Origin of the sequence: Arenibacter flavimaris, from assembly GCF_030291335.1 — a bacterium.
Lineage (GTDB): Bacteria > Bacteroidota > Bacteroidia > Flavobacteriales > Flavobacteriaceae > Arenibacter.
This window is the reverse complement of the sequence record NZ_JASWIM010000033.1, coordinates 1-57,671: the sequence shown is the minus strand read 5'-3', so window position 1 is coordinate 57,671 and position 57,671 is coordinate 1. Positions and strand designations below refer to the sequence as shown.

Genomic DNA, 57,671 nt, shown 5'->3' with positions numbered 1-57,671 from the left:
ACGAGGTGCTTTTCAATAAGGAAGAGCTGACCGAGCGCATCAAGTACCTGAGCACGACCAATATCAATAAGCTGGAGGCCAAGGGCAAGGACAAAAGGGAGGTCGAGTTCTTTGGCAAGTTCATCCTTTGCAGTAACAATGAGGACAATTTTATCAAGATAGACAATAATGAGACCCGTTTTTGGGTGTTGAAGGTCCCCTCTCTGAAAAAAGAGGAAACCCGGTTTTTGGATTTTTTGGAAGCGGAGATACCTGCTTTCCTGTGTCATCTACAAATTAGAAAACTCACCAGTCCCAATAAGACCCGGATGTGGTTCTCCCCTTCCCAGATAAGGACCAAGGCCCTGGAAAGTTTAATGCGGAACAATAGGAACCGTGTGGAAAAGGAACTTGCAAGTGTGATCCTAAGTGCGATGGAAACCTTTGAACTTGAAGAGCTTCAGTTATGCCCCTTGGATGCCCTTCAACTCTTGAACCGTACCCGGATCAAAACGGACCTTACCCAGTTGAGACAGATCCTGAAAAAGGACTGGAAACTCGTTAATCAGAAGAATTCCATGGTCTACCGAAAATTGATGATATGGCCGGAAGGAGTGATGGGATGGATAGATGCCAAGGGAAGATATTATACCATAAAAAAGGATTTCTTATTGGAGCAATTCGGGGAAGAATAGAAAAACGATGAAACGATGACAAATCGATGACGGGCGAAACGCAATGTCCATGGGCGATGCGGCGGGTCTGTCATCATTTGCCAAAAAAATTGCCGATGAAAAGAAAAACACCCCTCTATTTATACTTTTTTTTGATGAAACGATGACAGATAGAGTTCAGGTCAATAAATACGGGGGGTTGGGCCGTCATCGTTTTGTCATCAATTTGTCATCAAAAAAGACCGATGACGGAAAATCGGACCAAAAGACAAGAAATGCACAAAAAGAGAACATTTAGGACGAGGTGTGAAAGAGCCCGAGCCTTTCCCATCGAGAAGGCGCTGGCAAAACTCGGGCACTTTCCCACACGGACATCGGTCAAAGAAGCTTGGTTCCTGAGTCCTTTCAGGTCAGAAACCCAAGCCTCTTTCAAGGTATCCAGGACACTTAATAGATGGTACGACCATGGGGCGGGGACAGGGGGCAACGTGATCGACCTGGTATGTCTTCTGAACAGGTCAACCGTAAGGGAAGCATTGGACTGGTTGGAAAACGGCCAGATCTCTCTTTCTTTTCACCAGCATCGTTTTAATGAATTTAATGAAGAGGGGATCAAAATTAGGGAAGTAAAGATACTGGGCCATAATGCCTTGCAAGAGTATGTGGAAGTAAGGGGAATTTCCTTGCCAACGGCCCTGGGACTGTGCAGGGAGGTCCACTATAGCTTGAGGGACAAAATGTACTTCGCCATCGGATTGAAGAATGATTCAGGAGGATGGGAGCTTCGGAACAAATACTATAAGAACTCCAGCTCCCCAAAGGACATCACCTACATAAAGAACGGTAACCGCAGATTGATAGTCACAGAGGGCATGTTGGATATGTTGAGCCTAATGGAACGGGACAAAAAACTACGGGGTGAAAATGACCTATTGATATTGAATTCCCTTGCCTTTGTGGAAAAAATACCCGGACTATTTGAAAACTATAAATCCATAGCGCTATACCTAGACAATGACAAAGCAGGGAAAAGTGCCACAAAAATATTGATGGAACAGAGCCCAAAATGCAGGGACATGTCAAACTTGTACAAGGATTTTAAGGATGTGAACGCATGGTGGATGTCGAAAAAACTATGACCCGTCGGGGAAGGAATTCAAGATGTGTCTTTGTTGCCACAAAGACGATCTTGCTTTGCTCCCGGAGGTCGCAAAGAAACAAAAAATGAAAAGGACCTACATCAAATTCCGATGTTCCCTCTTCGAGAAGAAACTGCTCAGGATCAAGGCCAAAAAGAGCGGTCTGAGCCTAAGCGAATATTGCCGTCGTGCCGCTTTTGGGGACAAGATCATCGAGCGCCTGACGGAGGAACAGATAGACATCTATAAGATGCTGATCCAGTATGCAACAAACTTTAAGCTGATCGGGAACATGTTCCGAAAACGAAATCCCAGACTGGCGGAAGAGGTCACAAAGCTGGCAGAGGAAATAAGGGACCACCTTAAAAATTTCAAAAAATGATAGGTAAGGGAAAATCGATATCGCACACCCGGGCCTCCATGCAATATGGCTGGAACCAGGAAAAGGATGCGGAGGTAGTTTATTCCAAACATCTGGCCGGGGAAACCCCCGAACAGATTACGGAGGAATTCAAGATCATCCAAGAACAGAATGCCAGGTGCACGAACAATACCCTGAGCTTTGTCCTCAGCCCGACCATTCAGGATGGCAAGGAGCTGAGCGCCAAGTCGCTTGGCGAGATAACTGAAAAGTTCCTCAAGGAAATGAAACTACAGGAGCACCAGGCCATAGGCTTTGTACACAGGGACCAACAACATACCCATGTCCATTTATACGTGAACCGCATCGATTTTAGCGGTAGGGCCTATAACGACAGTTTTATCGGAAAGAGGAGCCAGCAGGCTGCGGAAAATGTTGCCAAGGAAATGGGGCTTACCACGGCAAGGGAGGTGCAACAGGAAAAATTGGACCGGATCAAACTTATACGATTTGAGATCAAACAGGTCCATGAAAAGGTCATGGCAGAACACCGCCCCAAGGACCTGGACCGGTACATCAGATTAATGGGAGAAAAGGACATAAAGGTAGTTCCCAGTATCAACAATTCGAACCAACTACAAGGGTTCCGGTTTGAATACAAGGGGCACAGTTTAAAGGGGAGCGAGGTGCACCGTTCCATGTCGGGCAGTAGATTGGTGATGGGGATAGGGGAAAACGAAGGTAAGGGCTTCGTCAAGAACAAGGACAATACAGTCAGCCTCATGGGAAGGGCCACGCAGCTCAGTGGGAATATCGCCATAAAACTGGCTAAAACAGTAATCAAACAATCGATCCAAAAAAGTGCAGGATTCGAGATAGGATACTAATGATAAAACGAAAATAATATGGCAAAGTTGGACGAGATTACGGAACTATTGACGGACGAACTGGAAGGATTGAAACGGATGTTGGTTAAACTGGAACAGCTAAGCAAGGAATTGACCAGTTCGGAAACGGTACAGGACATTTCTCAAATAAGAAATGAACTGAAGGAACTCAACAGAACACAGAGGGATCATTTCCAAGGGCAGGATACAAGAAACATTAAAATGGAGGAGCAGTTGAAAAAGTCGCAGATCATCCCTGAATGGCTATTGTTCATGGTCTGTTTGATATTAATTATTTCTTTGTCCATTTCGGGCTATTTGGGATATCAGGTGTTACAGTTCGAAGAAGAAAAGGAGAAGGCTTTCGAAGAGGGAAAAGCAGCCAATCCAACGGAACTGAATAGCTATTTTAAAGAGCATCCCGATATCTACAAGGACTTTTTGATATGGTCTAATGAGGAAAAAAGGCCAGGTCAAAAGTAAGTTGCGCCCTAATTCGATTTTATTTAACGCTTATCCGCCCGAACGCTATAAAATCGAATCAGGATCCACGCGCAAAGTTTTTGTAAGATTTGGGTCAAAATAATTCTAATTTCCTTAAAGTTGGGTTGTAGATTAAACTGCGGTCAACAAGAGGATCCAAGGGAGATATCGTTGTCGCCCAAAATTAATGGGCATAACCTAGCTCTAAGTAAGTGTAAAAAGTAAAACCCTAAAGCCAGAGCCATGATACCTCACAGGGTAACAGGAAATACACTAAAGGGTTTTCGTGGATTTAGTGATATTCAAGGTATTTATCAATATGAATTAAAATCAATAGCCAACAATGCATTTATTTTTTAGAAACTATGCAGGTTGCCGACATAAATTATGCCTATCCGATCAGTTTATGGATTATTCGTTCTCATCCATCAATCTTTCTGGGTTCCTTAGGGTATCAAAGATCCTTAAAATAATAATCTTTCCCTTCTCTTCTTTGTAGATTAGTTTGTAGTGCCTAACCACAATCCTCCTATAATTGGGGTTAATATCGTCCTTTTAGTATTGTTCGGCGTAGGTAACTCCTTTACTTGCTTGGATCAGGTCAGCTTTGACATTCGCTGCGCCTTGTGGGGTCTTCTTTTCGTATTTTAGGAATCGTGTATCTGTTTCAATTGGGTCTTTGCCTTGGCCGTCCACTCGGTCTTAAGTTTTCCCATTACCAGTTTTGCGATTCTTTTTCTAGGTCTTCGACCGATGTAAGTTCGCCTCTTTGAATTTCTGTTTCGGCATCCACGAGTTCCTGATTGTACTGCTTCCTTGTCAAAGGTTTTCCATCAACGGTATAAGCTACAATTTGATCTTCTTCATGGTAGTTTTCCACCAGTGCCTTTATCATTTTGAGAAGCCTGTTGTCTGCTGTATCAATATAGTTCTGTACGCTTTGTTTTAAATCCGAACTTGCCAATTTACCAGTGTTTTTACATAATAAAGATACAAATTCCGTTCCATTGATTTTAATTTATCGGCTTTAAGTGGGAAGAAGATTAATCATTCCGGGCAAATATCCCATATTTGCTTACATAGGCCATTACCTATTGGGCCTGAAATAGGAATGAATCGATAATAATGAACCATGAAGAAATTGGGTCTTTTTAGTGCGTGGAAGCAGAAGAAAGTAATTTAAGAACAGAAAGATAAATCCTGCAGAAACCGAAGTTAATAACATTTAGGATTAAGGAGCAATTAAGAATAGTACCATTTATATCCATTTGAGTACATTTGTAATGACGGAAGAAAAATCCTCAAAAAAGTTCACAAATCGTCAACATTAGAAACTTAAAAAATGTGAATCCCTTATAAATAGGGTACTCACAGAAAGAAGTTCGATTCTTGGTGAGGTCACGAACCAAAGGTGCGCAGCACCAAAAGCGCCAGCTTTTGAATCGAAGCCTGTGCTGAGCGGAGCCGAAGTGATTCTTGGTGAGGTCACTTTTTAACTAGTAAATCAGTTTAATTTGATATAAATTTGACTGATTTACAGTGTTTTATATATATTTTGATATCAAAGGGTATCATTTTATATCAAACGATAGAGTTCACAAATCGTCAACATTTTTTTCAAATGTTTTCGTAACTTGTCTGGCCAAGTAAAAAACACGGTTCTTTATTGCTCCTTTACAATTTAAGTATGATATCAATGAAAGTTGCCAACATCCCATAAGAGGTATTAAGGGATTTGTCCAATGTATTGGCATGTAGATTCAAGTTGCCCATTGCTACTACTTCGGGTTGTTTTTCCTAAATTTACTGCCTATGGAGAAGAGCAAAATTAAAAATATATTTGTGTCAGGAGCAATAAGCCCGGAGTTCATTGCCAATTCCATTGCAAAGCACCAGTCCAAAACCACTATTGGGGCACACGATATCTTTTTGGGCCAGGTACGGGCAGATCCAATTGATGGGCAGGAAGTGGCCGCTATAGAATATACGGCCTATGAGGAAATGGCCAATCAGAAATTCCACGAAATCAGGGAAGCTACCTTTGCCAGGTTTAACTTAAGCTGTATGCACATCCACCACAGTTTGGGTAAGGTAAATGCGGGAGAAATATGCCTCTTTGTTTTTGTGTCATCGCCACACCGAAAAGAAGTTTTTGAGGCCATGCACCATGTGGTGGAAGAGATAAAAAATCAGGTTCCCATTTTTGGTAAGGAACTGTTTGAGGATAATTCCTATCAATGGAAAGTAAATAAGTAAAAATGGTAGATATTACCCATAAAAAAGCAACCTTGCGTACAGCTGTAGCACAAGCTATAGTTCAAGTAAGTTCGGCAGATACCATTAGCGCAATACATAATAAAACCGTGCCCAAGGGCGATGTGTTTGCCATGAGCAAAGCGGCCGGTTTATTGGGGGTTAAAAAGACGGCAGACCTTTTGCCGGACTGTCATCCCTTACCTATAGAATTTACCGATATTTCCTATGCTATTGACGGTCTTCGGATTACGGTTTTGGTTACGGTGAAGACTATCTACAAAACCGGCGTTGAGGTAGAGGCCATGCACGGCGCCAGCATAGTGGCCCTAAATATGTACGATATGCTAAAGCCCATAGACAAGGGCATCGAAATACAGAATATTAAATTATTGAGAAAAACGGGAGGTAAGTCCGATATAGGTAGCGACCTATAATTTTCCAGTCAATAATATTTAACAGTTACTTAAGAGAATCTGTGCATATCTTTGTGGTGTGAAAAAAACAAGGCACTTGCTTTTTTTTAGGATTCTAGCGCTTATACTTTTATTAGCTATGGGCCAGGTCTCTATGGCTACCACCAAAGAGGCCAAAGAAGTTAAGGCCGGGGTTCAGGGTGAGATCCAAACGGATCATCATCTAAGCTACCAGATGCCGAACTCTGGGCATACTATGCTCCTGGCGGAAGACAATTATCAATTGCCAACAGTTAACGAGCTAAGGCCCAATCTCAATTTATTTTCCCCTAGTACTATAAGTTGCCTCTCCGTACTCAAGGAAAAGGAGCTTATGTCCCTAAAAAGGGAGGTCCAAATTATTGCTAGTTTGGACGCGCTAACCATTATCTACCCCTTTCACACCTTTTTATAAGTTTTTCCATTAGTCGCACCTAATTCCAGAATAACCAATTTTGGAAATTCCCCCATGGCATACATTGGTTATGGCTGGAGGGAAGACAATTAATAAATGGAATAATTATAAAAAAAATATAATATGAATATATCAATGTTGTTGGTATCAGCTTTATTGGTGCTTTGCACCATCATACCTTTTGTAGTCCTCAATAAATCGGGAAAAGGGGATTTAAAAATAATGTCCAAGGAGATTAAAAACTTAATGGTTCAATCAAAACTGAAACTCGATTTAAAGGAAAGCTGGGGCAATACTTTCATTGGCCTGGATTCAGAGAATAAGAAACTTGTTTTTTCAAAAGTATTTGATGGCATTGTGGCGCTGGAAAATATTGATCTCAATACAGTTTCAAATGTCAAAATAGTAAAGAAGACCCACGTGGTCAAGTCTAAAAACAAGAAGGAGTTGGTTTTGGAAAAATTGGATTTGGAGATTAGTTTTTTAGATACTGAATTAGCAGCCAAGACCCTTAACTTTTATGACATCAACAGTATTTACATGGAGGATTATGAACTTGTCCGGGCCGAAAAATGGAATGCAGTCATCCATACTGTCATAAAATCAAATATTGGTAGTGCCAAGGTGGCCTAATTTCCTAGGTTTTTTATTAGTTAACATAGTTAAGGGCAATCTGTATTTTGGAAAATAGACTTTTCGGAATGCAGATTGCCCTTTTTAATGCCATATATTTTTGTAGGCAAAGGATTTAGAATTACTCCCGTTTTGTCCAAATTTCATTTAAGGGGTCGCCCTTACTGCTTTTACCGGTATGGTGCCAATCCTTGCCGTTTAACTCATAATTGAAGGATAGTGCCGCTCCCACCCGGGAATTGTCCCTGGAGAAATAGTTTATATTTTCTATGTATTTGCCATTGGTAGCGTTATAGGTTCCGCCCCCGCTGCCAAAAAATTCAAAGGTTTCGGTATTATAGGCAATCCATTGAAAGTGACCGTTCAACAAATATTTCATAGTTTTTCTTGGTCTGGACGTATCCCTTCTTTGCTCCCCTTGCTCCGTTACCCTTCCGGTCATTAACCACTTGCCGTCCAAATCCTGGGTGCCAAGTTTGGTGGGCGTAAAGGTCATAGGCTTTGTGCCTTGGAGTATCAATTTCCCTTTTTGTAGCCTATAGGGAATATTTATACTGGTAATTTTATCTTCTTTATGGTTGGAGTTAAACTCGAGGTCAACCATCAGCTTATTGCCAGAGGTAGAGTAGTATCCCCCCATCGTTTTTATAAATTCTGCAGGCGACTCTTTATAGATGGTATGTACGTAATAATCCGCGTCCAATTTCAGCTCGTGATGAAGGGTGCCATCCTTGTTTTTTTCCTCAAAATGATAAACGTTGGCCGGTATTTGGGCCGTAATTGTATTGAAAAAAGTGAGGAAGAGGGCAAGGCCCATAAAAATACTGATTTTTTTAAGCTTCATAACTATCTGGTTTTTATTTAAAAATAGTCAAGAAATGGTTAAAAATCAACGCTTTGGGTTTAATTTTTAGTTAATTTTTTACTATTTGGAAAATTCATTTTTTACTTCGACGTAAAATTTTTTAAAACGCTTGTTTTTTCATTTTTTTTGTTTTCATTTGTCACATCAATTTAGCCTTAAATTTTATATTGATATTAGCATCTAGTTGAGTATAATGAACCATATTTACAAATTTGGATTTCTGGCAGCAGCAAGGTTTATGTCGCTGAAATTTAACGGTATAGGTAGCCCGAGTTTGCTTGGTGTTCCAAATTTTTCTTCCATAGTGTGCAGTCAGCATGACTATTTTTTTATTCCTACCACTGAAAAGCAGATAATTGTTTAGGGATTTAGTTATAATTTCCAATATTATTTGCATTTGGCGATGCTATTTACTTATTTACAATTCATATATTTATTTAAATGAACACGAAGTACATTAATCTGATAGATCAGACCTACTATTTTCCACAGGAAGAGTTTTCTTTGGATGGTGAAAACCTAAAGTTTCATGGAATACCCCTTATGGATTTGGTAGCGCAATATGGTAGTCCTTTGAAGTTTACCTATTTGCCTAAAATTTCGGAAAATATCAACAAGGCAAAGGAATGGTTTAAAATAGCCATGGAGAAAAACAATTACAAAGGCAAATACCACTATTGCTATTGTACTAAAAGTTCCCATTTTAAGCCGGTTTTGAACGAGGCCTTAAAGAATGATATCCATATAGAGACGTCTTCGGCCTTTGATATTAATATTGTTGAAAAATTAAAGGAAAAGGGAAAGATCAAGGATAATACCTATATCATATGCAACGGATTTAAAAGGGATCAATATATTGTCAACATAGCTAATCTTATAAATCAAGGTCACCAGAATTGTATTCCCATTATTGATAATTACGAGGAAATTGACCTTTTGTCCGATGTCATCAATGATACTTTTAAGGTGGGAATCAGAATTGCATCCGAAGAGGAGCCAAAGTTCGAATTTTATACTTCTCGATTGGGGATAGGATATAAAAATATTGTACCTTTTTACGAGAACCAAATTAAGGACAATGACAAGGTAGAATTGAAAATGCTACACTTTTTTATTAATACCGGTATTCGTGACAATGCCTATTATTGGAACGAACTGGTGAAATGTTTAAAGGTGTACGTAAGGCTTAAAAAGATTTGTCCATCCTTGGACAGCCTCAATATTGGTGGTGGTTTCCCCATTAAAAACTCTTTGGCTTTTGATTACGACTACCAGTACATGATAGATGAGATCATAAACCAAATTAATATTGCCTGTCAGGAAGCGGATGTTGCAGTCCCAAATATTTTTACCGAATTTGGTAGTTTTACGGTAGGTGAGAGTGGTGGTGCCATTTATGAAATACTATATCAGAAGCAGCAGAACGATCGGGAAAAGTGGAATATGATCGACTCTTCCTTCATTACCACCTTGCCGGATACCTGGGCCATTAATAAACGTTTTATTATGTTGGCCATTAACCGTTGGCAAGATGAATATGAAAGGGTGTTGTTGGGCGGACTAACCTGCGATAGTGATGACTATTACAATAGCGAGCAAAATATGAATGCCATTTATTTGCCCAAGTACAGAAAGGATAAACCGCTGTATATTGGATTCTTTAATACAGGTGCCTATCAGGAGACCATTGGGGGTTATGGCGGGTTGCAGCATTGTTTAATACCGCATCCGAAACATATTTTAATAGATAAGGACGAAAACGGAAATATAACGACCAAATTATTTAGTGAACAACAAAAGGCAGAGGATCTGCTTAAAATTTTGGGATATGAAATGAATCTTAGCGGCAATAGTGAAGTTAGCGAACCCGTTGAGCAGAAAATTAAATCTGACCTTTAAAATCAATAAACTTTAAACAAATGAACACAACTAACAATTACGCTGGCATACCAGACGAGTTTGCGCAATTGGAAAAGGCAAAGGTAGTTTTAATTCCTGTGCCTTATGATGGAACCAGTACCTGGGGAAAAGGGGCGAACAAAGGGCCAAAGGCTTTTTTGGAAGCGTCGGAAAATATGGAATTGTATGATATAGAAACCGATACGGAAGTCTATCAGCAAGGGATATATTTGGCGAATTCCATAGATGAGGACAGTTCTCCGGAGGCTATGGTCAATGAGGTACACAGGGTTACCAAGGAGTATATAAAACGCAATAAGTTCGTTACCCTTTTCGGAGGCGAACATTCTATCTCCATAGGTACCATTAGGGCTTTTAATGAGTGTTTTGATAACCTTACCGTGTTGCATATAGATGCACATGCAGATTTAAGGAAATCATACGATGGCAGTAAATTCAATCACGCCTGTGCTGTTCATGAGGCAAGTCAGACCACCAACCTTGTTCAAGTTGGGATACGTAGTATGGATGCCATTGAAAAAACCTTTATGGATGAGGAAAAAACTTTTTTTGCCCATGATATGGTTAACGATGAATATTGGACAGATAAGGTAATAGATCTAATGACGGACAATGTCTTTATAACTTTTGACCTGGACGCATTGGACCCATCCATTATGCCGTCTACCGGCACTCCGGAGCCAGGGGGGCTGTTTTACTATGAGACCTTGGAGTTTCTAAAGCAGGTGTTTGAGGATAAAAATGTGGTAGGATTTGATATTGTTGAACTTTGTCCCAATAATACGGATAAATCTTCCGATTTCCTTGCGGCCAAATTATATTATAAAATGCTGAGCTATAAGTTTGTGAGCGAGGCAGTAGGGGATGAATACGACAATACGTATGACGTTGATTCCAAAGTGGGAGGCAATAACATTTTAAAATTCGACGATGACGAAGACTAAAGGGGAAATTTCCAATTTTATTGAAAAGTATTATTTACATTTTAATGCGGCCGCTTTGGTGGATGCTGCAAAGGGATATGAAGACCAGCTAAAGCAGGGGTCCAAAATGTTGGTTTCCCTGGCGGGAGCCATGAGTACAGCAGAATTGGGAAAAATATTTGCCGAGGTAATCCGGCAGGATAAGGTGCATATCGTTTCCTGTACAGGTGCCAATTTGGAAGAGGATATCATGAATTTGGTGGCCCATTCGCATTATAAGCGTGTGCCCAATTACCGAGATCTAACCCCTCAGGACGAGTGGGATCTATTGGAGAAGGGCTTAAACAGGGTAACGGATACCTGTATCCCGGAGCATGAGGCATTCCGAAGACTGCAAAAGCATATTTTTGAAATTTGGAAAAAAGCAGAGGACGCCGGAGAAAGATATTTGCCACATGAGTTTATGTACAAATTGTTGCTTTCCGGGGTTTTGGAAGAATATTACGAGATAGATCTCAAGGACTCGTGGATGTATGCCGCTGCTGAAAAGAATCTGCCCATAGTTTGCCCAGGTTGGGAGGACAGTACCATGGGGAATATCTTTGCCTCTTACGTGGTAAAAGGGGAGTTAAAGGCCAGTACTATGAAGTCTGGGATTGAATATATGACCTTTCTGGCAGATTGGTATACCGCCAATTCTGAAAAAGGGATCGGATTTTTTCAGATTGGTGGTGGCATTGCGGGAGATTTCCCAATCTGCGTGGTGCCTATGTTGTACCAAGACCTTGAAAGGACCGATACACCGTTTTGGAGTTATTTCTGCCAAATAAGTGACTCTACCACAAGTTATGGTTCCTACTCGGGTGCTGTGCCAAATGAGAAAATTACCTGGGGAAAATTGGATATAAACACCCCTAAGTTTATTATTGAAAGTGATGCAACCATTGTTGCGCCCTTAATTTTTGCATACCTATTAGACATGTAGTATATGGACAATTTAAAAAGAGTTATTGTAGACTTTAAAAAACTTACTCCTGAAGTTTTGAAACTTTTGGTTGAGAAGTATCCAGATGGGTACGACGATCTTAATATCATCTCCTTCAAGAATGCACAAGGGGAGCGTATTGAGGCCGTTGAGGTAACCACCGAGGATACCAAATACCTGGTTAAGATTAGCGCCAAGTTGGAAAAAACAATGGCCAATTACGATGAGGACGATTATGAGGATTTTGATGATGACGATCCAGAGGCCATTCCAGATGTGGATTTGGAAGGAGTAGAGGGAGAGGATGACGATGATTAACCAATGATGTTTGAGGTTGTTGCCGTTCATATAGCATCTTCGATCAATATTAGGCAATGCAAATCCCAATTGCCATTGGAAATATTGTTTTCGGACAGTGATGAACTCTATTTGAAAAATGGCGAAAAAAAATTCGTTTATATCTTTCAATACGGTCTAATATCCTTTTTTAATCATTCCGAGGATGAAAAATCGAAGATTCTAGACGCTCTATCCACCATTACCAAAGAGAAAAATACTCCCCAATTTACAGAAACAATGCAAGTAGAAATAATCGAAGGCCACCAAAAGGTGGCTTTCGATAAAGTAATCTTGCCCAGTTTTGATGCCGAGTTTATTAGATTGGTAATGTTGAATACTTCCCAATCGGTGGCCTTGGACCAATATTCTGAAATTACACAGCAGTTATTGGAGGAAACCAATGAACATACCCAATATTTGGAAAAGAAGGGAAGGCTCAATATTTCGGGCATCAAGCTCAGGCGGTTTATAGGGAAGGTATTGAATATTAAAAATCAGATATCTGAAAACCTGTATATTTTTGATGAGCCGGACAGTACTTGGGAAAATGAGCAGCTGAACAGATTAAACCTGGAACTAAAGCAAACTTTTGACCTAAAGATCAGGTACAGGAATATACACGAACAATTGGGGATCATTAAGGAAAACCTAGAGCTTTTTAAAGATATCTGGGACCATAGGGAAAGCAGTAGGTTGGAGTGGGTCATTATTATTCTGATCCTGGTAGAAGTTTTGGATCTTTTTGTATTTAGATTGTTGAGGTAAATTGTAATTGATCTTTTTACTACCTTAGTTAAAGCATCAAGATTAAAATGGGCGCATTATACTTGGCCTAAATAATTCTTGAAACCTCACGATGATAATTGGGAGGGGATATGTAAGGCTAATTGCACCCGATAAAGGTGTCGGGAAACCCTCATTTAATAAGAATTAAATATAAGCAGATGAAAAATGCACCCTTCCACATGTCATTGCCTTGTCTAAGTATAAGCAAAACAGAGGATTTCTATGTAGACGTTATCGGTGCCGAATTGGGAAGACACTCTTCCCGATGGCTGGATATCAATTTGTTTGGAAATCAGATTACCTTCACTAAAGCCGGTAATTTTAATTTTACATTTAAGACTTATAAGTTTGAAGATACAGTATTGCCTTCTTTTCACTTTGGAGTAATAGTGGATGAAAGCACTTGGGATAATTTGTATGCCAAATTAACAAAGTCGCATTACGATCTTACGACCGAAGTAGTTTTTTTAAAGGACAAGGTAGGCGAGCACAAGTCTTTTTTTATTCAGGATCCCAATGGTCATATGATAGAATTTAAATGTTTTAAAAAGCAGAAAGAAGTATTTTTATCCTGATTTTTAGGATTTTAGCCAAAATATACTGCTGTTTAATAATTTAATAATCATTTATTTTTGATTCCCGGGGGTCAAGGGTTTTATTTTGCAATTAATTAAAAAGAAAATATAGAAATAGAAATGAAGTATAAGGACCTGGATATTATTGGTAGCGAGGAATGGTGTGTATTTGAGGATTTGGAGATTCCCGCTATAAAGGCTAGGGTAGATTCCGGGGCAAAAACCTCCTCCATACAGGCAAATAATATAAAAGTGTTTACCAAAGGGGCCCATGAATGGGTAAAGTTCGAGGTTAATCCCCTTCAGGACAATAGGGGTATCAATATAGACTGCAAGGCACGTTTGGTAGACCGTAGAACAGTAAAGAGTTCTTCGGGGATATCGGAGGAACGGTATGTTATAAGGACCCCTGTACGTGTTGGCAGTCTTGTATTTGAGATAGAACTCACCTTGGCCAATAGGGATACTATGGAATATCGTATGCTTTTGGGAAGGGAGGCGCTCAATGAACGTTTTGTGGTAAACCCAGCCGTAAGTTTCACTATGGGGGAGTTTACAGCAGCAGAAATAAGCCAAAAATATGCTTCCCATTTTAAAGAAAAAACAGGGCTTAAAATTGCATTGTTGGCCAGTAACCCATTATTGTATAGCAACAAGAGAATAATGGAAGCCGGTGAGGCTTTGGGCCACGATATGGTGTTTTTAAATGTGGAGCATGCCTATATGAAATTGGATGCCAATTCCCCAGAGATAAGATATAGGGGTGGGAACATATTAAATGAGTTCGATGCCATTATACCTAGGATAAAACCGGCGGTTACCTTTTACGGCTGTGCTTTGATAAGGCAATTTGACAATCTTGGGGTGTACTGCTTAAATTCGGCGGAAGCCATAACCCAATCCAGGGACAAATTGTTCGCATCCCAATTATTTTCCAAAAACGACATACATATCCCCATTACCGGATTTGCCAAATCTCCCATGGATACCAAAGATCTTATCAGGATGGTCAATGGGGCACCTTTGATTATAAAATTATTGGAAAGCACCCAAGGCAAAGGAGTGGTACTGGCAGAAACAAACAAGGCGGCAGAAAGTGTTATTAATGCCTTTAAAAGTGTGCAGACCAATATTTTGGTACAAGAGTTCATAAAAGAGGCAAACGGCCAGGATATACGCTGTTTTGTGGTAAATGGAAAAGTTGTGGCCTCAATACAGCGGCAAGCTGAAAAGGGTGAGTTCCGTGCAAATCTGCACCAAGGCGGGAAGGCATCCATTATAAGAATTACTTCCGAAGAAAGGAAGTTGGCCGTAAAGGCGGCCAAAGTTTTAAACCTAGCCGTTGCCGGAGTGGATATTATCCGTTCCAATAAAGGACCTTTACTACTTGAAGTTAATTCATCGCCAGGTTTGGAGGGTATTGAAAATGCTACTGGAAAGGATATTGCCAATATTATGATCCGGGCAATAGAGAGTAAGATTAAATTTAATGGTTAGTAGCTGATTTTTGAATTAAAACCTAGTTAAATATAAATGCTGCAGAAGCTGGCCTTTATTAAAATTTGTACCTTCGCCCTATGGGAAGAATATTGCTTTACGTCATTGTTTTTATTTTGTTGGGCTCTTGTAAACAGCAGGTAGCCATAGAGGCCACGGAAGATAAGGCAGATGTCTTTTTCAGTGTGGATTCGCTCCCCAAGCCCAAAGAAATTAATGCAGAGGCCATGGCACTTATAAAAGAGTGGCAGGAGTTCAATGTCTTGGAAACCACTTTTGAATCGTTGTATCGCGTGGCGAATAGGGAGGATTTGGAATTGGTCATTGAAGATTTGATCGAGAAGCAAAAAACACTGGAAGCATCTACCTATCCCGTAATATTTGACAAGCCACAGATTAAAAGCAGACAAAAGGTATTTAAGACCTATATTCTTAAAACAAAGGGGAATTTGGAGTATAGGGTTGGAACCAAAGCTTCTACCATAGAAATGATAGACGCCTATAATGCATTTAGGAACCAGTTCAATGTTATCGTTAATAGCCAGTTGGACACTATTTTGATTTTAAGTGAGTAGGACCCTGTTGTTTATATCGATGATCCTTATGACCTTTCAGATGAGGTCCCAAATGCAAGGGGATAAAATGGAAATAGGGAACATTTTGGATACCTGGCACAGAGCGGCGGGAAGTGCCGATTTTGATGCCTACTTTAATTTAATGACTTCCGATGCTGTGTTTATTGGAACCGATGCTTCCGAAAATTGGCAAATCGAAGAATTTAAGGCCTATGCAAAGCCCCATTTTGATAGGGGTAAGGCTTGGAACTTTAAAGCTGTGGAGAGACAAGTGTATATTGATACGGAAGGGAACTATGCATGGTTCGACGAATTATTGGATACCCAAATGAAACTATGTAGGGGTTCCGGGGTACTTAGGAAAGAGTCCGGGGAGTGGAAAATAGCCCACTATGTTCTGTCTCTTGTGATTCCCAATGAAAATGTTTCCGAGATAATCCTGATGAAACAGGAAAAGGATGATAGTATTATCAAAGATTTGACAAGGCAATAAACTGAAAAGCATAAAAAAACCACTACTGAACAGTGGTTTTTTTATGCTCCATTGCAATCGGTACGGAAATTGCTGGACTATTCCTTAGTTTCGGTTTCCTTATTCTCCAGTTTGTCTTTCCTAGACTGTAAAGCTTGTCTACTTAGACTGGCCAAATTAAAATTGGGGTCTATTTTTAAAGCTTCATCAATGGTAGCCAAAGCACCATCTATATTGCTCTGATCCTTATTGAATTCTACCAGGGCCTTCAGGTGGATAAATGCGGCCTTTAAAGAAACTTCGTATGGTTGTTGCCTTTCATAAAAGGCATATTTCATATCGTCTTTTGCATTGGCAATCCCAAACTCAATATTGGCAGCTGCACCTTCATTGTCACCGGTCTGAATTTTTAGATCTGCCAATTCGTATGCCAAATACGGATTTGGTTCCCTTTTATTAAGAATTTCAAACTGTTCCAAAGCCCTTTTTGGTTGGTTCAAGGCCTTTAAAGAAATGGCTTTTACCTGTACGGCCAAATCCGAGTCCGATTCGTTTTTTTCAATTCCAATCGTGTTTAACGCTTGTAAATGCTGATTGTCCGTGGTATAAATGTACGCCAAGGTGTCCTTGCGCTCTTTACTGGGTGCAAGTATGTTTAAGTGGGTAATGGCGCTAATAACTCCATTGATATCCCCCTGTTGTCTCATTTGGTCATAATAGGCCTCATAATGCTTGAGCAACTCACTTTTTGTCTGTGAATTTGCCGTAAATCCTACCATTACTAGGAGGATCAGTACTATTTTCTTCATTGTTCTAATTTTTGGTGTGCCAAAACTAGTAAATTATTTCTAACCATTTGTTAAGGAATGTCTTAAACCTTGGATAGCTAACAAAAAAGGATGCCATTCGGCATCCTTTTTTATAATATGGTTGGGTTGGTCCTTCTTAAACAACGGTGAGCGTAACATTCCTGTTTTCGTAAGCCCGAATAAGTCTTGCATAAAATGCAATACTCACATTGTCCTTGTCCAAACTGGAACTTAAAAATTCCTTTAAATTCTTAAAAAGAAAATTTGCCCTAAGAATAGGTAGGGTAGAATTCACTTTTTTTGGGTCATAACAGCTGTCGTCCATAACAATATCCATAATGACTCTTTTTCGGTGGTAATCTATGGATACATCTGCAGCATTGTAATATTTTTTTAATATGGCAACATGCAGATTTTGAAATTTTTGGGACATTTTGCTTTTGGAGCAGCTTTTGGAAATTAAGTTTTCAATTTCGGTAAGCACTCTTGTTTTTAGACCTGAATTTTCCATGATAATTGTATTTATTCGTTTACTTAAAGGTACGGACTAATCGGTAAACGGTTAATAATCAAGGATGTAATTTAACCTAAAGCAGGTAACTTTGTTGTGAAAGTTCAAAATTGTGTGGTGTATTAACCTACAATTGAAGTGTTAAAAGGGTAGGTTTTAACATTTAAATACTTACTTTCAATGCTTTTGTTTCCTATTTTTTCTGAATCTTGGGTGTAACTTGGGGGTAAAAGTCCTCTTTTTATAGCTTCTGAAGTATAATAAGTCTCCTTTGTTGGATGGTGGGGGTACACCCCATTTACAACTTTATTTTTCCATTTCCCATTTATGGCCATCTTGATAATTCCAATACAGTCATTAAGATGGATTAGATTCACAGGGTCGTTGCCATTGTTAAGATTGGTTTTTCCTGCAAGATATGTTACTGGGTGCCTTGAAGGGCCAATTAGGCCCCCAAACCTTATAATGGTAGTATGAAGGAGCACGTCGTTCAAAAAAATATTTTCTGCGGCCAGAAGTTGCCTGCCCGATTCTGTTTTTGGTCGGGTAGGTGAGTCTTCTGTGACCTGTCCGGCCACATCACCATACACAGAGGTGCTGCTTATGAAAATTATCCGGTCTAAGGTGGTGTTTTTTATTTTGTGGTATAAATGGTGCATTTTTTTAATATAGCTCTCCATGGGGCCCGAGCGCAATTTTGGGGGAACGTTTATGATCAGCAGTTCCAATTCTGCTAGAAAGCTATTGATATCCCCTATAATCCCATTCTCTGATAGATCAATTATAAAAGGGGTGATAGTGGCTTTCTGCAAATCCTTGATTTTGGAATCAGAGGTGGTAGTGCCATATACCGTATGTTGCCCCTCTATTAAGGATTTGGCTAGTGGCAAACCTAACCACCCACACCCTAATATGCCGATCTTTATACTCAAAATCTTATCTTTTTGCTAATAAGAATGGCATCGTTTAAAACAAATGGCATGGGGATATTGTCTTCCGGCCTGGGAGGAACAGTAAACAATGGATTGTTCAATAGATCGTTGGAAGCTTCGTAAAGGCTAAGTTCCAGATCGCTCTCCTTGGGGATCGTGATCTGTAATTCGGTATAATCGTTATTGCTGATATAGTGGGTAACCAACTTATTGTTTTTCCTGTTCTTTAGATAGTAGTCGGATAGTTCAATTTTATTTATGTGAGCCTCGATAATGTCTACATCATTCGTAAATATTTCCAAACGGTTTGTATTTCGCTGGGGCGTAATACAAATTTCCAATTTTCTATGGTCCCCAATAATGGTATCTAAGGTAGTTTCTATTTTAGGAGGGGCAATATTTTTTACTGGGGCTTCGGATATGTAACTAAACCCTGTTCCATATTTGCTGCTTAGGGCATCGTAGCTGGCGTTGTTGGGCTGTGTTTTGTTTACATCTATGTACTGTGCTGTCCAACTGGATAGGACATGGTCATAGGTAGCCCATTGCGCAGTGTTTTTATCCGCATCGAGAATATAGACCAGGCTGGTGGGTTTTGCATTTTCCTTATTAAAACCAGAAGAGAAGTGGGCGGACAAAAGAAAACCGAAACACAGTACGAGCAATAAATAGGCCAGGCGTTTTTTGTTTTTAAAGGGACCAAAAACGGGAAGTAATAAGAAAAAGGTCAATGAGGTTAAAAGGGTAGCGGTAATCATCATTTTAAGGCCAAGACCTACTGGAAACATTTTAATTAGAGGGGAATAGATCCATATGGCGGGTAATGTTAAAAATAACAATACGTACGGACTGGGCGATTTTTGGTGTGTTAGTATGAGTAAGGAGGCCAGCAAAGCAAATACGGGTATTATAAAAAAGCTGGCACCTTTTAAATGGATGGCGACCAAGGTACAAAGAATAAGCCACAGAAATAATGGGGCAATCAGTAGGTTCTGTGTCTTGGCCTTTCCAATTTTATGATAGGCCCAAAAACCGACTGCCACGGAAAATAGTACAAAAGCCGCTATGTAGGCATAACCGTTATAAGTAAAACCATGAAGTATATCCTGATATTGCGGGTAGATATTCTTAAGTGCGGTCCAGCCGAAATGGCCTACGACCCCGTTAATGGCCAAAATTAGGAAGAGGGGAACAAATCCCCTTCCAATTTCCTTGATTTCCAAGGAACTATTTCTTAGCCCGACGAACAATAGTGTTAAAAAGCCCACTATGGCAAGTGCAAGCATAGGGAAAATCCAATCGAAAGGATAGGAGACCAACCTAAAGAATGGAATATTGAAATAGATGGAATCGTTTGGGCTTTTTAGATCGGTAAGGTCAGAGTTGCCAAAATGCTTTAACAAGGGCATCAGATAACTTCCTTGGTGGGCAAGGGTATTGCGGTCTAAACGCTCATAATTATCGCGTGCGGTATGGTAGTCATAATGGTCGTCAATAAAGGCGAAATTGAGGCCTTCTATGTCCATATCTTCCCGGAAGACGGTAAGGTCGGTATCATTCGGGAGCATTTTGTAAACACTATAGACCAAGGAATTGGCCGCAGGATATTTCGGGTTTGCCTTTATAAATTCATCAATGACCCTCGCATTGCCTCTATTGGTTTCCAGTAGCATATAGGACGGCCCTCCGCTGCCCCGGGCCTCAAAATTTAAAACCAATCCTATTTCCCCTACCCATGGATGATTGTTTACAAATAGATCTGCCCCGTTAAGTCCTAGTTCCTCAGCATCGGAAATTAGGATAATGATATCGTTTTTGGGAGGGCTGTTTTGCTTTAGAAAAGCTCGCACGCCTTCCAGTATGGTAGCCACCCCACTAGCGGCATCGCTGGCGCCCAAAGATGAATGGGGATTACTGTCGTAATGTGAAAGTAAAAGAAGGGCCTTTCCCTTTTCACTGCCCTTTATCCGGGCCAATATATTGGTAGCACTGCTAAAATTGCCCCAGTCCCCTGCGGTATATCCTTGTTGGGTTGTGGTTTCCAATCCCAGCTTGGTCAGTTCCGAAATAATATAATCCCTAACCTCTGAATGCGCCGGGAAACCCACGGCATGTGGCTTTTCGGACATGTTTTTCACATGTACCAGTGCTCTATCCGTTGAAAATGAAATATTCTCAAGATTGGCATCCGGAGTGTAGCTTGGCATAGAGGCTTCAAAGCTCCAATAAATGGCAAGCAAAAGTAGTAGAAGGGTTATGGGAGAAGAATATCGCTTCATAATATGTCGTAAAAACTTAAAAGTAAGAAATTATCCCTGTATTACATGATGGACTGTGCTATAACCAATGAATTATGATTTTAAAAAGGTTGTGATATTGAATTATATGCAACAATTTTAAGGGATATTTATCAATACAACTGATTAAATATTAAATAGTTGTGTAATTCTTTAAAAAAGACTATCTTACAAATTAACCTAAAAATAAACGATATGGGAATAAAAAGTTTTCAGGGAGTTCGCAGGGTCGTAAAAAAGGAATTTGATGCTCCCATTTTAGTAGAGGACTATATGACAAAAAAGCTGGTCACCTTTAGTCCTGATCAATCTATTTTAACGGTTATGGAACATTTGGCCAAATACCATATCTCTGGGGGTCCTGTATTGGATAACAACGGATTTTTGGTGGGTATCATCTCGGAAGCGGATTGTATGAAACAGATTTCGGAAAGCCGCTATTTTAACCAGCCTATATTGGACAAGAGTGTAGAGCGATTTATGACAAAGGAGGTAGAGACCATACCTCACGATATGTCCATTTTTGATGCTGCCGGTATTTTCGACAAGCATAAAAGAAGAAGATTGCCAGTTATGAAAAACGGCATATTGGTGGGGCAGATAAGTCGCAAGGATATTGTAATAGCAGCCCTTAAATTAAGCGGACATAACTGGAAATAGGAAGCTGTTTCGTTTCCTGTGGATGCTTATGGCTTTCATAAGATTGAATGCAATGTATTTTTATGCCCTTGTTCTATATTGAAAAATAGTTCAGGGGCATTTACTTTTGGGCTATTCCCTCTTCACTATCATATAATAATCATTATCCAACGGAAGATATCCCAGATCGTATACGAAAAAATAGGTAGTTCCCTTTTTGGTCGTATATAAATTGGTGATATACTCAAAATCGAAACCCTTGTCCATTAATCTTGTCTTGGTTGTTTTGGTTTTGCCGTCGGTTAGGCGATAGCTATCCAGGATTCTGTAGTTCTTGCGCAGGCGGTTATTGATGTTCCTGACCAGGTTTTTACTGTCTTTGTTCAGCTTATTATTATAGGCATTCCTACAATAGTCCGAGCAGAATTTCTTGTCTATCCTGCCCAAAATTTTAACCCCACATTCCAAGCATTTTTTTTCCATTGCTGTTTCAGTTGTCTTGTTCTATAAGTTCCAATCGTTTTACCACGTAACCCATGGGCAATAAGGTACCTGGTGAAAGTACGGCATTAGCTCCTATTTTAGAATGGTCGCCGATCAAGGCGCCGAATTTTAAGGTTCCAATATTGGTTCTCACACCGTTTACTTGAGCCCATATGGTCTTGTCCGATCTTTCGTTATAGTGGTTGGCAACCAGGGCTCCCGCCTCAAAATTTACATGCCCACCTATAATGCTATTTCCTATAAAATTAAAGTGGGCCATGGCGGAATTGTTGCCAATTATACTGGATTTGACCTCGACACCTGGGCCTATCCGTACTTCTTGGTCCAAAAAAACCCCATCGCGGAGATAGGCGTGGCTCGCAATAAAACAGTTTTCGGAAATGATGAGGGGCTCTTTTAACACTGCCCCATTTTCTATAATTGCGGTTTTATGGATGGCAATATTGCCCGTAACGGTATAATTGTCAGAATCCAGTTGGACGATCTTCTTGGATATTATGGATGATAGGGACTGGGTAATCTCCCATGGTGACATTCCTTTCTGCTTGGGAAAAAGGGTGTAAAAATGTGCTATGTATGTATCTATAGCAGTCATTTTTGGTATAGTTCAATAGGTAAATTGTCCGGGTCAAAGATGAAGGTGAACTTTTTTTGGGTATACTCGTCAACGCGTATAGGTTCTGCCTTAATGCCCTTTTCTGATAATTCCAATAGCTGGGAAGCCAATTCGTCTACCTCAAAGGCCAGGTGCCTTAGACCGGTTGCTTCAGGCATGGTAGATCTGGGCGGAGGTTTGGGAAAGGAGAATAGTTCAATGATATAATTTCCGTTCAATGCCAAATCCAGTTTGTAGGAGTCCCGTTCTTCCCTATAGGTCTCGTGTAAAGGTTCCAGGCCTAAATCTTCCACATAGAACTTTTTGGATTTTTTATAGTTTGAACATATGATGGCAATATGGTGTACTTTATTTAGGGTCATTTTTTATAGTTAAAGGCAACCTCCTCTTTGGAGCCATTTTTCTGTTCAAGTACAACATAGATATTGATTTCGGAGTCATTGATTTTTTCGAAGGTAAAATCATCAAAATAGACCTTATTGCCTTCTATTTTTACCAATTTAAAGTCTACCGTCTTGTCCTTTTCCTCCCAACCTGTCAAGTTGCCATTAAAGTGCTTCAGTCTAAGGATAAGGGATTCCTCTTCCTGCCTAATGTGCCCAACCTCATACAAGGCCACTTTGTCATCCACGACCAACTTAAACACGAACATCATGGAGTCGCCCAGCGGGGGACTCCAAATTTCTTCGGTTATTCCGCCAAAGGCTTCTCCTTTCCAATGGCCTGCTATCCATGAAACATCGGATAAGGTGGCATTGGGGGAGGGATTGCCGTCCGTATAGGAAATGGTGTTCTGACCAAAAGATGGCAAATACGCGGTAAGCAAGAGTATTAAGGTCCACTTCATGTGTAAATTGGTTTAGGAACCAATAAGATACAAATTATCCGTTTACAAACGATTAGTTTTTTACGCTGGTTTAGGTTATTTGAATGTTGTATTTCTTTAATAAGCCCAAAACACCTTCCTTGGAGAATTTGGCTTTGGCAATTTTGTTCTTTTCGGGATCCATGGTAAAGTTGAAGGCTGTACGGAAATCGGCTTTTTCCAAGTTGCAATTTTCGAAGAGGGCACTTTCAAGATTACAACAGTCGAATATTGTTTCGGTTAAGTCGGTTTCCGCAAAATCCACCGAAATCATTTTACAATTGTCAAAGATGGTATTCTTTAGTTTTAATTTATAAAAAGAAGATAGGTTTAGGGTACATTCAAAGAAGTTGAAGGAGAGTAGAAAATCATTGCAATGATCAAAGTGGATTCCTAAAAGTTTACACCCTTTAAAATCCGTTTCCTTAAAGGTGGTATTTTTTAGGTTTACATTGCTTAAATCACAATCGGTAAAAACGCATTCCATAAATGCGATGTTGGATATGTCCGCTTTGGAAAAGGTACAGGAGTCAAAAATGCAGTTCTCATATTCTCCTTTGGATAGTCTATGGGAGGTAAAATCGATTCCCTTAAAGGTCTGGTCCGTAATAAATGGGGTATTCATCTTATTTTTCTAATTTTTGGCAATTTAATATCCACCATTGGAAGGATAGGCCAAGGAGAGGATTATTATTGGCACAGGAACAGCCTGCTACTTCCTTTGAAATAGGTTCCTCCTTGGATTTCTTATTAAATGGAAACTACAAACAACTGTAATAATAGCGCTATGATGGCCGGGAGGGCTTGGACAACAAATATCTTTTTGCTTGCAGACCAGGCACCGTATACACCTGCAATGGCTACACAGCTTAGAAAGAAAATGGCAACGTTGGTACTCCAAACCGGGTCTTTGATGAAAAATGTCCATATGAGCCCGGCGGCCAGAAATCCGTTGTACAGTCCTTGGTTGGCAGCCAGACCCTTTGTGGGTTTAAACATGTTTTCAGGGAGTGCTTTTCTAAAGGTTTTTTTGCCCAAGGTTTCCCAGGCAAACATTTCCATATATAAAATATAAAGGTGCTCCAAGGCTATGATGCCTATAAGAATGTTTAATACGATCTCCATATTTCAATTTTTGTAAGGATTATTTATTCCTAAATATAAGGGATTCCATTGATTAATTGTTGTTATAGGGCATTGTATTGATCGGAGGTTTAGGAACCATTGGAGAGGGAACTATATATAAGTTCAAACGACTACAAACGATTACAAACGAAATTAAATACTTGTTAACCGAATAACGCTTAGAGGGGTTACTAAGTTTGTTCCATCAAAAATCATTAATTGTTTAACCATTCCCGGAGTGGATTCGGGATTTAAAAATTATGTATTATGAACGCACTTAGAAACAAAGTACAGTTGATCGGAAACTTGGGTAACGATCCAGAAATTATTAACCTGGACGGCGGTGGAAAATTGGCTAAATTCGCCATTGCTACCAATGAAACGTACAAAAATGCCAAGGGAGAAAAAGTAACGGATACCCAATGGCACAATATTGTGGCCTGGGGAAAGACAGCGGCAATTGTGGAAAATTATCTCAATAAGGGCAAGGAAGTTGCCGTTGAAGGAAAATTGACCACTCGGTCCTATGAGACCAAAGAAGGGGAAAAAAGGTATATCACCGAAATTCGATGTAATGAACTCCTGATGTTGGGGAAATAGACAGCTGTGCCTACCAGAAAGTCTGTTCCGGATATATAAGAAGCAAGCTGATGGCTTTTTTCAAAGGGCTGTTGGGTTGCTTCTTTTGCTTTTTTGGGAAGGTATTTCCTTGCAATTACTTTTTTCGCGCTTAATTAGTATAAAGTTGCTAATTAACAATGGTCATTTCGATCGACCGGAGGAAAGAGAAATCACAGAAGTAACTGGAATTAAATATTACAGTGGATGTAATATCAAATCCCTCCGTAACTGCCTGATAGGCTTATCCAATGGAAGGAGTCCTTGTTATCGTCATTGCTTGTCTATTTTGGTTTTAGTCTATGTCGTCATCGGTACCTTAAGAGACAAATTCCATAAGCTCCCCAATAATTAATCAATTTTATAAGGATATAGCTTTCTGTTCTTGCTAAAAGCTTAGGAAACTGGAATTTTAAAAGTTACTTGTGCGACTTCTCGTCGTCCTGGAAAAGGACTCTGTCGAAGTGACAAAAAGTCCTCCCCCTAACCCCCTCCAAAGGAGGGGGGGAAATTCCAGATCAAATGTATATTTGCCATATTCTAACAAATTCCCTCCCCTTGGGGGAGGGTTAGGGAGGGTTCCAAGGGAAGGAGTCCTTGTTATCGTCATTGCTTGTCTATTTTGGTTTTAGTCTATGTCGTCATCGGTACCTTAAGAGACAAATTCCATAAGCTCCCCAATAATTAATCAATTTTATAAGGATATAACTTTCTGTTCTTGCTAAAAGCTAAGGAAACTGGAATTTTAAAAGTTCCTTGTGCTACTTCTCGTCGTCCTGGAAAAGGGCTCAGGTCGAAGTGACAAAAAGTCCTCCCCCTAACCCCCTCCAAAGGAGGGGGGGAAATTCCAGCTCAAATGTATATTTGCCATATTCTAACAAATTCCCTCCCCTTGGGGGAGGGTTAGGGAGGGGTCCAAGGGAAGGAGTCCTTGTTATCGTCATTGCTTGTCTATTTTGGTTTTAGTCTATGTCGTCATCGGTACCTTAAGAGACAAATTCCATAAGCTCCCCAATAATTAATCAATTTTATAAGGATATAGCTTTCTGTTCTTGCTAAAAGCTTAGGAAACTGGAATTTTAAAAGTTCCTTGTGCGACTTCTCAATCGCCCCAAAAAAGGGCTCATGTCGAAGTGACTGCCAATGTCATTTCGACCTAATGGGAGAAACGTAAGGTTCACGAATACCCTTAGATAGAGTTGACATGAGCTAAATCACACAAGTTGCTCTAATTTTGATGGACAAGTCTTCAAAAAGGAAGATTTTGGATTAGTGTACAGTTCGCTATTCTACATTTGTATGAACGTGCCGCACCTATCAGAAGAAAATTAAATAGGCAATTGCGGCAATGTTAACGTGAATAAAAGTTTATGCCACCTTTTTCATCAGATCAAAACACGGACAGCGATTGCACCTTTTGGATTCCGACTTTTTATACTTTTCACAGCATTTGGTTTTACAGCCATTTGGTACCATTTCCTTTAAAGCCGCTTTTAACTCCTTTTTTAAGGCTTTTTGCAGCTTTTTTTCGGTTTTCCTGTGCTGTTTCTTTTTTTTACCCACTCTAGATCGGAATAAGAATCTGGGCAAAAGTATTTATTTTAATTAAATCTAAATAAGATTAAATGTTAAATTTAGTTGAGGGGTCAATATTTTTAAAGCAGTAGGTTTTTTGAATTGCCCCGCCGAAAAGGCGGGGTTTCATGTTTTATATCCTAAGGTCCCTGCTAGTCTGTGAAAGTACACTTCCCTCGTTTATTGAGGTGGAATGGCTGCACTATTGGCAGTAATCTGCTGTATGTCACGATCAAACAAATACAGGCCGCCTTTGTCGTTCCCGATAAGATTTATCTTGTCCAAAATATTTCGTGCCAAGGCCTCCTCCTCAATTTGTTCGGCTACATACCATTGAAGAAAATTATGGGTAGCATAGTCCTTTTCCTGTAGGGTTACATGTACCAGTTCATTAATGCTATTGGAAACAAAAATTTCATGGTCCAATAGCTCGTGGAACATTTTTTGGAAACTACCAAAGTCGGTTTTAGGTGCTTTAAGTGAAGAAACAAATGCGTGCCCACCCCTTTCATTGATGTATTTTACCAGCTTAAGCATGTGCAAACGTTCCTCATCCGATTGGTTGTACATAAATTGGGCAATACCCTCCAGCCCTTTGCCTTCGGCCCATGAGGCCATGGATAAATATACTTGTGAAGATTCGGCCTCTATACGGACCTGTTCGTTCAATGCTTTTTCTAGTTTTTCGGATAACATATCTTTGAATTTTAACTAAAGTTACAAATAAAAGGTACTTTGTGCCAGTTCTGTGGCTAAGATTGGGAGTTATTTGTGCAAGGCCAATTGAATCCTTTTTCTGGGAATATCAACTTCCAAGACCTTTACAATGATTTGCTGGTGTAAACTAACATGTTCGTTCACATCTTTCACAAAACTATCGGATAGGTTGGAGATATGGATCAGTCCACTTTCCTTGATTCCTACGTCTACAAAACAGCCAAAATTGGTAATGTTGTTCACTATTCCCGGTAATAATTGCCCCTCTTTTAAGTCGGAAATGGTTCTGATGTTTTGGTTAAAGGTAAATACCTTTGCTTTTTCCCTAACGTCCAGCCCAGGTTTCTCAAGCTCCTTTATTATATCCTGAAGGGTGGGCAATCCTACATTTTCCGTACAGTATTTATTAAGATCGATCTTTTTGAGGACTTCCTTGTTACCTATTATTTCGGAAAGGGCCACTCCCTGGTCTTTTAGCATTTTTTGGACAAGGGAATAGCGCTCTGGATGCACTGCTGAATCATCCAAAGGATTTTTAGCTTGCTTGATCCGTAAAAATGCAGCTCCTTGCTCAAAGGCCTTTTCTCCCAAACGGGGTACTTTTTTTATTTCGCTCCTACTGGTAAAGGCGCCATTTTCGTTCCTATAGGCCACAATGTTTTCCGCCAGTTTGGGACCAATTCCCGAAACATAGCTCAATAGGGGGACGCTGGCCGTATTAATGTTTACACCTACGGTATTTACACAACTTTCCACCACTGTGTCCAGCGAATTTTTCAATTGATTCTGGTCCACATCATGCTGATATTGTCCCACCCCTATAGATTTGGCATCTATTTTTACCAACTCGGCCAGCGGATCTGCCAGGCGCCTTCCAATGGATACGGCTCCCCTAACGGTAACGTCGTAATTGGGAAATTCCTCCCTGGCAATTTTTGAAGCGGAGTAAATGGAGGCTCCGGCCTCGCTAACTACAAATACCTCAATATTATTTTTGAATTGGATCCGTTTTATTAATTGCTCCGTTTCCCTAGAGGCGGTACCATTTCCTATGGCGATGGCTTCAATCTTATAGGCATCCGCCAAACTGCTGATTTTTTTTATGGCCCCCGTACTGTCATTTTGCGGTGCATGGGGGTAAATGGTCTCATTGTGCTCCAAATCGCCTTGAGCGCTAAGGCAAACTACTTTACAGCCCGTTCTGAAGCCAGGATCTATGGCTAAAATTCTTTTTTCCCCCAAAGGCGATCCCAGCAATAGTTGTTTGAGGTTTTTGGAAAAAACCTGAATGGCAGACTCATCTGCTTTTTCCTTGGCAGATTTTAGGATTTCATTGGAAAGGGAAGGGAATAGCAATCGTTTATAGGCATCCTGTATGGCCAATTGGAGATGGGGGGCGGTGGCATTATTGTTTTTGATGACCCTATACTCCATATTGGAGATGGCCTTCTCATCGTCAATTTCAATCTTAACACGGATAAAACCTTCATTTTCTGCTCGCAGGATAGCTAGGAGTCGGTGCGATGGACATCGATTCAGGGGTTCGCTCCATTCAAAATAATCCCTAAATTTTTGGGCCTTGTCATCCTCCTTTTTACTGGCAACGACCTTGGTGGAAATCAGGGCGAATTTTTCCAATTGGTTCCTGATCTGATTTCTTAAATCGCTGCGCTCATTGATCCATTCCGAAATTATATGCCGGGCTCCCTCCAGGGCATCGTCTTCGTTGGGCACGGCATCATTGATGTATTTGGAGGCTTCAAAATCGATTTCATCGGTCCGTTGGGCCAATATAATTTTTGCCAAGGGCTCCAAGCCATTTTTTTTAGCGGTTTCTGCCTTGGTTTTGCGCTTTTTCTTGAAGGGTAGGTATAGATCTTCCAAAGTGGTAAGATCTTCTGCCTCATTTATTTTTTTGGCCAATTCGGGACTTAATTCTTCCTGTTCCTCTATGGCTTTAAGGATGGCCGACTTCCGTTTTTCCAAGGCTTCAAACTGCGATTTGAACTGTACAATGGCGCCAATTTGTACCTCGTCCAAATTTCCGGTTCGTTCCTTTCGGTATCGGGAAATAAAGGGTACGGTACAATCCTCATTTAAAAGGGCTACCGTATTTTCTATGCCTTTTAATGGGAGTTGGGTGTTTTTTGAAATGTAGGATATAAGATTCATGGGGACTATGCTTTAGATAAGGTCTCGACTCCGCTGGACCTGACATTGATATTCAATATAATTATTTCATTACAAAAGCGACATGGTTTAAAAGGAATTGTTGACCCTCGTAAACAAGTGGGCAAGGTCCAGGTCTATGAGGTCGAGCGGAGCCGAGGTCTAATTGATAGTCTCCCCGTTGTTAACTCCATCTTCATCCGGATTGACAAATACCAATTTGCCATCGGTGTTTTCCGTCATCAGGATCATGCCCTCACTTTCCACTCCACGTAAGGCCCTGGGGGCCAAGTTTACCAAAACGGTTACTTTTTTGCCTACGATATCGGCCGGTGAAAAACTTTCCGCAATTCCAGATACTATGGTTCTGATATCCAGGCCTGTATCCACTTTTAAAACCAAAAGTTTTTTTGCTTTCGGCATTTTTTCGGCTTCAATAATGGTGCCTACGCGCATATCCAACTTTGAAAAATCATCAAAGGTTATGGTTTCTTTTTGTGGGGCTACTTCTTTGTTCATGTTTTCGTTTTCTTTTTTGGTCGCTTCCAGTTTGTCCAATTGCGCCTGTATGGTTTCGTCCTCAACTTTGCTGAACAATAACTCGGCTATATTTATCTGATGTTCTGCCGGGAGCAATACTTCCTTTTCCGATATGTCTTTCCATTCAAGCGAGCCTTCGGTTGAACTTTGGGAAATATTGAGGATTTGTTTCAGTTTAGCAGCGGTAAAAGGCAGAAAAGGTTCGCTCAATACAGCCAAGGCCGAGGCTATTTGAAGGGCGACGAACATAATCGTCTTAACCCTTTCCTCATCCTGTTTAATTACTTTCCATGGCTCTTCATCGGCCAAATATTTATTGCCGAGTCGCGCTAAATTCATAACTTCCTGTCCCGCCTCACGGAAACGGTATCTTTCTATGGAACTGGAAATGATTCCGGGATACTTTTTCAGCTCGGACAGTGTTTCCTTATCAACTTGGCCGTATGCACCCGGGGAGGGAACAATTCCATTGTAATATTTGTTGGTAAGCACTACAACCCGATTGATGAAGTTCCCGTAAATGGCCACCAGTTCATTGTTGTTTCTCGCCTGAAAATCCTTCCAGGTAAAATCGTTGTCCTTGGTTTCTGGCGCATTGGCGGTCAGGGTATATCTAAGTACATCCTGCATATTGGGAAATTCCTCCAAATACTCATGTAGCCAAACGGCCCAATTCTTGGAGGTTGATAATTTGTTGCCTTCCAAATTTAAAAATTCGTTGGCTGGGACATTTTCCGGTAAAATAAAATCGCCATGTGCCTTTAGCATACTCGGGAATATAATACAGTGGAATACAATATTATCTTTGCCTATAAAATGTACCATTTTGGTATCCTTGGCCTTCCAATAAGGTTCCCAGTCCTTACCTTCCCTTGCGGCCCATTCCTTGGTAGAGGAGATATAACCTATAGGGGCATCGAACCAAACATACAATACTTTGCCTTCCCCCCCTTCTACCGGTACCGGAATTCCCCAGTCCAGATCGCGGGTTACTGCCCTAGGCTTTAGTCCGTCATCGATCCATGATTTGCATTGTCCATATACATTGGGTTTCCAGTCATTTTTATGGCCTTCCAGAATCCAAGTTTTTAAAAAATCTTCGTAACGGTCCAATGGTAGGAACCAGTGCTTGGTTTCTTTTAGGGAGGGTACTGCCCCTGAAATGGTCGACTTAGGATTTATAAGGTCAGTGGCATTTAATGTGGAGCCACAATTTTCGCATTGATCCCCATAAGCCTCTTCATGGCCACATTTAGGGCAAGTGCCAATTACAAATCTATCGGCCAAAAACTGTTTTGCCTCTTCGTCGTATAATTGTTCGGTGGTTTCCTCGATAAAATCTCCTTGTTCATATAATTTCACAAAGAAATCGGAGGCCGTTTTATGGTGAACTTCCGCAGATGTTCGTGAATAGTTGTTAAAGGTAATTCCAAAATCCTGAAAGGATTGCTTAATAATGCCGTGGTATTTGTCTATTATGTTTTGGGGGCTTACACCCTCTTTTTTGGCTTTCATGGAAATGGCCACCCCGTGTTCGTCGCTTCCACAAACGAAAGCCACATCATTTCCATTTAATCTCAAATATCTGGCATAGATATCCGCGGGCACATAAACCCCTGCCAAATGACCTATATGTATAGGCCCATTGGTATATGGTAGAGCTGCGGTTATGGTATATCTGGCTGGATTCTGAAGGTTCTGCGACATTATTTGTGGATTAGGCTGCAAAAATAAAGATTTTTACTTGCAGCTGGCATATTCCTTCAAAAAATAAGCCCTCGTTACCCTGAAAAGAATTCAGAATTTACGAAGGCCTTCTTGCATAGTAAGTAGGGGTGTCTTTAAGCTACCATTATGGATTTACTAAGTTTTTGATCCTGGACCTGTATTCTGTATATGTACTTCCCTGAAGCCAAATAGGTCGAAAGTCGCTCCCTCACATTGATCTCAACAGAACCTTCGAACATTATTTCGTTAAATACCGATCCTAAATATTGGCCCATAATGTTGAACAATTGGATGTCTACATGTGCGCTAAAGGGCATTTCCAGATAAATGTGTGGAGTGGAATCAGTAGGGTAAAAAGGTTTGTGCACAATGGCATTTATCAACTCCTGGCTTGGATTTTCCTCTATGGGGTCTGTTGGAGTTGGGGGAGTGGGGTCTCCGTCGCTATAAACGATATCGGGGAAATCTACTCCGCTACAGTTAAAGCCCAGGTTTACCGGGGTATATGTATATCCGTCCATTATGTGTTGTTCCACTAGGGGAATATCCACACAAAGCCATTCTGCCAGTACGGTTGCGTAGAGGTTTCTGAAATCCATAGTGTATTCCAGGTTGCCCCTACTATTGGGCTCGTCCAAGGCGGGATGGTCGCCCACAAAAGCACTACCGTTTAACCCAGAGCCAAAAAATAGGGTGGGGGCGGCTTTTCCATGGTCGGTTCCATTGGACCCATTTTCGAAAATCCTTCTACCAAATTCGGAAAAAGTCATGCTCAATACTTTGTCGTCCTGCTGTGTAAAGGCAAGGTCATCATAGAAGTTGTCAACGGCAATGGACAGTTGCGTCATTAAGCGTTCGTGTACCAAGGGTTGATTTCCATGGGTGTCAAAACCTCCCATACTGATCATGTAGACCTTGGTGCCAAGGTTACCTTTGATCAATCTGGCCAGTAATGCCAATTGTCTGGCAAAACCATTGTCTTGATATTCAATTTGGTTTGAGCCGCGCATATAGGCTTCGTGTATGGTGCCAGCGTATTCATTGGTTACGTTGGATACACCTCTAAGAAATTTAATCTGATCGCTGTACATGCAATTGTCAAAGAGGGAATCCTCTACGGAATATTGCAGTCCAGTTTCCGCAATTTGTTCCAACTGATCTATATTGTTGGTTACAAAGGCGTAATTGGTCTCTTCTCCTTCAAAAACCAAACTTCCGTAGTTTCCAACTTGGATAGCAGCAGGACCCTCTGGTCGGCTACCGGGAAAATCCGATAAATAATCCGGATATAGATGTTCAAAATGTCTTCCCATCCAACCGGTATCCCTTCCACTGAAACCAGTAGTGCTTAGGTCGGTATTGGCAAAAATATCGGAACCTGTAAAGTGGGACAGGCTTTGGCCTTCATAACCTACACCATGTACCGCTTTAAACTGACCTTCGCCCCACATGGGTTCCAAAGATTTCATATAGGTTGGTACCCCAAATTCATCTGTTAATCTCAGTATTTTACTCTCCGGAAGGTAAATATTGGGCCGTGCATTGGCATAGATGTCATATTGTTCAATGGGGATGATGGTACTAAGTCCATCATTTCCGCCCGACAAACGAATTAAAATTAAAATATTATCGGTTTCCGCCATGGCTATAGCCGAGGTCAGGGGTGATGGGGCCGATGCTGTTAGATAGTTGCTCCCCAGCATCATGGATCCGGAACCGGCAATACCAAGGGCTTGAAGAAAGGAACGTCGACTCCAGGTCTTATGTTCCAAATCGTGACCATCATGGTCTTTGCCTTTATGGGGTGATTTATGATGAGTATCGCACATAATGGTCGGTTTTATTTAAGTTGAAATTCGGGTTGTCTTGTAAGGTGTCTCAACAATAGATAAACTTGAAGAGGTACTGATGGGTAAAAGCTCAATACCCAGGTTGAATTCCCGCCCGGGTAAAAATCCGGACTGTAATATTCTTCTGGGACGTCTTCTATGAGAAAGGCAGACATCGCATTGTCAAAGTCCTGTTGGGTAAACATTCCTTTGGGCGTAATTTTATCTATAATAGCCTGTACAACGATCTCTGGGTTACTGGTATTGCTATTAGCGGGTCCAACGGCGTCCATGGCGAATGTTGTAAATTGGTCAGGGTTGTCCTGGTAAAAACCATCCATTATAGTCTCCATGGTAAGCCAACGTCCAATCATAAAATTGGTATTGATCCAATCCCTGTTTCGCTGCCATCCCGCAACATCAAAAGGATCAAATAAATCTTGCCCCAACATTCCACTATAGTTTATGGCACTGCCAAGGGTAGTATCGTTATAGGCAAAGCCAGTTTCTTTAATGGTATTCAGGTATAGATCGAACGGACTTTTAATAATAACACCTATGGCTTCATCGTCAAAAAAGTGTTGACTTTTAAAAAGCTGGCTTAAGACTGGTGCCAATTCAAAATTATTGCTGATAAAGGTTGCGGTTAGACCATCAATAATGGTCTTTGCATTATTGGCTTCATCCGTAGAATCCGGGTGTACAAAAAACTCGTATAATTTTTTACAGATGAAATAGCCTATTTCGTTGGCCCTTTCTTCAAAAAGAATGTCTATAACGTCATTATACCCCCAATTGCCCGTACGGCCAAAAATAGTTTTGCTCTCTGAATTAAATTTGGAAGCATCAAACGTTACCTGCTCACAGCCTAGTTCCCCTCTTTCCACGTATCCGGAAAGGGCTTTGGCAGTTTCAACTATATCCTGTTCGGTATATCCATTTCCCTCGCCCAAGGTAAATAGTTCATAAAGTTCCCGGGCATAATTTTCGTTGGGGTTACTACCATTGTTATACACGCCATCCAAATAATAGAGCATGGCACTGGTAAGGCCAATTTCACTGACAAAGGTCTTAAAATTGCCAATAGCGTTGCGCTGAAGGCAGTTGATATAATGGTAGAGGAATGAGTTGCAATTGTAAACGTCCAGTTCAGTTACGAAATGATTGCTCCAAAAAAAACTAAGACGGTCCCGAAGGTTGTTTTCTAGTAAGTCATTGGTATAGGCCAACTTAAATTCTTCCTGTTGAGACCTTATCATTTGGCCTCTCGCGTCATCATCTTCAGGATAATTGCTATTGTTCCAGTCTGCCCAGATGGGGGCAGCCAATGGGGGCATGTTCTGCGCTTCGGAAATGAGAGAATTAACCAAAGTACCGGCAGTTTGGCCAATAGCTTGATTAATGGTCTGGACGGAGGCGCTAAAACCCAATCTTCTATATAGATGTTGAGCCCTTTGTCCATCCAATGGGGTGGTATAGGGGGCCAAACTAGAAGTATTACAGTTTATGAAAAATTCCATAATTTATTCCGCATTTGATAGGTTACTAGTAAGGGGTCATTGCATAACGCAAATTCTAATAAGAAATTATGGCTCTTACGAAATTTTCGTTATACTGCATAACAAATTACGTGGTTTATGGAAATTTGGACGACAGTATGTTAGGTTTTTCGACAAAATGCACGTTTTTTGATAAATAGAATTGAAATGTTATGGCAAAGCATAATGAATTGGGAAAAGAGGGAGAGCAATTGGCGGTCGACTATCTAACAGAAAATGGATATAAGGTAGTTCATAGAAATTATAGGTATTTGAAAGCAGAGATAGATATAATTGCAAGAAAAGGTGATATTTTGGCCATTGTGGAAGTAAAATCGCGGAGTTCCGATTATATACAACCCATTGCCGACACGGTTACAGAAAAGAAAATTAAACTCTTGGTCATGGCTGCCGATCATTATATTATTAGCAAGGATCTTGAAGTGGAGGCTAGGTTCGATATTATTACCATATGTAAAAATGGGACAAAATTTAATATTGAGCACTTGGAAAATGCGTTTTATCACTTTTAATTATTTGTTTTATTTGTAACAATTTGTTATTTTTACCAAAAGTTTAAGGAAATGAAGACTATTTCATCGGTCGTGGAAGACTACATTAAAAAGAAACCTTTTTTGCAAAGTGCTTTGGCGCAGGGTATTATAAACTTAACATCGCTTTCCAGGATAGTAAAACCTGAAATAGAAGGTGAGTTGGGCAAGGATATTCGCAATGGCGCTATTGTAATGGCCTTAAAACGTCTTTCCGATGATTTGGAGTTTCGAGCTACCCATAAAATTATCAAAGTTTTAAAAAATATAGGAGAAATTACGGTAAGGTCATCATTGACCGATTTTACCTTTTTGGTATCCGAATCCATCTTGGAAAATCAGACTGTTTTGTTAAATGAGGTAAATAGGAATAAGGATGTTTTCTATACCTCCTCAAGAGGGGTCAACGAACTCAATATTGTCGTCAGCAATATTTTGGATGAGGCTGTGGAAGAATTATTCAAGAATGAGAAATGTACCCAGAAGGCCGAAAACCTCTCTTCCATTACCGTAAAATTACCAGCGGAAAACGTTTCCGTACCCGGTATCTATTACTTTATTTTTCAACGCTTGGCCTGGGAGGGAATTGTTTTATATGAAGTAATTTCCACAACCAATGAATTTACTATTATTGTGAATGATGAACAGGTAGATGTGGCCTTTAAAACCATTAAGGACCTTAAAACCTTGTAAGGCATCCATGTGGCAATTGGTTAATGGAAGAATGTTTCAATGTGTAAATGTGATAATATAAAAACGTATTGTCTCCAATTGCAGAGTGTTAATTATTCCCTTTTAAGAATTTCACAACCTCTTGGTAATCATCCGGATTGGCAACGATGCGCTTTTCATTGTCCAGAATGTAATAAGTAGGGGTCTGGTGAATATCGTAAATTTCCACATACGGACTTTCCCATTTCCCCAATGCAATGCCATGTATAAAGGCAGGCAGTTTGGCCGATTCCTTTTTCCATGTTAGATCGTCATCCTCCAGGCCAATAGCAATTACCCTTACTCCCGAAATATCTTTTATTCTTTTATGGAGTTCTGGAAGTTGTCGCAGGCAATGCGAACACGTACTGCTCCAAAATACGATTACATAATTTTTTGACCCGGTGAGATCACTGAGTTTTTTGGTGTTACTGCCCTCTTTCCATGTAATTTCTGGGGCTATAGCTCCCAATCGAAGTCGATTTTGGATTTCTATCTTTTTTAGGAGTTCGGATTTATTGGTTTCGGTTGCCAGAGATTTTAGATAATTATAGTAAATATAATCGGCCACATTGTGTAAATTATCATAGGATGCCTGTGTCCATAGGCTATTGAACAACTCTACCTTGTTTTTGGCGCTAACATTTTCCAAAACGTGGGCCAATTCCTTTACATTCTCTATTATTAACGGCTCTTTTTCCTTAGTGGGAATTTGATGTTGGGGTAGGGCCGTAAATACATAATTTACTACTTTGCCCTTTAAAAATTCGGATCCCAACAGCACGGGATCGTTGAAGTCCAAGGCATCAAAGTAATGATTCTTTTTATGTTTTATATAGGTTTCAGCCTCCTCATAGCCAGAGGGGATATAGGGTCTGTTAGCCGAAATAAAATGTCCGCAGAGCATTCCTTGTGATTGGGTTTCGAATGATTTTTGTACCTCGGCCAACTTCTTGTTGAGGTGTAGAAATAGGTTGCGATCTGTCTTTTGTTCCGAATAAAACTGGGTAATTTGTTGCTCCAGCAAATGGATTTCTTTAAAGTATCTGGTATATAACAGGTTTTCGGTGGAAGCCGTAAAAGACAGGCCCTTTTGTGAGTCAAAGGAGAGTACAATATCTTCTTTGCCATTATAGATAAAATCATAATAGAATTCCTCCTGTGGCACTGCATATACCAGTCTATACATGCCGGCTTGGGCATTTGCCGGAATATTTAAGGAGAAGGCCCCGTTCTTGACCGCTGTGTCCGCTATATAATTCTGATGGTCTGGATTTAGTTTATAGGCAATTAACCATTTGTAATCGTCGGCCGGGGATAAATTGCCTGATACGCTGTGTTGGGCTTCCGAAAATAGTGTGAAACATAGGGTTAATAGAAAAAATGCATTTTTTGGTTTCATCTATTTTTGAGTGTTTTTATGGGACTGTTACCCCGGCTTTAGGGATAAGGGAATCGAAGGGTTGAATGGATTTGTATGCCTTGTCCAAAGAATCTATATGTTCAAAGACCAGTAATAAGCGCAAACCATTTCGGGTCTGCTTTTCCTTTAGTTTTGCCAGCTTGGGATGGGCTTGTACAAATTGTAATACGGCGGTAAAGGAACTGCTTTGGTAAAAATCGGATTGCTGGTCCGCTATAAAATAGCCGATCATTTTGCCCTTCTTCATTACTATCTTTTCCAGACCAATACTGTTGGCTATCCATTTAATACGAACCGAGTTTAACAAATCCTCTGCCTGGGTGGGGAGTTCCCCAAATCTGTCGACCAGTTCTGTTTCATATTTTCGTAAACCTTCCTCATCGGAAACCTGGTTCAGTTCGGTATAGAGATTTAGGCGTTCGGTAATGTTGTTGATGTAATCATCAGGGAAGAGCAATTCAAAATCGGAATCTATCTGGGTTTCTTTGACAAAGATCTTTTGTTTACCGCTAACTTCCTCATATAGTTCCTTGAATTCGTTTTCCTTAAGTTCGTCTATGGCTTCGGCCAATATTTTTTGATAGGCATCAAAGCCTATTTCATTGATAAATCCGCTTTGTTCTCCTCCCAGTAAATCCCCTGCACCCCTAATTTCCAAATCTTTCATGGCAATATTGAAGCCGCTGCCCAGATCTGTAAATTGTTCCAGGGCCTGAATTCTCTTACGGGCATCATTGGTCATTACATCATAGGGTGGGGTAATAAAATAACAGAAAGCCTTTTTGTTGCTTCGGCCTACACGTCCCCTCATTTGATGTAGGTCGCTTAGGCCAAAATTATTGGCATTATTGATAAAAATAGTGTTGGCATTGGTAACGTCCAGACCGCTTTCCACAATGGTCGTAGAAATCAGCACATCGAACTCACCATTCATAAAGGCCAACATAAGGGTTTCCAATTTTTTACCATCCATTTGCCCGTGGCCAATGCCAATTTTGGCATCTGGCACCAGTCTTTGGATCATTCCGGCAACTTCCTTAATATTTTCAATCCTGTTGTGGATAAAGAAGACTTGCCCACCTCGTTGGATTTCGTAGGAAATGGCATCGCGAATAGTCTCTTCGTTAAAGCGGATAACCTCACTTTCTATGGGATATCTATTGGGCGGTGCCGTATTGATGACCGATAGATCCCTTGCGGCCATTAAACTAAATTGAAGCGTTCTTGGGATGGGTGTGGCGGTAAGCGTTAGGACATCTACATTTTCCTTAATGGATTTTAATTTGTCCTTTACCGATACCCCAAATTTTTGTTCCTCATCCACGACCAACAAGCCAAGGTCCTTGAACTTCACGTTTTTGTTGACCAATTGATGGGTGCCAATTATGATATCTACCTTGCCAGCTGCCAGATTTTCCAAGGTCTCTTTTTTCTCCTTGGCGGTCCTAAACCGGTTTACATAATCTACGGTTACCGGCATTTCCTTTAAACGTTCCGAAAAAGTACGGTGGTGCTGAAAGGCCAAAATGGTAGTGGGTACCAATACGGCAACTTGCTTTCCATTGTCCACAGCCTTAAAGGCAGCTCTTATGGCGACTTCCGTTTTTCCAAAACCAACATCCCCGCAAACGAGTCGGTCCATGGGTCTTTCGCTTTCCATGTCTTTCTTGATGTCCTCGGTAGACTTGCTTTGGTCCGGGGTGTCTTCGTAGATAAAGGAAGCTTCCAGTTCGTGTTGTAAGTAGCTGTCCGGGCCATATTGAAACCCTTTTTCCAATCTTCGCTTGGCGTAAAGTTGGATAAGGTCGAAAGCAATTTTTTTAACGCGCGATTTTGCCTTGTCCTTGATTTTTTTCCAAGCCCCGGAACCTAGTTTGTATATTTTTGGTGGAGCACCGTCCTTTCCATTGAATTTCGAAATTTTGTGCAATGAATGGATGCTTACATAAAGAATGTCCCTTTCCCCGTACATTAGCTTTATGGCTTCTTGTTTCTTGCCTTCAACGTCTATTTTTTGAAGGCCTCCAAATTTTCCAATTCCGTGGTCTATATGGGTAACATAGTCCCCAATTTCCAATTTGTTGAGATCCTTTAGGGTAATGGCCTGTTTTTTGGCGTAGCCGTTTTTTAAATGGAATTTTAGATAGCGCTCAAAGATTTGATGGTCTGTATAACATGCAACCTTTAAATTCTGTTCTATAAATCCTTGGTAGAGTGGTAGGACAATGGTTTTGTAATGGACTTCCTTTCCTACTTCATCAAAAATATCATGGAACCTTTTGGCTTGCTGCTCCGTAGCGCAAAACAGGTAATTGGTAAATCCGTTTTTATAATTATCGTTAAGGTTTTCAATCAACAAATCGAACTTTTTGTTAAATGAAGGTTGTGGCTTTGTGTTGAACACGATAGTCTCCGGATCACTTGAAGCTTTTGTGCCTCCATCAATCTCTATCAAACCAAAATCTGTCAACTGTTGTTTTAATAAGTCGGAATTGCAGAACAATTCCTGAGGTTTGGTATGTTGTATTTCTTTGGACAGTTTGGTAAAAGCCTCTTCTGCCTTTTCAAAAAATGAATCCAACCTAGCGTATAGCAAACTAAGGTTCTTGCTAAATATAAGGGTGTTAGGGGATATGTACTTTAGGAAGCTCTCCCGGTTTTCGTCCAGGAACTTGTTTTCCACATTGGGAATAATGGTGATCTTTTTAACCTTTTGTGTAGACAACTGGGTTTCCACATCAAAAGTTCGAATACTCTCTACCTCGTCTCCAAAAAATTCAATTCTATAAGGTTCATCGTGGGAAAAGGAAAATACGTCCATTATGCCACCCCGAACCGAAAATTCTCCGGGTTCCGTTACAAAATCGACCCTTTTAAATTTGTATTCGAACAATACCTCATTTAAAAAGTCTAGTGAAAGGGTGTCCTCCAGTTTAATTTTTAAGGTGTTTTTTTCCAGTTCCTTTCTGGTTACCACTTTTTCAAAAAGCGCATCGGCATAGGTTACGATAATGGCCGGTTTTTTTCTGGAATTGATGCGGTTAAGTACTTCTGCACGTAAAAGTACATTGGCATTGTCCGTTTCCTCAATTTGGTAGGGCCTTCTATAACTTCCGGGGTAAAACAGTACGTCACTGTCACCAATGAGCTGTTCCAGGTCGTTTAAATAATACGCAGCTTCCTCCTTGTCATTTAAGACAAATAGGAACGGTACTTCGGATTTGTGAAATATTTCTGCAATAACAAAGGAGAGGGCAGAACCGTTAAGTCCTTTGATATTTGTTTTAGTTGGGGATGTCGCGGAGGTGCTATTCTGGAAATTGGCAATAAGGGACCTCAGTTTTCCCAATTGGGGAGACTGTGCGAACAGTTGTAACATTGAAGATTTTGTCAACCGTAAATTTTATTGCAAATATAAACCTTGATTATCCTTTTTACAAAAGATGACGGGGAATTAAAATTTGAATATGTTTTAATTCACCAATTCCATAATTTTGGATACCGTTTCCTTATTGTTGACTCCTAGCCCTTCTTGCTGATAGGCCAATTCCCCTTCTTGGTCAAAAACGCTTATGATATTGGAATGTGAAAAATCCATAGGCGATATTTTTTTGTAGTTGACCGCCAATACTGCCGAAAATTCACGGGTATCCGCTTCCGAACCTCTTAGAAACACCCATTTTTCAGAGTCCATTTGATTTTCCTGTGCAAATTCCTTTAAACGCTGTGGCGTATCTGTTTCAGGGTCTATACTGACAAAAACAAGGGTAACCTGGTCTTTTTTATCCTCGGGGATTTGCTCTTCTATACCTCTCATGTCTGCAACCAATCTGGGGCATGCCGTCTGACAAGAGGTGTAGATCATGACCATGACCAATACATCGCCTTTCAGCGACTTCAATTGTATTTCCCCATTGTTCTGATTGGTCCATTTGGAAGGAAGATTATAAATGGACATATCGGAGATTTCACCTTCTTTTTTGGAGTTCAGGGCCAGTAGTTGTAGATCCATTTTACAAACGCCGCATGTACCGGGTTTATCATAGGTCTTGTCTCCCTCACAATGCATGGGACATTGGTATTTTTCCGCTGTTGTTTTGGTTGAATTTTTTGTATTGCACCCTATAAGATGTATTGCCAAAAAGCATATCAATCCAGCATGGAGAATTTTTTTCATTTCCTTAATAAGTTACGTTTTTGTTGTTTTTCCCTTTCGCCTGCACACATCGGAATCCCAAATTGCGTATGGCATAATTGGCCTTTAAACTTCCCCTAAAAGCGTAACGCATGAAGGCGGCATAGTTCATCAAGTCCGATGCTCCTACCGCGGCACTTCCACAAAAAAGATTACTGTCCTTGTCCACATCCTTTCTGGATTCACCGGAAATTAAAACGGAATTAAAGTCCATCGTCCACTCCCATACAAGGCCGTGAAGGTCATAAATACCCCAATAATTTTTAAAGGTGGAGCCTATGGAATTGTTAAATGTTTTTGGAGCTTCGTACCAATCCAGAATAAGTTGATTATAGGATTCCTTTTTACGAGCATCTGGATTGCTTTTATCGGCCATAGCGGCATATTCCCACTCATCAACCGTTGGTAATCTTTTTCCTTGGCATTCACAATATTTTTTGGCGGCGAACCAAGAAACGTTGGTTACCGCTGCATCGGCGGCCAACTGGTTTCCAAAGGAATTATCACTTTCCCAATTCACCAAGTAATTGCCATCTGCAAATAAGCGCTTAACCTTACTTTTTTTCCATTCAGGGTATTCCAGGACAAACTGTAAATACTCCCTGTTGGTTACTGGGTAGATGTCCATCGAAAACGTCTCTACGGTAACGGCTGTTGAATCTACACCATATAGGGGAATATAAGTCCCTCCTTGAACGGTAACCATATTTTCTGATTGGGCGGAAACAATATTTACTGTTATGATACCGATCACTGTAATGGCTACTTTAAAAAAGGGACTTATGTTCATTTTATTGTTATGCAATTATGTTATTTATTTCTTACACTTTTAACCATGGCTGGAGTGACGTCCTTTTTGGAATTGCCCCAACTGTTGTACACATAGGTCAGTACATTGGCAACCTCTTCGTCAGATAAGGTCTGCGCGGTCATAACACTGTTGTATTTTTGTCCGTTCACGGTTATTTCACCTGTTTTTCCGTGCAATACTATATCTATAGCGCGATTAACATCGGCATTTAGGTAATCTGATTTCGCCAAGGGCGGGAAAGCGTTGGCAATACCTTGGCCCTCTGCTTGATGGCAGGCAAAACAGGTTTGCATATAGGTGGCTTTTCCAAACTCCATCTTTTCCTCCATTGATTTGGCGGGAATTTCGGACTCCACAACGCCATTGGTCGATGGCATTTTTTGTATCCCACTACCTTCGGGCAGGTATATTCCATCTTCCAATTCTCCGGAATAGATAGTCTTGTTTTTTTCGCCCTGCACCTTCAACATTCCCAATGCACCTTTATTAAATGCTCTGAAAATGGAATGGTCTACCAGGATAAAGGTTCCTGGAACATCTACTTTAAATTCTACTATAGCGGCCCCACCAGCAGGGATTAAGGTGGTTTGCACATTTTCATTGATCAAATCGCCACCTTCAACATGCACCTTGTCAAAAATCTCACCAATTACATGAAAGGAGGATACTAGATTTGGTCCACCGTTGCCAACGAACAGGCGTACTGTTTCTCCCACGTTGGCTGTAATTGCATTATCCCCGGTCAAGGCGCCCATTTTACCATTGAAAACCACATAGTCTGCGCGTTCATCCACCGCTTTTTGCATATCAAAAGGTTGTAAGCCTCGCTCCCCATTGGCACCTTTGGTATAAAAGTCGCCTTGCATAATGTAATATTCCTTATCCACCAATGGCAATCCACCTTCCGGTTCTACTAAAATTAAACCGTACATTCCGTTGGCAATATGCATACCAACCGGTGCGGTAGCACAGTGATAAACGTACAGCCCAGGATTTAAGGTTTTAAAGGAGAATACTTTCTCGTGTCCAGGGGCTACAAAAGAAGATTCTGCACCGCCTCCAGGGCCCGTAACCGCGTGTAAATCAATATTATGGGGTAATTTATTTTCAGGGTGATTTTTTAAGTGAAATTCAACCTCATCACCAACCCTTGTTCTAATAAAGCTTCCTGGTACGGTACCTCCAAAAGTCCAATATACATATCGAACGCCATTGGTCATTTCTCCTTCCTGTTCCAGGATTTCCATATCTACCTTTAGCAACTTGGCCTTTCTGTCGCCAACAGGGGTTGGTACATGTGGAGGGGATGTTAATTCTGCAATCATTTCACGATTCGCTGGAATATCCGCTGTGCTTTCATAAACTTTCTTTTCCTTTTTTGCACATGAGAGGATCAGGCTTCCAAATCCTACTGCCAATATTAGGGAGAGGAATATTTTTTTTGTCAGTTGTGTGTTCATAAAAATATATTTTGGTTGTACATTCAAATAATAAAGGATATTTTAGTCTTTTATTAAGGCAAAAATAGTTTCGAAACGCTTGCAAAAACATGACAACTGTCATATTTTCTATTTAACTGTAAATTAGGCTAATTTTGAATTGCCATCTTCCTTTTGAGTTACATTATTTTTAGGATCAATCCTTATTTGAAAACAAAATGGGGTTTACGGTCAACATTATCCACCCCCAATTATTGGTATTCCGGTCGGCGTTACTTTTTACAGTTTCCATACCTTGGGAGGCAAGAAGATGCGAATATCCAGCACTGACACCAATTTCTTTTTGGAGTCTATAGCCGTAAACAATATCCAGTTCAGTTCCCAGTTGTTTTTCGCTGTTTGGACTTATTTGTGCTGCAGCCGAGAAGTTGTGGATGGTAAGGTTTATATTGGATTTTTCATTGAGGGTTACCACGGCATTGGCATAAATATCCAATAGTCCTACGTTGTTCGTGTGGTTGCCAACATAAAAATAATCCATGAGTCCGTTAAACTTATGATTGGTACCATAAAGTGGAGAAAAAGCTTTGTTCTCTTGGTTGGAAGCCAATCCGTTGTCGTTGCCGCTCTGTAATTCCATTCCAAGTCCCAATATGGTTTTGGGAGTAACTGCAAAGTTACCCTCCAGGGATAAAAGATATGCGCTTATGTCATTGTAGGCAATATCCTTTCCAAATTGATAATAAAGATTTGAGTTTAATTTCAAATCTTTAGCCTTATAATTTAAATGGGTTCCAAGGGTTTGGCTATACCTGGTTTCGTTGTTGTTGGGATTGGTGTCATCAATAAATTGCAAACCATTGTTTAAGAAAAGAAAGCTTGCGGAGAATTTGTTCCATTCGTTATGTGCCCACAAATATTGTATGCTTTTATAAGTTCCAGGCGTGGTCAAGGTAGTTCCTGTTAAGTTCTCCCCGTTTTGGTTAAATGCAAATCCTAGATCAATTTTTAAATTGGAATTACTATATTCCAAGCGGACCGCATCATGACTTCTGGCCTGCTGGGCCCAACCTACATTACCAAAAATTCGCTGGTCATCAAACATAATTTCCTGCCGACCCACTTTTAGCAGGAAATGGGGGTCCAACTGAATTTTACCCCAAGCTTGATGTATGCCAATCCCATTTTTATCCGAGCTGTTAAGTTGGGGAACATCTCCCCAGATACGTACATCCTGCAGACTTAAGTAGAAGGACAGCCTGTCTGTTTCGTAGTTGGTATTTAGTCTGGTCCGTTGTGAAATAAAGGCGGCTGGGTCTTCATTATCCGGGAATAGGGTTTTAAAACCATGTCTATATTCGAACCTTGGACGTAATTCTGTATCTATGGTCAACTGTGCCTGTAATTGTGAGGATAAAATGATGAACAGAAGAATTTTAAGGGGTTTCTTTAGTGTCATAATTGCTTTGGTTGATTTATTTAGGCAAAATTCAGGTGGTTAACTGAGGTAGAATATGATATTTGTCACCAAAGGCAACTTGGGCCGCTTTAAAAATTATAGGTCCCAATGATAATTGGGACGTTATTACAATCTGAAATTGTCCTATGTAAGTATATAGGTCGATTCGTGGGGATACTTCCCTTATACTTGTTTTAACTTTTCGTGGAATAGGCGATAATTGGGTAGCGATTAAAAATGAAGATAGAAAACAGAAATGTGGAAAATAAAATAAAAATAGAGGTCATAATCCTGTCAATCCCATTTAGTAGTGGATATAGAAGGACGGCCAAATAGATTATGTCTGAACGGATATTAAGTTTTCAATAAAAAATGAACCAAATGAGCATCAGTTTAGTAAAACAGTATATCAGCTTACTTTATAATAAAAGTATTCATTCAATTTTGTTCAATTATAGAGGAGGTATACTTTTAATACCCTTTTTAATCTTAAGTTGTTCCAATAATGACCAATCTGCCCCAAACCTATATAGTAAAACTCGATCGAAGGTTGGGGCTAATGGAAGGGAAAAATAAATACGTTGTTTCTTCCCCATTGGAAAATGCCACGGAATTTGTTCAAAAGGAATACCTAAATGGATCGGAGGTAGAAATACTTCTAAAGTCAGGAGAAGTAAAGATTTTGGATTTTAGATAAGACTAAATGGAAATGCTTAAGAACATCATTGTAAAACCATATAATTACCACATGAAAAATAAAGCTTTAAAAATTGTAACCTTCTGTTTGTTGGTGCTAATCTTTGGATGTAATAAACATGCCAATCATGTTTATCAAGCAGGAAATCTAACTATTGGATTTGATTCGGAGGGAAAAATTACGGATCTGAAAGATTCTAAAAATAATATCCAATATGCTTATACCAATACAGATCCCAAATCCATATTGGCCATCAGGGTCAATGGTGAATTGGAATATCCAGCATCCTTTGAAATAAAGGAAGATGAGGAAACTATTTTGTTAAGCTATCCTAAAAACGGGGTAGAAGCTACGGTCAATGTCATAAAAAAGGAACGATATCTTACTTTGGAGCTCACCTCAATAACCAAGGAGAAGGAGATTGAATTGGTTCTGTGGGGCCCTTTTGAGACCAACATTAAGGAAACTGTTGGAGAAACCGTAGGAGTGGTTCGCAACACGGATTTTGCAATTGGTATTCAAGCCCTGAACAAAAGAACACTGGGAGGTTATCCTTCCATGGAGGACGATTCAACACCCTCCTTTGATATTTTTGGAACCACAAGTTTGGTGGATATTTCAGACTCCTTGAATATTCTTTATAGGGGCCATACAGCGCTGCCAAAGGAGTACGGGAGCTCTTTACAGGCCTATACCAGAAATAGGGACAAGGAAAGGGTGATAAAGGCAATGGAGCACGATCATTACGTGGCTCCGGCATTCAAGGATGAAGGAATTGTAGGGTCCAAAATAGCCTTATTTGGTTGCGAACCTGAAGAAGTTTTGAATACTTTGGAGGTCATAGAGTTGGAAGAGGGATTACCGCATCCTACCATAGATGGGGTATGGAGCAAACGTGCCGTTTCCGCCACTTCTGCTTATTTAATTCAGGATTTTAGCACCGCTACAATTGATGATGCAATTGCATTGACCAAAAAGGCCGGCTTACAATATCTGTATCATTCGGGCCCATTCTTAAATTGGGGGCACTTCGATCTGCATGAAAAGGCATTCCCGGATAATTGGGAAAGCATGAAGGAATGTGTTGATAAGGCAAAGCAGGCGGGGATTAAATTGGGGGCCCACACTCTTTCAAATTTCATAACCAGCAATGACCCCTATGTAAGCCCTATTCCAGATGAAAGACTGGCCAAGGTAGGATCTAGCGTTCTTGTTAACAATATAGATGAAGAGGAAAAAAACATTGAAATCAAGGACCCTACCTTTTTTAACCAAATGAGCAACAATAGCCTTCATGCGGTGGTAATTGGAGAAGAGATAATTAGGTACGAAAGTGTTTCGGAAACTGCTCCTTGGGTTTTATTGGATTGTCAGAGAGGAGCATTTGGCACACGGGCCAGTAGTCATAAAAAAGCCGATAAAATTTCGAAATTGGCAGACCACGCCTATAAGACCTTTTTGACCAATATGGAACTGGGTATTGAAATGTCCACAAGAATTGCAGATCTCTATAATCAGACTGGTCTAAAACAAATATCCTTTGATGGTTTGGAGGGGAATTATTCCACAGGAATGGGTGCCTATGGGGAATTGTTGTTCGTTGATGCCTGGTACAATAATCTGGAGGCAGAGGTAAAGAACAATTACATAATGGATGCCAGTAGGCCGGGACATTATTTTTGGCATATGTTTACCCGTATGAATTGGGGTGAGCCTTGGTATGCCGGATTCAGGGAGAGTCAGACCTCCTATAGACTCCTGAACCAGGATTATTTTAGAAGAAATTTCATTCCGTGTATGCTCGGTTGGTTTAGTATGCGGGACAACACCAGTTTGGAGGATATAGAATGGATGCTGGCCAGAAGCGCCGCTTTTGATGCAGGCTACGCCTTGGTTACCTCTGTGGATTTGGTGGACAAGAATGGATTTGGTGATGAAATTTTGGAAAAGATCAAAGAATGGGAAAAAGCAAGGTTGGGAGGAGCCTTTTCTGTAGCACAAAAAAAGAGAATGGAAAATATTAAGGATGAATTTTCCTTGGTGAAATTGACCGAAAATAGTTGGAATTTAATTCCCTATGATGTCCAACGTTTTGAGCACGAGTTAAAAATAAGACAGCCAGGAGAGCCAGTGTGGTCGGTGTTCCAGTACAAGAATGAATTTGCTCCACAGCCTTTGCAGTTTATTTTGACCACAAAGAACAGTACCGTTTCCCAAATAACCATTGAGATCGATGATTTCAAAACAGTTGAATTGGACATATCCATTAATAAGGGGGAGAATCTTAAATACGATGGCGGCAACGAGGTAGTACTCTATGATAAATCATGGAACAGAATAAAAGGAATCCCTATGGACCCGGGAAAACTGAATGTCAGTAGCGGGGATCATAAGATAAAGGTCCACTGTACGTTTTCTGCCAAAGAGGAGGCAAGCCTGAAATTGGAAATTAAAACAGCGGGAGCACCAGAGGGAGTAGCGATTAATTGAGCAGACTTAAATGAAAAAGTAATTCATTGTAAAGGCACAAAAAAATATGAAAGGGTTGGACTACTATATTGTCCAACCCTTTTTCATTTGTCGGATGTAATATTTTAACCATATCTACCTAAGCAATTATATAAATTCCTTAAAAAACGGTCTATTTATTTCAGAAAAGTTCACGATATTGAAGCCTGCAAATAAGTATTGAGTGAAATGTTCACAATAAAATGAGTATTTATAAAAACGTATTCCACCAGAATATCATAGGGGGAGCAACTACAGTTTTGTAGATTTTTTTGAAAACCCAAACGGGATTTAGTGTTGTGGTTGTTTGTTGACAGCGCCAATTTATTTGAATATAAATACAGTAGACCATGAAAACGATGGCAAGAAAAAAAGAGCAATACCGTCCCCAATTATGGATAGGGGCTATGTAAATTTATATGAGGTACAATTGGACGCGGATATGGATTTTTTACAAGGGAAATCGGGAGGTGAGGTCCCTAGGGATTCCCATAAATACTATTGATTAATCATGGATTTTAAAGATAAAGTTGCTATTGTTACAGGAGCTGGACAGGGTATAGGCTTGGAGATTTGCAAACAATTGGTGGCCAACGGGGCCAATGTTATTTTAAACGATTTGGACGCCGCTTTAACAAAGGAAGCGGTGGCCAACTTGGATGGTAATGAAGGAAATTGTATTGGTCTTGCAGGTGATTCCAGTGATATGCAGCTAATAGATAAAATGGTAGATACGGCAGTGACAGAATTCGGGAAACTGGATGTGGTGGTGGCAAACGCAGGCATTACCCTATTTGGGGAATTCCTTAGCTATACTCCGGAATCTTTTTTTGAGGTTATGAAAGTGAATTTGGGAGGGAGTTTTTTTCTGGCCCAGGCGGCAGCCAAATTAATGAAAAAGCAAGGCTTTGGAGGGTCAATTCTTTTTATGTCTTCGGTAACAGGGCATCAGGCACATGAAAACTTGGCGGCCTATGGTATGAGCAAGGCCGCACTGGAAATGCTGGCCAAGAATTTGGTCATAGAGCTATCGCCCTATAAAATAAACGTCAATACCGTGGCGCCCGGTGCTACCTTGACCGAAAGGACAATGAGTGATAAGGACTATTTTGGAACTTGGCAGAAGATCACTCCAATGGGTAGTCCGGCTACTGTTAATGACATAGCCCAGGCCGTGTTGTTTATGGTTTCCGATAATGCCAAGCACATTACGGGTCAGAGTTTGGTGATCGATGGAGGTTGGACCGCGGTCAGTCCGTCTCCTTACAAGAAATAGCGGTTTCCAGATGTTTAACCGATTTAAATTTAATATGACCTTAATTGGTCAAGAAATAAATGACATTTCTAATTATGAGTCCAGAAGTTGTATGTGATAAAATATGTGAATTAGGGGAGGGCCCGCTGTGGGATCCAACCAGAAAGTTAATCTGTTGGGTAGACATCCTAAAGGGTCATATCCATGAATGGTCAGTAGTATCCGAAGAACTAAATACCATTCAGGTAAGTCAAATGATCGGAGCCATGGCCATATGTAACGATGGGAACTATATTGCCGCCATGAAAAATGGTTTTGGCTTTGTGAATCGCGAAACCGGTAAAGTTGATATGATTGCCAATCCAGAGGAACATTTACCGGAAAATAGGTTTAACGATGGCAAATGTGACCCATACGGTCGCTTTTGGGCTGGTACTATGCCCATTGCAGAAGATAAATCCTCCGGAAGCCTGTACTTTTTGGATACTTCATTAAATGTTAAAAAAAAGGAAATTAATATTGGTGTGTCCAATGGTCTGGCTTGGAGTCTGGATCATAAAACAATGTATTTTATAGATTCCCCGACCCGCCAAGTAGTGGGCTATGATTACGATAAGGAAAGTGGGAAATTGGCCAATAAAAGAACAGCCATTGCGATTGCCGAGGAAGACGGCTTCCCCGATGGCATGACCATAGACCATGAGGGAATGTTATGGGTTGCACATTGGGGAGGATGGCAGGTGGCCCGTTATGACCCTGTAACAGGAAAAAAAATGTTGTCCATTAGTATGCCGGTTTCCCAGGTTACCTCCTGTTCTTTTGGGGGTGATTCCATGGAAGATTTGTACATTACTTCGGCAAGGAAGGGGCTTAGTAAGGTGGAGCTGGAAAAGCAACCCTTGGCGGGGTCTTTATTTGTGGTTAGGAATAGTGGTCACAAGGGGTTCCCTGCCCATCGGTTTATGAAGCTGACTTAGGATATTGTCCTTCCAAATCTATCTACAGAAATTGCTAATAACATAAATCAACGAAACCAAATTAAATTATAATGAAGGGACTGGACGTACTGGATTGGGTTGTGATCACTGCTTATTTTGTGATACTGCTTGGTGTTGCCTGGTGGGTAATAAAACAAAAGCAGAAAAATACAGAAGACTATTTTTTGGCAGGACGGAACATTGGCTGGTTTATGGTAGGTGCCTCCATATTTGCTTCCAATATTGGATCGGAGCATGTGGTGGGATTGGCAGGCAATGGGGCCGGGGATAAAATGCCATTATTGATTTATGAGCTCCATGCCTGGATCGTTTTAATGTTGGGTTGGGTGTTTTTGCCATTTTATGCGAGAAGCGGGGTATTTACAATGCCCGAATTTTTGGAAAAGAGGTTTGACGCTCGTTCCCGTTGGGTACTTTCCATAGTGTCCTTAATTGCCTATATCCTTACAAAGGTATCCGTAACCATTTATGCTGGCGGGGTAGTGGTATCTGCCCTTTTGGGAATTCCCTTTTGGATCGGGGCTGTGGCTACGGTGGCTCTTACCGGATTGTATACGGTTTTGGGTGGAATGCGGGCGGTAGTCTATACAGAGACCATACAGGCCATTGTATTGGTACTCGGGGCAGGAATCCTTAGCTTTATGGGACTTGAAGCGGTAGGAGGCTGGGGAGAGTTAAAGGAAACCATTGGAGTGGATTATTTTAATATGTGGCGGCCCAATTCGGATCCGGATTATCCATGGCTTCCATTATTTCTTACCAGTACCATAGTTGGAATCTGGTATTGGTGCACAGACCAAGTAATTGTGCAAAGGGTGCTTACTGCCAAAAGTATTAAGGCGGGTAGAAGGGGAAGTATCTTTGGGGCACTTTTAAAGCTGATGCCCGTTTTTCTTTTCCTTATCCCAGGGGTAGTGGCCCTGGGGCTTAAAATGCAGGGGAAATTGGACTGGGACAGCCCGGATGAGGCTTTTCCGGTATTAATGAGCAACCTATTGCCTTCCGGTCTCCGAGGGTTGGTGGCGGCAGGCCTATTGGCAGCCTTGATGAGTTCACTGGCTTCCGTATTCAATTCCTGCTCCACTTTGTTTACCTTGGATATTTACAAGAAACTAAAACCGGAAAAGCCGGAGGAGGAGTTGGTGAAAACCGGTAGGACGGCAACCTTTTTTGTGGTAGGTCTGGGCCTATTGTGGATACCTGTAATTACAAGGTTGTCCGATGGGTTGTACGAATACCTGCAGAATGTACAGGCCTACATTTCCCCACCGATCACCGCGGTGTTTCTTCTGGGGATTTTTTATAAGCGAATAAATGCCAATGGGGCAATTGCTACCTTGGTAGGTGGATTGATTATAGGGTTTTCCAAACTGACCTTGGAAATTATGAAATCCAGTTTTTCGGAGGGCAGTTTTCTTTTTAACCTGGCCGACATTAACTGGTTGGTATTTGCGGCTTATTTCTTTGCCCTCTGTGTGGCTATCGCGGTTATCGTGAGTATGTTTTATCCGGCCCCGTCGGCAGCACAGTTGTCCGGTCTCACTTTTGGTTCGGTAACGGATAAACAGAAGGATGAAAACAAGGCCAGCTATAATATGTGGGATATTATGGCCTCCGTACTGGTGGTGATCATAGTGGTGTACATCATGATATCTTTTAGTACGCTTGCGTTGTAAGGATTATTCGAACCCTTTTTAAGTTCGGCTCTTACAGAAGTTTTTTTCTAAAAAAATCGATGGTCCGTCCCCAGGCCAATTCGGCCGCTTCCCGGTCGTACCTTGGGGTGGTATCATTGTGGAAACCGTGATTGGCCTTAGGGTATATATAGGCCTTATATTCCTTACCATGTTTCTTTAAGGCTTCTTCATAGGCGGGCCACCCTTTATTGACCCGTGTATCCAATTCGCCAAAATGGAGCATCAAGGGGGCGTTAATTTTGTCTATGTCTTCTGTGGGTTGTCCGCCGTAAAAAGGAACGGAGGCCCCCAGATTCGGCACTTTTACAGCCATCATATTGGATATCCAGCCTCCAAAACAAAATCCGACCACCCCCACCTTCCCGGAGCACTCAGGGTGGGATGTCAAATGTTCGAAGGCGGCTATAAAGTCCTCCAACATCTCATCGCGATTTCGCTTGCTTTGTAGTTCACGGCCCTCATCGTCATTGCCAGGATAACCGCCCAGAGGTGTCAAGGCATCTGGGGCCAAGGAAATAAACCCTGCAAGGCCGGCTCTACGCCCAACGTCTTCGATATGTGGATTTAATCCGCGGTTTTCATGGACCACAATTATTCCTGGTAGCTTTCCCTTGGCATTGGCCGGTCTGGAAAGCAAGCCTTTTATAGTACCTCCACCCTTGGGGGAATTGTAATGGATGTGCTCCGATTTTAGTTTTGGATCATTAGGCTTTATCTGGATTTTCTTTACGTAATCAGGAGAAATAAAACTAAGCATTGAAGCTACTGTAAGCCCACCTACTGCATAGGTCGATAATTTATCCATGAACAGCCTTCTGCTCACCCTGTTGTGGGCGTAGTCATCATAAAGGTCAAAAACCTCTTGTGTAATGTCTTCTTTTTTCAATGGTTTCATGAGTATATATTTATAGTTAAATGTGTTTTGCCTCCATAGGATACATAAGGCAAAAATGAAGCCTTATAATGCAGTACTTATTAAAAGTATGAAATTAGTTTTAACTTTTATGGGTAATTATGAGGCCTGGCTTATATTCTTGTGACAAGAGTACAATTATTGTTGAAACAAGGGAATTGTTAAATCGAAGTTGCATGTGTGGTTGTATTGTGAAATGGATTTCTGCATGTCTATTTTAACAGTGGTTCGGAAGGTAAATTCTTAAAATGATTTAAAATTAATAATGAATTTTAAGGTTGAATTTTGCTTATATTTGTTTTCCGATTTAATGGGAAATTGAACCATTAAGGCTTCCCCCCAAATGAGTTTGTTATGCATTGGCCGGTGTTCGGATTCCAACATTAGGTTTAACCATATAATAGATTTCAATTTGCTTAAACGATTGCTTTTAAAATTTGTCAAATATTACCTTCCAATACTTATATTAAGTGTTTTGGCGGTTTTTTGGCTATACAAAAAGGAGCATAAAAAGTTGATTTCCTTACAGCAAGAAGAACTCTCCAATACAAAGCAACTGATCGTTGAACTTCTAAAACCCATGATAGCCAGTCTCTATTATTGGGAGAAATATAATTTTGTTGCGAGCGATTTTGATCCAGAACAGAATGCACATTTAGAAAAGAAAATTGGTGATTTTGTCATTGGGATGGACAGTTATAATCAATTTAGACTTATTAACTTATCAGGAAAGGAGGTATATAGACTTAATAGGCAGGACGATGGCAAAATAGTAAAGAGTTTAGCGCTTCAAGATAAAGCCAATAGGGATTATTTTAAAGAGACAACAAACCTTAAAAAAAATCAAATTTATTTGTCCCCATTAAATCTAAATCGGGAAAACGGGGTATTGGAATTGCCATATAAGCCAATGATTCGAGGGGTGGCACCTATATTCGATGCTCATGGAGCCCGGTTGGGAATAGTAGTCATTAATTTTAGTGCCGAAAGGTTCTTGGACTTGTTGAAAAAGGACAATCTTTATTCCTTTTTGTTGTTGGATCGTTTTGGCAATTACCTTGTAAGTAAGGATGGCACAAATGAGTTTGCCCATTTAATTCCCAATAGCCGTAATGTTACGTTTTATGAAGAACATCCCGACATGGCCGATTCATTGCGTAGTAAAGAATCTATATCCCTATACAGGAATGGGGGTCTGTGGATAAAAACCGAATTGGATTTTAAAAATGAACTCGCCCAAACTCCTTTGTTTCAGAATAGATTAGCAGACATTAAGACCAACAATAAATGGGTGCTTATAAAACATCTGGATTCCAAGATTTTAAATGCAAGGCTGAAAAGCGAGATCATTACAATACTCCTTATCAATATGTTGGCTATAATGGTTGTTTTTTGTTTGTCATATCTTGAAGCAAAAAGTGATACTGCAAAAAAGAAGTATATGCAGGCTCTTGAAATGATTAACAAGGAATTGGAGGACAAAACTACCGAGCTGGAAAATAAAAATAATACCTTGGCGGTCATGCAGAATAAACTGGAACTGCGCAATGCCCAACTTTTGGAGTATAACAATATTGTTGCCCATAATCTAAGGGCACCTACCACAAGCGTTTCTGCTTTGGTGTCCATGTTAAATGAATCCAAGGATTATGAAGAGGCCAAGAGTTATTTTCCCAAATTGCAAAAAATAACCCATGCCATTAATACCCTAGTGGATGACCTTCTGGTCTACGTAAGGATTCTGAACGATGATGACCAGGTTGATATGGAAAATATTGACTTGGAACCGCTGATTGAGGCCACCTTGGATTTATATGTAGAAACTTTGGATAAAGAAACCATAGACGTGAAGACCGATTTTAGTGCATGGAAAGAATTGACTTTTTCAAAAATCTATTTGCAGAGTATAATGCAGAATCTAATTTCCAATGCAATAAAATATAGGGATCCCAACAATAAGTCCGTCATTTTTATCCGTACCTTATGGGAGAACCATCGGAAGGTTCTGGTAGTGGAAGACAATGGTGTAGGGGTGGATCTGGATCGTTATGGCCGTGATATTTTTAAATTATATAAAAGATTTCATCGTGGATTATCTGGAAAAGGTATGGGTCTGTTTCTGGTGAAAACACAATTGGAATCGTTGAACGCCAACATTGAAGTTACCAGTAAATTGGGTGTGGGGACCACCTTCAAAATAATATTTGACAGCTATGAATGACCTAAGTTTTTTTCTAATCGATGACGATGAGATTTTTCAGTTCATAATGAGAAATACGATTTCGGAAATAAGTCCAAATATTAAGATCCAGTTTTTTTCCGATGGCGAAAAGGGAATCGAATTCCTGAAACACAATCTAGGTACTGCAACCAATCTTCCGGATATTATCCTTTTGGATGTAAACATGCCTTTTATGGATGGATGGGAGTTTCTTAACGAATATAAGTCACTTCAAACCGAAATTAAAAAGGATATTAACATTTACCTATTAACATCTTCCAATAATCCCAATGACATAGCCATGGCAAAAGAAATTAGTACATTGTCGGGTTATTTGGTAAAGCCAATATCAAAGGAAGGAATCAAAAAACTAATTGGTCATTTTCCAACAGATGAATGGTATCATAACGACTTTTAGATGACAGCCTATTTTTAGGTTTATTTCAAGGTTAGTTTATGGTAAAGCAATAAAACAAATGCACCAAAACCGTTTTATTGCTTGTTGATCTTATTGTTCGTATTTGGGACGGGGGGGAGCCTGGCCAAAACTACCTTAGACTTACGTTTGCCATAGCCACCACTATCCTTTTTAAGGGAGTTGGTTCTTATGTTTCTCCCTCCAGGCTTTAATATTATAGAAAATTTCCTGCTTAAATAAGAACATTGTAAGCCCTATATTTGCTCAATTCCATTACCATTAATCATCTCCATTATGGTCAAATATATATTATTCATTTTTGCATTTGGCAGTTTATTGTTGGTTGTGTATAATGGTGTCCCAAACAAACAGAATTGGACCGATCGGAAAGTTGTTGCCCAAACAGGTCAAGTTTTATTAACGGACAGCTCGATAGTTTATAAAACAGATAATTTAATTGTTCAGCGCCTGTCCAATCACATTTACCAACATGTCTCATTTTTAAATACTAATGATTTTGGAAGGGTTGCCTGCAATGGAATGTTGGTTGTAAACGAAAATGAAGCCATTGTTTTTGATACCCCAACGGATGAAGAATGTTCGTTGGAGTTGGTAAACTATGTCACCGAAAAACTCAATTGTAAAATTAAAGTAGTGGTTCCAACGCATTTTCACGGAGATTGCGTAGGGGGGTTGGAAATCTTCAATAAACACGACATTCCAGTATACGCATCCAAAAAAACGATGGAATTGTTGGGGGATAGGGGCAAAGAATTCTCGAAGCCCTTAAACGGTTTTGTCGATAGCCTTACTTTAAATATTGGGAGCAAAAAAGTTTATGTGGCATATTTTGGGGAGGGACATACAAAAGATAATGTTATAGGCTATTTTCCTTGGGACAATGCCATTTTCGGCGGATGTCTTATTAAGGCAGTAGGCGCCAATAAAGGTAATTTGGAGGATGCCAATGTAAAGGCATGGTCCAATACGGTGGAAAAAATAAGTCAAAAATATCCCGACATTAAGTATCCATCCGAGCAACTACACTAGTTATTGATCTTCATATTCTGTAGTGAATTCAATATCTTTTCCTTCCGCTCTTGCCCGGAGCACCATTTGTTGTATGTTTTCGGGAAGGTTGTCCAGG

At 40.4% G+C, this 57,671-nt stretch carries 57 protein-coding genes (1 of these 57 running past the window's edge); 32 read left to right on the top strand and 25 right to left on the bottom strand.

Annotated features, from left to right (window positions below):
• The 6 genes from QSE00_RS20205 to QSE00_RS20180 all read left to right on the top strand — a co-directional run.
• A protein-coding gene (locus QSE00_RS20205) for a primase-helicase family protein (RefSeq protein ID WP_286107259.1) crosses the window boundary here: on the top strand, positions 1-674 show its 3' portion. Its footprint begins 523 nt before the window's first position; only the last 674 of its 1,197 coding nucleotides appear in the window; its start codon lies off the left edge, out of view; it ends in the stop codon at positions 672-674.
• Between the two features lie 49 nt (positions 675-723).
• Positions 724-951, top strand: a complete 228-nt coding sequence (locus tag QSE00_RS20200; protein WP_286107258.1) for a hypothetical protein — start codon at positions 724-726, stop codon at positions 949-951.
• Positions 929-1,792, top strand: a complete 864-nt coding sequence (locus tag QSE00_RS20195; RefSeq protein WP_286107257.1) for a toprim domain-containing protein — start codon at positions 929-931, stop codon at positions 1,790-1,792. The genes QSE00_RS20200 and QSE00_RS20195 overlap by 23 nt, the downstream gene beginning before the upstream one ends.
• A gap of 85 nt (positions 1,793-1,877) precedes the next feature.
• A complete protein-coding gene (gene mbpA / locus QSE00_RS20190) occupies positions 1,878-2,174 on the top strand; it encodes a mobilization protein MbpA (RefSeq protein ID WP_286107256.1) in 297 nt (98 codons plus the stop codon).
• Positions 2,171-3,040, top strand: a complete 870-nt coding sequence (locus QSE00_RS20185) for a relaxase/mobilization nuclease domain-containing protein (RefSeq protein ID WP_286107255.1) — start codon at positions 2,171-2,173, stop codon at positions 3,038-3,040. The genes mbpA and QSE00_RS20185 overlap by 4 nt, the downstream gene beginning before the upstream one ends.
• 18 nt (positions 3,041-3,058) lie before the next feature.
• On the top strand, positions 3,059-3,523 hold the full coding sequence (locus QSE00_RS20180) for a DUF6730 family protein (protein WP_093978040.1): 465 nt from the start codon (positions 3,059-3,061) through the stop codon (positions 3,521-3,523).
• Between the two features lie 715 nt (positions 3,524-4,238).
• On the opposite strand, the gene QSE00_RS20175 is transcribed toward QSE00_RS20180, so the two are convergent.
• A complete protein-coding gene (locus tag QSE00_RS20175) occupies positions 4,239-4,487 on the bottom strand; it encodes a hypothetical protein (protein WP_286107254.1) in 249 nt (82 codons plus the stop codon).
• A gap of 848 nt (positions 4,488-5,335) precedes the next feature.
• Between QSE00_RS20175 and QSE00_RS20170 the strand changes: the two genes are divergently transcribed.
• The 4 genes from QSE00_RS20170 (at position 5,336) to QSE00_RS20155 (ending at position 7,279) form a co-directional block, all read left to right on the top strand.
• The gene (locus QSE00_RS20170) at positions 5,336-5,779 is read left to right on the top strand and encodes a molybdenum cofactor biosynthesis protein MoaE (RefSeq protein ID WP_110354956.1); all 444 of its coding nucleotides are present in this window, start codon (positions 5,336-5,338) and stop codon (positions 5,777-5,779) included.
• A 2-nt stretch (positions 5,780-5,781) separates the two neighbouring features.
• A complete protein-coding gene (gene moaC, locus QSE00_RS20165; RefSeq protein WP_110354957.1) occupies positions 5,782-6,213 on the top strand; it encodes a cyclic pyranopterin monophosphate synthase MoaC in 432 nt (143 codons plus the stop codon).
• A 118-nt stretch (positions 6,214-6,331) separates the two neighbouring features.
• Positions 6,332-6,646: a hypothetical protein gene (locus QSE00_RS20160; RefSeq protein WP_286107253.1), complete on the top strand. Its 315-nt coding sequence runs from the start codon at positions 6,332-6,334 to the stop codon at positions 6,644-6,646.
• 123 nt (positions 6,647-6,769) lie between these two features.
• The gene (locus QSE00_RS20155; RefSeq protein ID WP_286107252.1) at positions 6,770-7,279 is read left to right on the top strand and encodes a hypothetical protein; all 510 of its coding nucleotides are present in this window, start codon (positions 6,770-6,772) and stop codon (positions 7,277-7,279) included.
• Between the two features lie 121 nt (positions 7,280-7,400).
• Here QSE00_RS20155 and QSE00_RS20150 read toward each other — a convergent pair whose 3' ends face one another.
• Positions 7,401-8,123: a hypothetical protein gene (locus tag QSE00_RS20150; protein WP_286107251.1), complete on the bottom strand. Its 723-nt coding sequence runs from the start codon at positions 8,121-8,123 to the stop codon at positions 7,401-7,403.
• Between the two features lie 462 nt (positions 8,124-8,585).
• Between QSE00_RS20150 and QSE00_RS20145 the strand changes: the two genes are divergently transcribed.
• From QSE00_RS20145 to QSE00_RS20105, 9 genes are all read left to right on the top strand, one after another.
• On the top strand, positions 8,586-10,043 hold the full coding sequence (locus QSE00_RS20145) for a type III PLP-dependent enzyme domain-containing protein (protein ID WP_286107250.1): 1,458 nt from the start codon (positions 8,586-8,588) through the stop codon (positions 10,041-10,043).
• A gap of 20 nt (positions 10,044-10,063) precedes the next feature.
• Positions 10,064-11,008, top strand: a complete 945-nt coding sequence (gene speB, locus QSE00_RS20140) for an agmatinase (protein ID WP_286107249.1) — start codon at positions 10,064-10,066, stop codon at positions 11,006-11,008.
• The gene (locus QSE00_RS20135) at positions 10,995-11,972 is read left to right on the top strand and encodes a deoxyhypusine synthase family protein (protein ID WP_072859840.1); all 978 of its coding nucleotides are present in this window, start codon (positions 10,995-10,997) and stop codon (positions 11,970-11,972) included. Before speB ends, QSE00_RS20135 begins: the two co-directional genes overlap by 14 nt.
• A gap of 3 nt (positions 11,973-11,975) precedes the next feature.
• Positions 11,976-12,290 carry a hypothetical protein gene (locus tag QSE00_RS20130; protein WP_110354965.1) on the top strand — a complete coding sequence of 105 codons (315 nt, stop codon included), beginning with the start codon at positions 11,976-11,978 and terminating at the stop codon, positions 12,288-12,290.
• A 3-nt stretch (positions 12,291-12,293) separates the two neighbouring features.
• A complete protein-coding gene (locus QSE00_RS20125; protein ID WP_258364766.1) occupies positions 12,294-13,076 on the top strand; it encodes an RMD1 family protein in 783 nt (260 codons plus the stop codon).
• A gap of 179 nt (positions 13,077-13,255) precedes the next feature.
• On the top strand, positions 13,256-13,672 hold the full coding sequence (locus QSE00_RS20120; RefSeq protein ID WP_110354967.1) for a VOC family protein: 417 nt from the start codon (positions 13,256-13,258) through the stop codon (positions 13,670-13,672).
• A gap of 120 nt (positions 13,673-13,792) precedes the next feature.
• Positions 13,793-15,169, top strand: coding sequence for a 30S ribosomal protein S6--L-glutamate ligase (rimK, locus tag QSE00_RS20115; RefSeq protein WP_110354968.1), 1,377 nt, complete (start codon positions 13,793-13,795; stop codon positions 15,167-15,169).
• An 80-nt stretch (positions 15,170-15,249) separates the two neighbouring features.
• On the top strand, positions 15,250-15,744 hold the full coding sequence (locus tag QSE00_RS20110) for a hypothetical protein (protein ID WP_286107248.1): 495 nt from the start codon (positions 15,250-15,252) through the stop codon (positions 15,742-15,744).
• Positions 15,745-15,772: 28 nt separating this feature from the next.
• The gene (locus QSE00_RS20105) at positions 15,773-16,237 is read left to right on the top strand and encodes a nuclear transport factor 2 family protein (RefSeq protein ID WP_286107247.1); all 465 of its coding nucleotides are present in this window, start codon (positions 15,773-15,775) and stop codon (positions 16,235-16,237) included.
• A 77-nt stretch (positions 16,238-16,314) separates the two neighbouring features.
• Here QSE00_RS20105 and QSE00_RS20100 read toward each other — a convergent pair whose 3' ends face one another.
• The 4 genes from QSE00_RS20100 to QSE00_RS20085 all read right to left on the bottom strand — a co-directional run bounded on the left by QSE00_RS20100 (position 16,315) and on the right by QSE00_RS20085 (position 20,747).
• Positions 16,315-17,025: a tetratricopeptide repeat protein gene (locus tag QSE00_RS20100; RefSeq protein WP_110354971.1), complete on the bottom strand. Its 711-nt coding sequence runs from the start codon at positions 17,023-17,025 to the stop codon at positions 16,315-16,317.
• Positions 17,026-17,161: 136 nt separating this feature from the next.
• Positions 17,162-17,536, bottom strand: a complete 375-nt coding sequence (locus tag QSE00_RS20095; RefSeq protein WP_110354972.1) for a hypothetical protein — start codon at positions 17,534-17,536, stop codon at positions 17,162-17,164.
• Between the two features lie 122 nt (positions 17,537-17,658).
• On the bottom strand, positions 17,659-18,468 hold the full coding sequence (locus tag QSE00_RS20090; protein ID WP_110354973.1) for an NAD-dependent epimerase/dehydratase family protein: 810 nt from the start codon (positions 18,466-18,468) through the stop codon (positions 17,659-17,661).
• Complete coding sequence (locus QSE00_RS20085) at positions 18,465-20,747, bottom strand: M28 family peptidase (protein ID WP_286107246.1); 2,283 nt, start codon at positions 20,745-20,747, stop codon at positions 18,465-18,467. The genes QSE00_RS20090 and QSE00_RS20085 overlap by 4 nt, the downstream gene beginning before the upstream one ends.
• 213 nt (positions 20,748-20,960) lie before the next feature.
• Between QSE00_RS20085 and QSE00_RS20080 the strand changes: the two genes are divergently transcribed.
• Positions 20,961-21,425 carry a CBS domain-containing protein gene (locus tag QSE00_RS20080; RefSeq protein WP_110354975.1) on the top strand — a complete coding sequence of 155 codons (465 nt, stop codon included), beginning with the start codon at positions 20,961-20,963 and terminating at the stop codon, positions 21,423-21,425.
• A gap of 111 nt (positions 21,426-21,536) precedes the next feature.
• Here the strand turns inward: QSE00_RS20080 and QSE00_RS20075 are convergent, their stop codons facing one another.
• From QSE00_RS20075 to QSE00_RS20050, 6 genes are all read right to left on the bottom strand, one after another.
• On the bottom strand, positions 21,537-21,887 hold the full coding sequence (locus tag QSE00_RS20075) for a hypothetical protein (RefSeq protein ID WP_110354976.1): 351 nt from the start codon (positions 21,885-21,887) through the stop codon (positions 21,537-21,539).
• Positions 21,888-21,894: 7 nt separating this feature from the next.
• Entirely contained in the window at positions 21,895-22,503 is a 609-nt protein-coding gene (locus tag QSE00_RS20070) for an LbetaH domain-containing protein (protein ID WP_286107245.1), read from the bottom strand.
• Positions 22,500-22,886: an SMU1112c/YaeR family gloxylase I-like metalloprotein gene (gloA2, locus tag QSE00_RS20065; RefSeq protein ID WP_110354978.1), complete on the bottom strand. Its 387-nt coding sequence runs from the start codon at positions 22,884-22,886 to the stop codon at positions 22,500-22,502. The genes QSE00_RS20070 and gloA2 overlap by 4 nt, the downstream gene beginning before the upstream one ends.
• The gene (locus tag QSE00_RS20060; protein ID WP_286107244.1) at positions 22,883-23,371 is read right to left on the bottom strand and encodes a DUF6265 family protein; all 489 of its coding nucleotides are present in this window, start codon (positions 23,369-23,371) and stop codon (positions 22,883-22,885) included. The genes gloA2 and QSE00_RS20060 overlap by 4 nt, the downstream gene beginning before the upstream one ends.
• Before the next feature lie 70 nt (positions 23,372-23,441).
• On the bottom strand, positions 23,442-24,014 hold the full coding sequence (locus QSE00_RS20055) for a pentapeptide repeat-containing protein (protein ID WP_286107243.1): 573 nt from the start codon (positions 24,012-24,014) through the stop codon (positions 23,442-23,444).
• Between the two features lie 125 nt (positions 24,015-24,139).
• Positions 24,140-24,514: a DUF1304 domain-containing protein gene (locus QSE00_RS20050; protein WP_110354981.1), complete on the bottom strand. Its 375-nt coding sequence runs from the start codon at positions 24,512-24,514 to the stop codon at positions 24,140-24,142.
• A gap of 267 nt (positions 24,515-24,781) precedes the next feature.
• On the opposite strand from QSE00_RS20050, the gene QSE00_RS20045 reads away from it, so the two are divergent.
• Positions 24,782-25,114 (top strand): single-stranded DNA-binding protein, encoded by a 333-nt coding sequence (locus tag QSE00_RS20045; RefSeq protein ID WP_110354982.1) that lies wholly within the window; start codon positions 24,782-24,784, stop codon positions 25,112-25,114.
• A 1,386-nt stretch (positions 25,115-26,500) separates the two neighbouring features.
• Here the strand turns inward: QSE00_RS20045 and QSE00_RS20040 are convergent.
• The 6 genes from QSE00_RS20040 to QSE00_RS20015 form a co-directional block, all read right to left on the bottom strand.
• Entirely contained in the window at positions 26,501-26,722 is a 222-nt protein-coding gene (locus QSE00_RS20040; protein ID WP_286107242.1) for a hypothetical protein, read from the bottom strand.
• Positions 26,723-26,887: 165 nt separating this feature from the next.
• The gene (locus QSE00_RS20035; RefSeq protein ID WP_110354985.1) at positions 26,888-27,403 is read right to left on the bottom strand and encodes a ferritin; all 516 of its coding nucleotides are present in this window, start codon (positions 27,401-27,403) and stop codon (positions 26,888-26,890) included.
• A gap of 69 nt (positions 27,404-27,472) precedes the next feature.
• Positions 27,473-29,596: a Tex family protein gene (locus tag QSE00_RS20030; protein WP_286107241.1), complete on the bottom strand. Its 2,124-nt coding sequence runs from the start codon at positions 29,594-29,596 to the stop codon at positions 27,473-27,475.
• A gap of 159 nt (positions 29,597-29,755) precedes the next feature.
• Positions 29,756-31,840 (bottom strand): methionine--tRNA ligase, encoded by a 2,085-nt coding sequence (gene metG / locus QSE00_RS20025; protein ID WP_286107240.1) that lies wholly within the window; start codon positions 31,838-31,840, stop codon positions 29,756-29,758.
• A gap of 134 nt (positions 31,841-31,974) precedes the next feature.
• Positions 31,975-33,690 carry a DUF1501 domain-containing protein gene (locus tag QSE00_RS20020; protein ID WP_110354988.1) on the bottom strand — a complete coding sequence of 572 codons (1,716 nt, stop codon included), beginning with the start codon at positions 33,688-33,690 and terminating at the stop codon, positions 31,975-31,977.
• 11 nt (positions 33,691-33,701) lie between these two features.
• Positions 33,702-35,210, bottom strand: coding sequence for a DUF1800 domain-containing protein (locus QSE00_RS20015; RefSeq protein ID WP_110354989.1), 1,509 nt, complete (start codon positions 35,208-35,210; stop codon positions 33,702-33,704).
• A gap of 191 nt (positions 35,211-35,401) precedes the next feature.
• Between QSE00_RS20015 and QSE00_RS20010 the strand changes: the two genes are divergently transcribed.
• Positions 35,402-35,761: a YraN family protein gene (locus QSE00_RS20010; protein ID WP_110354990.1), complete on the top strand. Its 360-nt coding sequence runs from the start codon at positions 35,402-35,404 to the stop codon at positions 35,759-35,761.
• Positions 35,762-35,812: 51 nt separating this feature from the next.
• The gene (locus QSE00_RS20005) at positions 35,813-36,472 is read left to right on the top strand and encodes an aspartate kinase (protein WP_110354991.1); all 660 of its coding nucleotides are present in this window, start codon (positions 35,813-35,815) and stop codon (positions 36,470-36,472) included.
• Between the two features lie 88 nt (positions 36,473-36,560).
• Here the strand turns inward: QSE00_RS20005 and QSE00_RS20000 are convergent, their stop codons facing one another.
• The 6 genes from QSE00_RS20000 to QSE00_RS19975 all read right to left on the bottom strand — a co-directional run bounded on the left by QSE00_RS20000 (position 36,561) and on the right by QSE00_RS19975 (position 45,817).
• Positions 36,561-37,892: a TlpA disulfide reductase family protein gene (locus QSE00_RS20000; RefSeq protein WP_286107239.1), complete on the bottom strand. Its 1,332-nt coding sequence runs from the start codon at positions 37,890-37,892 to the stop codon at positions 36,561-36,563.
• Positions 37,893-37,908: 16 nt separating this feature from the next.
• The gene (gene mfd, locus QSE00_RS19995) at positions 37,909-41,292 is read right to left on the bottom strand and encodes a transcription-repair coupling factor (RefSeq protein WP_459076852.1); all 3,384 of its coding nucleotides are present in this window, start codon (positions 41,290-41,292) and stop codon (positions 37,909-37,911) included.
• Positions 41,293-41,385: 93 nt separating this feature from the next.
• The gene (locus QSE00_RS19990; protein ID WP_286107237.1) at positions 41,386-42,090 is read right to left on the bottom strand and encodes an SCO family protein; all 705 of its coding nucleotides are present in this window, start codon (positions 42,088-42,090) and stop codon (positions 41,386-41,388) included.
• A gap of 4 nt (positions 42,091-42,094) precedes the next feature.
• Positions 42,095-42,898 carry a formylglycine-generating enzyme family protein gene (locus tag QSE00_RS19985; protein WP_309148909.1) on the bottom strand — a complete coding sequence of 268 codons (804 nt, stop codon included), beginning with the start codon at positions 42,896-42,898 and terminating at the stop codon, positions 42,095-42,097.
• A 20-nt stretch (positions 42,899-42,918) separates the two neighbouring features.
• Entirely contained in the window at positions 42,919-44,379 is a 1,461-nt protein-coding gene (gene nirK, locus QSE00_RS19980; protein ID WP_110354994.1) for a copper-containing nitrite reductase, read from the bottom strand.
• 175 nt (positions 44,380-44,554) lie between these two features.
• Positions 44,555-45,817 (bottom strand): alginate export family protein, encoded by a 1,263-nt coding sequence (locus tag QSE00_RS19975; RefSeq protein WP_286107236.1) that lies wholly within the window; start codon positions 45,815-45,817, stop codon positions 44,555-44,557.
• 505 nt (positions 45,818-46,322) lie between these two features.
• Here QSE00_RS19975 and QSE00_RS19970 point away from each other — a divergent pair.
• From QSE00_RS19970 to QSE00_RS19945, 6 genes are all read left to right on the top strand, one after another.
• The gene (locus QSE00_RS19970) at positions 46,323-46,514 is read left to right on the top strand and encodes a hypothetical protein (RefSeq protein ID WP_286107235.1); all 192 of its coding nucleotides are present in this window, start codon (positions 46,323-46,325) and stop codon (positions 46,512-46,514) included.
• Positions 46,515-46,565: 51 nt separating this feature from the next.
• Positions 46,566-49,004 carry a hypothetical protein gene (locus QSE00_RS19965; RefSeq protein ID WP_286107233.1) on the top strand — a complete coding sequence of 813 codons (2,439 nt, stop codon included), beginning with the start codon at positions 46,566-46,568 and terminating at the stop codon, positions 49,002-49,004.
• 346 nt (positions 49,005-49,350) lie between these two features.
• The gene (locus QSE00_RS19960) at positions 49,351-49,527 is read left to right on the top strand and encodes a hypothetical protein (RefSeq protein ID WP_286107232.1); all 177 of its coding nucleotides are present in this window, start codon (positions 49,351-49,353) and stop codon (positions 49,525-49,527) included.
• 6 nt (positions 49,528-49,533) lie between these two features.
• Positions 49,534-50,298, top strand: coding sequence for an SDR family NAD(P)-dependent oxidoreductase (locus QSE00_RS19955; RefSeq protein ID WP_286107231.1), 765 nt, complete (start codon positions 49,534-49,536; stop codon positions 50,296-50,298).
• Positions 50,299-50,357: 59 nt separating this feature from the next.
• Entirely contained in the window at positions 50,358-51,254 is an 897-nt protein-coding gene (locus QSE00_RS19950) for an SMP-30/gluconolactonase/LRE family protein (RefSeq protein WP_286107230.1), read from the top strand.
• A 71-nt stretch (positions 51,255-51,325) separates the two neighbouring features.
• The gene (locus QSE00_RS19945) at positions 51,326-52,951 is read left to right on the top strand and encodes a sodium:solute symporter (RefSeq protein ID WP_286107229.1); all 1,626 of its coding nucleotides are present in this window, start codon (positions 51,326-51,328) and stop codon (positions 52,949-52,951) included.
• A gap of 31 nt (positions 52,952-52,982) precedes the next feature.
• Here QSE00_RS19945 and QSE00_RS19940 read toward each other — a convergent pair whose 3' ends face one another.
• Positions 52,983-53,867 carry a dienelactone hydrolase family protein gene (locus QSE00_RS19940; protein ID WP_286107228.1) on the bottom strand — a complete coding sequence of 295 codons (885 nt, stop codon included), beginning with the start codon at positions 53,865-53,867 and terminating at the stop codon, positions 52,983-52,985.
• A gap of 493 nt (positions 53,868-54,360) precedes the next feature.
• Here QSE00_RS19940 and QSE00_RS19935 point away from each other — a divergent pair, with 493 nt between their 5' ends.
• The 3 genes from QSE00_RS19935 (at position 54,361) to bla (ending at position 57,574) form a co-directional block, all read left to right on the top strand.
• On the top strand, positions 54,361-56,106 hold the full coding sequence (locus QSE00_RS19935; protein WP_286107227.1) for a sensor histidine kinase: 1,746 nt from the start codon (positions 54,361-54,363) through the stop codon (positions 56,104-56,106).
• The gene (locus QSE00_RS19930; protein ID WP_110355013.1) at positions 56,099-56,524 is read left to right on the top strand and encodes a response regulator; all 426 of its coding nucleotides are present in this window, start codon (positions 56,099-56,101) and stop codon (positions 56,522-56,524) included. Before QSE00_RS19935 ends, QSE00_RS19930 begins: the two co-directional genes overlap by 8 nt.
• Before the next feature lie 294 nt (positions 56,525-56,818).
• Positions 56,819-57,574 carry a subclass B1 metallo-beta-lactamase gene (gene bla, locus QSE00_RS19925; RefSeq protein WP_286107226.1) on the top strand — a complete coding sequence of 252 codons (756 nt, stop codon included), beginning with the start codon at positions 56,819-56,821 and terminating at the stop codon, positions 57,572-57,574.
• The last annotated feature ends 97 nt before the right edge of the window (positions 57,575-57,671 follow it).

Bases quoted from the DNA above. Each gene is read 5' to 3' on its own strand.
- QSE00_RS19940 (WP_286107228.1), bottom strand. From the start codon at position 53,867: ATGAAACCATTGAAAAAAGAAGACATTACACAAGAGGTTTTTGACCTT.
- QSE00_RS20005 (WP_110354991.1), top strand. From the start codon at position 35,813: ATGAAGACTATTTCATCGGTCGTGGAAGACTACATTAAAAAGAAACCT.
- QSE00_RS20070 (WP_286107245.1), bottom strand. From the start codon at position 22,503: ATGACTGCTATAGATACATACATAGCACATTTTTACACCCTTTTTCCC.
- QSE00_RS20050 (WP_110354981.1), bottom strand. From the start codon at position 24,514: ATGGAGATCGTATTAAACATTCTTATAGGCATCATAGCCTTGGAGCAC.
- QSE00_RS20180 (WP_093978040.1), top strand. From the start codon at position 3,059: ATGGCAAAGTTGGACGAGATTACGGAACTATTGACGGACGAACTGGAA.
- speB (WP_286107249.1), top strand. From the start codon at position 10,064: ATGAACACAACTAACAATTACGCTGGCATACCAGACGAGTTTGCGCAA.
- QSE00_RS20185 (WP_286107255.1), top strand. From the start codon at position 2,171: ATGATAGGTAAGGGAAAATCGATATCGCACACCCGGGCCTCCATGCAA.
- QSE00_RS20155 (WP_286107252.1), top strand. From the start codon at position 6,770: ATGAATATATCAATGTTGTTGGTATCAGCTTTATTGGTGCTTTGCACC.
- QSE00_RS20160 (WP_286107253.1), top strand. From the start codon at position 6,332: ATGGGCCAGGTCTCTATGGCTACCACCAAAGAGGCCAAAGAAGTTAAG.
- gloA2 (WP_110354978.1), bottom strand. From the start codon at position 22,886: ATGACCCTAAATAAAGTACACCATATTGCCATCATATGTTCAAACTAT.
- QSE00_RS20130 (WP_110354965.1), top strand. From the start codon at position 11,976: ATGGACAATTTAAAAAGAGTTATTGTAGACTTTAAAAAACTTACTCCT.
- QSE00_RS20080 (WP_110354975.1), top strand. From the start codon at position 20,961: ATGGGAATAAAAAGTTTTCAGGGAGTTCGCAGGGTCGTAAAAAAGGAA.
- QSE00_RS20135 (WP_072859840.1), top strand. From the start codon at position 10,995: ATGACGAAGACTAAAGGGGAAATTTCCAATTTTATTGAAAAGTATTAT.
- QSE00_RS19985 (WP_309148909.1), bottom strand. From the start codon at position 42,898: ATGAACATAAGTCCCTTTTTTAAAGTAGCCATTACAGTGATCGGTATC.
- QSE00_RS20075 (WP_110354976.1), bottom strand. From the start codon at position 21,887: ATGGAAAAAAAATGCTTGGAATGTGGGGTTAAAATTTTGGGCAGGATA.
- QSE00_RS20110 (WP_286107248.1), top strand. From the start codon at position 15,250: ATGGGAAGAATATTGCTTTACGTCATTGTTTTTATTTTGTTGGGCTCT.
- QSE00_RS20015 (WP_110354989.1), bottom strand. From the start codon at position 35,210: ATGGAATTTTTCATAAACTGTAATACTTCTAGTTTGGCCCCCTATACC.
- QSE00_RS20055 (WP_286107243.1), bottom strand. From the start codon at position 24,014: ATGAATACCCCATTTATTACGGACCAGACCTTTAAGGGAATCGATTTT.
- nirK (WP_110354994.1), bottom strand. From the start codon at position 44,379: ATGAACACACAACTGACAAAAAAAATATTCCTCTCCCTAATATTGGCA.
- QSE00_RS19930 (WP_110355013.1), top strand. From the start codon at position 56,099: ATGAATGACCTAAGTTTTTTTCTAATCGATGACGATGAGATTTTTCAG.
- QSE00_RS20100 (WP_110354971.1), bottom strand. From the start codon at position 17,025: ATGAAGAAAATAGTACTGATCCTCCTAGTAATGGTAGGATTTACGGCA.
- QSE00_RS20020 (WP_110354988.1), bottom strand. From the start codon at position 33,690: ATGTGCGATACTCATCATAAATCACCCCATAAAGGCAAAGACCATGAT.
- QSE00_RS20010 (WP_110354990.1), top strand. From the start codon at position 35,402: ATGGCAAAGCATAATGAATTGGGAAAAGAGGGAGAGCAATTGGCGGTC.
- QSE00_RS19965 (WP_286107233.1), top strand. From the start codon at position 46,566: ATGAAAAATAAAGCTTTAAAAATTGTAACCTTCTGTTTGTTGGTGCTA.
- QSE00_RS19945 (WP_286107229.1), top strand. From the start codon at position 51,326: ATGAAGGGACTGGACGTACTGGATTGGGTTGTGATCACTGCTTATTTT.
- mfd (WP_459076852.1), bottom strand. From the start codon at position 41,292: ATGTTACAACTGTTCGCACAGTCTCCCCAATTGGGAAAACTGAGGTCC.
- bla (WP_286107226.1), top strand. From the start codon at position 56,819: ATGGTCAAATATATATTATTCATTTTTGCATTTGGCAGTTTATTGTTG.
- QSE00_RS19970 (WP_286107235.1), top strand. From the start codon at position 46,323: ATGACCAATCTGCCCCAAACCTATATAGTAAAACTCGATCGAAGGTTG.
- QSE00_RS20145 (WP_286107250.1), top strand. From the start codon at position 8,586: ATGAACACGAAGTACATTAATCTGATAGATCAGACCTACTATTTTCCA.
- QSE00_RS20170 (WP_110354956.1), top strand. From the start codon at position 5,336: ATGGAGAAGAGCAAAATTAAAAATATATTTGTGTCAGGAGCAATAAGC.
- mbpA (WP_286107256.1), top strand. From the start codon at position 1,878: ATGAAAAGGACCTACATCAAATTCCGATGTTCCCTCTTCGAGAAGAAA.
- QSE00_RS20105 (WP_286107247.1), top strand. From the start codon at position 15,773: ATGACCTTTCAGATGAGGTCCCAAATGCAAGGGGATAAAATGGAAATA.
- QSE00_RS20085 (WP_286107246.1), bottom strand. From the start codon at position 20,747: ATGAAGCGATATTCTTCTCCCATAACCCTTCTACTACTTTTGCTTGCC.
- QSE00_RS19975 (WP_286107236.1), bottom strand. From the start codon at position 45,817: ATGACACTAAAGAAACCCCTTAAAATTCTTCTGTTCATCATTTTATCC.
- QSE00_RS20200 (WP_286107258.1), top strand. From the start codon at position 724: ATGGGCGATGCGGCGGGTCTGTCATCATTTGCCAAAAAAATTGCCGAT.
- QSE00_RS20120 (WP_110354967.1), top strand. From the start codon at position 13,256: ATGAAAAATGCACCCTTCCACATGTCATTGCCTTGTCTAAGTATAAGC.
- QSE00_RS20045 (WP_110354982.1), top strand. From the start codon at position 24,782: ATGAACGCACTTAGAAACAAAGTACAGTTGATCGGAAACTTGGGTAAC.
- QSE00_RS20125 (WP_258364766.1), top strand. From the start codon at position 12,294: ATGATGTTTGAGGTTGTTGCCGTTCATATAGCATCTTCGATCAATATT.
- QSE00_RS20095 (WP_110354972.1), bottom strand. From the start codon at position 17,536: ATGGAAAATTCAGGTCTAAAAACAAGAGTGCTTACCGAAATTGAAAAC.
- QSE00_RS19950 (WP_286107230.1), top strand. From the start codon at position 50,358: ATGACATTTCTAATTATGAGTCCAGAAGTTGTATGTGATAAAATATGT.
- metG (WP_286107240.1), bottom strand. From the start codon at position 31,840: ATGTCGCAGAACCTTCAGAATCCAGCCAGATATACCATAACCGCAGCT.
- QSE00_RS20195 (WP_286107257.1), top strand. From the start codon at position 929: ATGCACAAAAAGAGAACATTTAGGACGAGGTGTGAAAGAGCCCGAGCC.
- QSE00_RS19955 (WP_286107231.1), top strand. From the start codon at position 49,534: ATGGATTTTAAAGATAAAGTTGCTATTGTTACAGGAGCTGGACAGGGT.
- QSE00_RS20000 (WP_286107239.1), bottom strand. From the start codon at position 37,892: ATGAAACCAAAAAATGCATTTTTTCTATTAACCCTATGTTTCACACTA.
- QSE00_RS19990 (WP_286107237.1), bottom strand. From the start codon at position 42,090: ATGAAAAAAATTCTCCATGCTGGATTGATATGCTTTTTGGCAATACAT.
- QSE00_RS20150 (WP_286107251.1), bottom strand. From the start codon at position 8,123: ATGAAGCTTAAAAAAATCAGTATTTTTATGGGCCTTGCCCTCTTCCTC.
- QSE00_RS20060 (WP_286107244.1), bottom strand. From the start codon at position 23,371: ATGAAGTGGACCTTAATACTCTTGCTTACCGCGTATTTGCCATCTTTT.
- moaC (WP_110354957.1), top strand. From the start codon at position 5,782: ATGGTAGATATTACCCATAAAAAAGCAACCTTGCGTACAGCTGTAGCA.
- QSE00_RS20035 (WP_110354985.1), bottom strand. From the start codon at position 27,403: ATGTTATCCGAAAAACTAGAAAAAGCATTGAACGAACAGGTCCGTATA.
- rimK (WP_110354968.1), top strand. From the start codon at position 13,793: ATGAAGTATAAGGACCTGGATATTATTGGTAGCGAGGAATGGTGTGTA.
- QSE00_RS20030 (WP_286107241.1), bottom strand. From the start codon at position 29,596: ATGAATCTTATATCCTACATTTCAAAAAACACCCAACTCCCATTAAAA.